Here is a 56504-nt window from a genome sequence, read left to right as displayed (position 1 = left end):
CCGGCCCCCGGGTCGATCGCCGCCATCGCCCAGAAGGCGCTGCCCAGCGTCGTCACCATCAAGGCGCAGAACAGCACCGAGTCGGGCACCGGCACCGGCTTCGTCTTCGACACCGAGGGCCACATCCTCACCAACAACCACGTGGTCGCGCCGACCCTCAACGGCGGCAAACTGACCGTCAAGTTCGCCGACGGCACCTCCTACAGCGCCTCGGTGCTGGGTCACGCCGAGGGTTACGACGTCGCCGTGGTCAAGATCGACAACCCGCCGAAGAGCAGGCTGTCGCCGCTGCCGCTGGCCGACTCCGACAAGGTCAACGTCGGTGACGCCACCGTCGCGATCGGTGCGCCGTACGGCCTGGAGTCCACCGTCACCAGCGGCATCGTCAGCGCCAAGGACCGCCCGGTCGCCTCCGGCGACGAGACCGGCTCGCAGGCCTCGTACATGAACGCGCTGCAGACCGACGCCTCGATCAACCCCGGCAACTCCGGCGGCCCGCTGCTGGACTCCAGCGGCGCGGTGATCGGCATCAACTCGGCGATCCAGTCCAACGCCTCCGCCAACGGCCGGGCCGGCAGCATCGGCCTGGGCTTCGCCATCCCGATCAACCAGGCCAAGTGGGTCGCGGACACCCTGATCAAGACCGGCAAGCCGGTCTACGCCAAGCTCGACGTGCTGCGCAACGACGACTACAAGGGCGACGGCGCGCAGATCCAGACCAAGGACATCCAGGGCCAGCCCGCCGTCACCCCCGGCGGCGCGGCCGACAAGGCCGGCCTCAAGCCGGGCGACGTGATCACCAAGCTCGGCGGCGTGCCGATCGAGAACGGCCCCGCCCTGGTCAGCCGGATCTGGACGCACAAGCCGGGCGAGACCGTCGACGTCGAGTACACCCGCAACGGCCAGACCATGACCACCAAGGTCACGCTCGGCCAGCGGGACGGCGATCAGTGACCCCGGGGCACGCGGAATCGTGTGCACCGAACGCCGCCGGAACCGTTAGGCTGACCTCCGCCTGGAGAGCTGCCCGAGCGGCCTAAGGGAACAGTCTTGAAAACTGTCGTGGCGTGACCCGTCACCGTGGGTTCGAATCCCACGCTCTCCGCCGGTAGGAGAACCACCTGCTCAGGGCGGGTGCCGAGATCGTTCGGCACCCGCCCTCGGTGTTTTCCGGGGCGTGACGGCGGAGGGCCGGTGGTGGGCCGCGGACGGCCCGGCGGCCGGGGGTTGACCCTGACACGGGGGGAGACGGTGGAGTGGGAGCACCATGTTGAACATCGGAGACTTCGCCGTCCACGGCCGGGTGTCGGTGCGAATGCTGCGCCACTACGACGCGATCGGCCTGCTCACGCCCGCCAGGGTCGACCCGGTCACCGGGTACCGCTCCTACGAGGCGGGCCAACTCGCCCGGCTGAACCGGGTGATCGCGCTCAAGGAGCTCGGCTTCACGCTGCAGCAGGTACGGGCCGTGCTGGACGAGCACCTGGACGCGGCCGAGCTGCGCGGGATGCTGCGGTTGCGGCGGGCCCAGCTCGCCGAGGCGATCGCGGCGGACGAGCGGCGGCTGGCCCGGGTGGAGGCGAGGCTCCGGACGATCGAGAGCGAGGGGAACATGTTCGAGCACGACGTCGTGGTGAAGCCCGTTCCGTCCGTGCGGGTGGCCCAACTGAGCGGTGTGGCGGCGAGTTACGCGCCGGAGGACATCACCCCGGTGATCGGCCCGCTCTTCGACGAGCTGTGCCGGCGGGTGGAGGAGTCCGGGATCGAGGTGGTCGGCCCGTCCGTCGCCCGGTACGAGGACGGGCCGGAGGGCGACGGCTCGGTGGTCATCCGGGTCGCCCTCCAGGTCGCGCCGTCCGTGCGGAACGACCGGGCGGACTTCGAGGTGGTCGACCTGGCGCCGATCGAGGAGGCGGTGACCATCGTCCACCGCGGCTCGATGGACGACGCGATGGGCAGCTTCCAGGCGCTGGCCCGCTACATCGACGAGAACGGCTACCGCTCGACCGGCTACGCCCGGGAGCGCTACCTGGAGACCCCGGAGGACCGGTCCGGCTGGGTCGTCGAGTTCCAGGAACCGGTGGTCCGCAGGTAGCGGCCGCGGTTCGCGGTTTGCCCTCGACCAGGTCGAGGGTCCTAGCGTCACCCGGCATGACCACCGCGACCTCCGCCGGGGCGGCCCGGCGCACCGCCCTGCCCCGGCCGTACCTGCCCCGGCCGTACCTGCTCTGGCCGTACCTGCTCTGGCTGGCCGGGGCCCAGGCCGGGCTGCTGGGTGACGCCGCGTTGTCCTTCGCCCTCGGCTGGGCCGCCTCCGGGTACGGCGGCGGGGCGGCCGGGCTGGTGCTGACGGCGGTCACCGTGCCCCGTACGGTGCTGGTCCTGCTGGGCGGGGCGGTGGCGGACCGGTTCGGCGCCCGCCGGGTGATGCTCGCCGGGGACGCGGTGATGCTGGTGGTGACCGCCGGACTGGCGCTCGCGGTGGCCGGCGACCGGGCCGCGCCGCTGTGGCTGCTGGTCGGGGCGGCCGGGGTGACCGGCGCGGTCGACGCGTTCTACCTCCCGGCGAGCGGCTCGATGCCGCGCCGGCTGGTGCCCGCGGACCGGCTGCCCCGGGCGCTCGCGCTGCGGCAGGCCGGCGGGCAGTGCGCGGTGCTGCTCGGGGCGCCGCTGGGCGGCCTGCTGGTCGCCGGGGGCGGGCTCGCGGGCGCGGCGGCGGCGGACGCGGTGAGCTTCGCGGTCGTCCTGCTGGTGCTGCTGCGGGTCCGGCCGGACCGGGACGGGCCCGGTCCGGCTCCCGCCGCCGCCCCGGTGGGCCTGCTGCGGGAGGCGGGGGCGGGCGTCCGGCTGGCCCTGGGGGATCCGCTGCTGCGGGCCGCGCTGCTGCTGACCGGGGCCGCCGCGGGGGCGCTGCTGCCCGTGGTCTCGCTGCTCGGCCCGCTGCTCGCCCGGGCACACGGCTGGGCGGCGGGCACCGCCGGACTGGTGACCGCTGGTCAGGCGGCGGGGGTGCTCGTGGTGGCGGCGTCGGTCGCCTGGCGCGGAGGGCTGCCCCGGCCGGGGGTCGGGGCGGCCGCCGGGCTCTGCACGGCCTCGGCGGGCACCCTGCTGCTGGCGCTGTCCGGCGGTCCGGCGGCGGCGGTGACCGGCAGCACGGTGCTGGGCCTCGGCTCCGGGCTGTTCGCCTGCCACCTCGGACCGCTGGTGCTCGGTGGCGCTCCGGCCTCCCATCTCTCCCGGGTTCAGGCGCTGTTGACGCTGGTGCAGAGCCTCGCCCTGGTGCTGTCCACCGGGCTGCTCGGGACGGCGGCGGACGCGACGGGGGCCGTCCCGCCCGCCCTGTGCTGCGCCCTCGCCACCGGGGCGGCCGGGCTGGCGGCCCTCGCCGCCCCGGCGCTGCGCCGGGCCTGACCGACCGGCACCGCCCGCCGGTGGGGCGGCCGCGGCGTGCGACCGGCTCCGAGGCCCACTTGCCCGGCCCCGGGCCTCGGGGCAGAGTGCGGAGGTGGCGGCGGTGCGCGGTGACTGGAGGCGGCGATGAGTGATCTGACGGACCGACTGGCACTGGGCCTCCCGGCGGAGGCGGTGGTGGTGGATCCGGACGTGACCGCCGCCTACAGCCACGACATGGCGGGCTTCTGCGCCGCCGGCACTCCCGCGGTGGTGGTCTTCCCGGAGACGGTCGAGCAGGTGCAGCACGTGCTGCGCACCGCGACCGAGCTGCGGGTGCCGGTGGTGCCGCAGGGGGCCCGGACCGGGCTGTCGGGGGCGGCGAACGCCGTCGACGGCTGCGTCGTGCTGTCGCTGGTGAAGCTGAACCGGATCCTGGAGATCGACCCGGTGAACCGGGTGGCGGTCGTCGAGCCGGGCGTGGTGAACGCGGAACTGTCGCGCGCGGTCGAGGAGTTGGGGCTCTGTTACCCGCCGGACCCGTCCAGCTGGGAGTCCTGCACGATCGGCGGCAACATCGGCACCGGCGCGGGCGGGCTCTGCTGCGTGAAGTACGGCGTCACCAGCGAGTACGTGCTCGGGCTGGACGTGGTGCTGGCGGACGGCCGGCTGCTGTCCACCGGGCGCCGCACGGCCAAGGGGGTGGCCGGGTACGACCTGACCCGGTTGTTCGTCGGCTCGGAGGGCACCCTCGGAGTGGTGGTCCGGGCGGTGCTGGCGCTGCGGCCCGCGCCGGAGCCGCAGCTGGCGCTGGCGGCGGAGTTCCCCAGCGCGGACACCGCGGGGGCGGCGGTCTGCGCGGTGATGGAGCGTGGGTTGACCCCGTCGCTGATGGAGCTGATGGACGCGGTCTCCGTCCGGGCCGTCAACGAGCTGGGGCAGATGGGGCTGCCGGAGTCGACCCGGGCGCTGCTGCTGGTGGCCTTCGACGGGCCGGAGCGGGAGGCCGGACTGGCCCGGGTCGCGGAGCTGTGCCGGGAGGCCGGGGCGACGGAGGTGGTCCCGGCCGAGGACCAGGCCGAGTCGGACCTGCTGCTGGCGGCCCGGCGGCTGGCGCTGCCCGCGCTGGACCGGCTGGGCACCACGATGATCGACGACGTCGCGGTGCCGCGCTCCCGGCTGGCCGAGATGCTCAACGGAGTCGCGGCGATCGCCGAGCGGCACGCGCTGACGATCGGGGTGGTCAGCCACGCCGGGGACGGCAACACCCACCCGATCGTGATCTTCGATGCCGCGGACCCGGAGCAGAGGGCGCGCGCCCAGCGCTCCTTCGACGAGATCATGGCGCTCGGGCTGGAGCTGGGCGGCACGATCACCGGGGAGCACGGGGTGGGGCTGCTCAAGCGGGACTGGCTGGCGCGTGAGCTGGGGCCGGTCGGGCTGGAGCTGCAGCGGCAGGTGAAGGCGGTCTTCGACCCGCTGGGCATCCTCAATCCGGGCAAGATGGTCTGACCGGGCAAGATGGTCTGATTTTCAGGACGGATGTCTTTTCCGCATTTCGCGCCCTTGGTCGGCCCGCATTTTCAGTACGACTTTCCGATGGTCTATGAATGGCCGAAAAGTCGACTTGGAAGGGTGATCGAACGTAGTGGGGGCGTGTTTCGATGCGCCTTGCGCCGGGGTGGTGCGCCCGGAGGTTCGTGCGGCACTGATGCGCCGCCGTCCGGCGCCCGCCGAAAGGCCGCCGATCGGGCGAAGTGCCAGCTCAGTGGCGGTGTGTCGGCGCACTGTCCGGTTCGGTGCCCGTTATGCGCGGCCTCGGTGGATATCACGCTTACGGGCGAAAACTGATCCGTCGGCTAGTGCTTTGTCGATTTGTTGCGGAAGTCTGTCTCCCGGCGTCGCAGCCCGCAGGTGTTCGTCTGGCCGGCGAACCCCCGCAACCTTGCTCGACCAATGCATGATTAACAGCTTTTTGGAGGCATATATGGCTCGCTTCAACACCCGCCGGGTGTCCGGGATCCTGCTCGCCGCCCCGCTGGCGGCGGGTCTGCTGCTGGCCGGTGCCGGGGTCGCCGCCGCCGACAACGGCGCGGGCGCCGCGGCCGGTTCCAACGCCGGCGTGGTGTCCAACACGGGTACCGGCAACGTCTTCGGCGGCGTCGACGGCAACTACGTCTCCACCCAGCAGACGGCCACCGGTGCCGGCGCCTCGAACCAGAACAACACCGTCGCGGTGAAGGACAACACGGGCAACGTCCTGGCCGGTCAGGGCAACAAGAACGTCAACGTCATCTTCGCCCCGATCTTCCCCTGACGGCCCCGGGTGCCACTGCCGGCGGGGGCGCCGGAGGTGGACGGCCGCGGGTGAGCTGAACATCCGCGGCGGGGTTCGGAACGGTCACCGGGCGGGCTTCCCGCCCCGGGTGGACCGGGGAGACCGGACGAACGCATGGACCGGCCAGCGGAAAGGGTCGCCGCGAAACCGGCCTCGTGGGCGGTGCCGCCATCGGCACCGCCCACGAGTGCGTCCGGGCCCGGGGTTGCCACCAGCCCCGCCCGCGCGCCCCACCCGTGCGCGCCCCGCGCGCGCCCCGTCTCCCGCGAGCCGCCCGGATCCCGCCAGCGAGGGCCCGCGCCCGGAGGCGTCGGTCCACGGCGGTACGGTTGCGCTCCGACAGCGCTCCACGTGCCCGGGCCCGGAACGGACGGCCCGGTCGGGGCGGCGACCGCGGCAATCGGAAGGAAGGCGCGCGATGGCGGCGGAGGACGAGGGCCTGACCGGCCCGGACGGGGCCAAGCCCGTACCGGAGCCGCAGCCGGAGCCGTGCCCGGCACCACTGGACGAGCGCCGGCCCGGGCCGCGGTCCGTCCCCGAACTGCTGCTCGGCCGCCCGCCGATGGCCCGCCCGCTGCCCTCCTTCGACCCCGCGACCGCCCCCGCCGAGCCCGGCCCGCTGTTCGTGGACTGGCTCGTCACCGCCCTGGACGCCGGGGTGCTGGACCCGCAGGCCTTCACCCTCTCCACGGTCGACGCCGACGGCATGCCGGACGCCCGGGTGCTGGTGCTGCGCGACGTGGACGCGGCCGGCACCGGCTGGAACTTCTCCGCGGCCGCCGACAGCCCCAAGGGCCGCCAGCTCGCCCACCACCCGGCCGCCGCGCTGAGCGTCTACTGGCCGCAGCTGGGCCGCCAGGTCCGGGTGCGCGGCAGCGTCGAGCGGGCCGCCGACCTGGTCGCCGCCGCGGAGTTCGCCACCCGCTCGCCCGCCGCCCGGGTCGGTGCGCTGGTCGGCCGGCAGAGCGAGCCGCTGGGCGAGCTGGCCGAGTACGACGAGGCGGTGGCGGTCGCCCGGCGCCGGCTGGAGGCCACCCCGGACGCCGTCGCGCCCGGCCACGCGGTCTACACCCTGTGGGCGCACGAGGTGGAGTTCTGGCAGGGCGACGCCCAGCGCCGGCACGTCCGGCTGCGCTACACCCGCACCGGTCCGGTCCGCACCCCGGAGTGGTCCCGCACCCTGCTCTGGCCGTAGGCCGGCGTCACGGGGCCGGTGTCACGGGGCCGGCGCCGCAAGGGTCGGCCCCGTCCGGCCGGTCCGGCCGGCCCCGCCCGGTCAGCGCCGTCCGGTCAGCGTGGCCCCCACGCTGGCCGCGACCACGCAGCCGATCCCGGCCAGCTGTGCCGCGCCCAGCAGCTGGCCGAGCACCACCAGCCCGACCAGCGCGCTGACCGCCGGCTCCAGGCTGACCAGCACGCTGAACACCCGCTGCGGCATCCGCCGCAGCGCCGTCATCTCCAGCGCGTACGGGAGCACCGGCAGCAGCAGCGCCACCCCGGCCGCCGAGGCGAGCAGCACCAGCGGCGAGGCGCCGGGGGCGGTCAGCCCGTCCCAGGCCTCGCCGAGTCCGAACGGCGCGAGGAACAGCGCGCCGACCGTCATCGACACCGCCAGCCCCTGGAAGCCCTTGAAGGTGGCGCCGACCTTGTCGGTGAACAGGATGTACAGCGCGTAGCAGCCGGCCGCGCCGAAGGCGTAGAGCAGGCCGACCGGGTCGAGCGAGCCGCCGCCGTCCCCCTCTCCGAGCAGGGTCAGCAGGACGACCCCGGCGGCCGCGAGCAGCGCCCAGAGCAGGTGGCTGGCCCGCCGGGCGAAGACCAGGGCGACCGCGAGCGGGCCGAGGAACTCGATGGTCGCGGCGGTGCCCATCGGCAGCCGGTCGATCGCCCCGGCGAACAGGAGGGTCATCCCGGCGGAGGCCATGCCGAGCAGCGCGGCCGCGGCGAGGTCGCGCGGGCGCTTGTCGCGCAGCCGGGGCCGGGTGACGGCGAGCAGGATCACCGCGGCGAAGCCCAGCCGCAGGAAGGTGGTGCCGCTGACCCCGAGCGGGCCGAACAGCGGCTTGGACAGGGCGATGCCGGTCTGCACCAGGAACATCGCGACCAGACACAGAAGCGGCGCCGGGATCCTGTCCGGGCGCCGCAGGGCCTTGCCGATCCGGCCGGTGGACCGGCCGGGTCGGAGCCCCGGGGGCGCCGTGGAGCCGGGCTCCCCACCTCGTCGCCAGCTGCCCCGCTCGCCGGCGGGCTCGCCCTTGGGGGCGGGCGGCATGGCAAGGGCCTCGGCGACGGCAGCGGCCGAGGCGGGGGCGACGGTTTCGCCGGTGTGGGAGGTGGGCATGCTGACGAGTTTGCCGTAAGGAGTGACCAACCAGCAAGCTCGTTACAACCCGTTCACGGAAACCGGGACGGATGCGGACGGGTGCGCCCGAAAGGGTGGGCTCGAACGGGCCATGCGGCGTGGTTGGCGCGTTCATCCGATGGTCCGTCAGTATCAAGGCCGGGTGCGCTATCTCCGTCCAGCGGCCCTCCTCGCCGCCTCCCTCGTGCTCCTGCTGGCCACCGACGGGACGGGTGTGAGCGCCGAGGCCTCCGTCCCGGCCGCCGCCCCGCGCATCCGGGCCGTCCGGCTCCCCGACCGGATCGGGCCGCCCCGGTTCCGCGACCACTGGAGCGGCACCGCCTTCGACGCCTGCACCGCCCCCTCGACCGACGCACTGCGGGCCTGGCGCGCCGCCTCCCCGTACGGGGCGGTCGGCATCTACGTCAGCGGCTCCCAGCGCGGCTGCACCCAGCCCCGGCTCACCGCGGACTGGATCCACCAGGCGCGGGCGATCGGCTGGCGGTTCCTGCCGGTGCACGTCGGCCTCCAGGCGCCGTGCGCCGACCCCAGCCGCAAGCCCAGGCGGATCGACCCGGCCAAGGCCGCCGAGCAGGGCGGGGACGAGGCCGGCGAGGCCGTGCGCGCGATGCGCTCGCTCGGCTTCGGCAAGGGCGCCCCGGTCTACCTGGACATCGAGGCCTACCCGATGCACGACGCCGGCTGCGGCCAGGCCGTGGTCGACTTCGCCCTCGGCTGGACCAGGGCCCTGCACGCGGCGGGCTACCGCTCCGGCTTCTACTCCAGCCTCGACTCCGGCGTCGCCGACCTGGCCGCCGCCGCCCGGGCCGGCAGCGCCCCGCTCCCCGACGCCGTCTGGTACGCCCGCTGGGACGACCACGCCGACACCGCCGGCTCCGGCCCGCTCGACCCGCAGCTCTGGGCCTTCCACCAGCGCGTCCACCAGTACCACGGCAACGTCCAGGAGACCTACGCCGGCGAGACCCTCACCGTCGACCGCGACCAGGTCGACGGCCCGACCGCCGGCTGACCGCGCCACCCCACCGCGGTCAACGGCGGCGAGGCGGCGAGGCGAGGCGGCGCCTCAGTGATCCGTGCAACGGGTTCAGGATGCTGACAGCGGCCGGACGGAACGGCACAATCGGGCACGTCCACGCGCATTACCACCCGGTAGGAAGTGCCGTGGAACCGCCAGTGCCGCCAGGTCGAGGAGGACCCGTGTTCAGCACGATGCAGGACGTACCGCTCACCGTCGCCAGGATCCTGGAGCACGGGTCCACGGTCCACGCCCGTTCCACCGTCACCACCTGGGACGCGACCGGTCCGGTCGTCCGGACCTACGCCGAGGTGGGCGCGCGCGCCGCGCAGCTGGCACACGCGCTGCGCGACGAGCTCGGGGTGACGGGCGACGACCGGGTCGCGACGCTGATGTGGAACAACGACGTCCACCTGGAGGCGTACCTCGCCGTCCCGTCGATGGGCGCCGTGCTGCACACCCTGAACCTGCGGCTGCCCGCCCAGCAGCTGTCCTTCATCGTCGACCACGCCGCCGACCGCGTGATCATCGTCAACGGCAGCGTCCTGCCGCTGCTCGCCGCCGTGCTGCCGCAGCTCGCGCCCACGCTCAAGCACATCGTGGTGGCCGGCCCCGGCGACCGCTCGGTGCTGGCCGGCTTCGCCGGCGGCGTGCACGACTACGAGGAGCTGATCGCCGACCGGCCCACCGACTACCCGTGGCAGCGGGACATCGACGAGCGCCAGGCCGCCGTGCTCTGCTACACCTCCGGCACCACCGGGGACCCGAAGGGCGTGCTCTACAGCCACCGGTCGATCTACCTGCACTGCATGCAGGTCAACACCGGCGACAACTTCGCCTTCACCCCGCGCGACACCGCCCTGCCGGTGGTCCCGATGTTCCACGTGAACGCCTGGGGCATCCCGCACGCCGCCTTCATGTCCGGCGCCAACCTGCTGATGCCGGACCGCTTCCTCCAGCCCAAGCCGATGGCCGAGATGATCGCCGCCGTCCGCCCCACCGTCAGCGCCGCCGTCCCGACCATCTGGAGCGGCCTGCTGGACGAGCTGGACGCGGGCGACTACGACACCTCCAGCCTGCGCATGGTCGTCATCGGCGGCAGCGCCTGCCCGCCCTCGCTGATGAAGGCCTACGACGAGCGCCACGGCATCCGGGTGCTGCACGCCTGGGGCATGACCGAGACCTCCCCGCTCGGCTGCTTCGCCCAGCCGCCGGGCGGCCTCACCCCCGAGGAGGAGTGGCCGTACCGGATCACCCAGGGCCTCTTCCCGGCCTCGGTCGAGGCCCGGCTGATCGGCCCGGGCGGCGAGCGGATGCCGCACGACGGCGTCTCGGCCGGCGAGCTGGAGGTCCGCGGCCCGTGGATCGCCGGCGCGTACTACGGCGGCGCCGGGCAGGACCCGGTCCGCCCGGAGGACAAGTTCTCCGAGGACGGCTGGCTGCGCACCGGCGACGTGGGCACCATCACCGCCGACGGCTACCTGACCCTTACCGACCGGGCCAAGGACGTCATCAAGTCGGGCGGCGAGTGGATCTCCTCCGTCGAGCTGGAGAACGCCCTGATGGGTCACCCCGAGGTGGCCGAGGCCGCCGTGGTCGCGGTGCCGGACGAGAAGTGGGGCGAGCGCCCGCTGGCCACCGTGGTGCTGCGCCCGGGCGCAGCCGTCGGGCTCAAGGAGCTGCGGGCCTTCCTGGCCGAGCGGATCGCCTCCTGGCAGCTGCCGGAGCGCTGGGCGATCGTCGAGTCCGTCCCGAAGACCTCGGTCGGCAAGTTCGACAAGAAGGTGATCCGGGCCAGCTACGCGGCCGACGAACTGGACGTCACCACGCTCGGCAAGGAGTAGCGGACGTACACCGGAGGGCCGGCCCCGCACGGGGTCGGCCCTCCGGCGCGTCCGGGCTCAGCCCGCGGCGGCGACGCCCGCCTCGCCCATCGCGCCGATCCGCCCGAGCAGGTCGACGATCCGGGACTGGACGTCCTCGCTGGTGGAGCGCTCGGCGAGGAAGAGCACCGTCTCGCCGGTGCGCAGCCGGGGCAGCTCGCGTGGGTCGAGGTCCACCGAGGTGTAGACCACGAGCGGGGTGCGGTGCAGCCGGTCGTTGGCGCGCAGCCAGTCCAGCAGTCCGATCCGGCGGCGGCGGATCTGGAACAGGTCCATCACCACCAGGTTGGGCTGCACGCTGCTGGCCCGGGCGACGGCGTCGTTCTCGTCCACCGCGTGCTCGACGTGCATGCCGCGCCGCTCCAGGCTGCTGATCATGGCGGCGGCGATGTCCGGATCGCCCTCGACCAGCAGCACCCGCGGGGCGTGGTGCTCGCCGTCGCGCGGGGCCAGGGCGCGCAGCAGCACGGCCGGGTCGGCGCCGTAGGCGGCGTCCCGGGTGGCCTGGCCGAGGCCAGCGGTCACCAGCACCGGGACCCGGCTGTTGAGCGCCGCGGTGCGCAGCGACTGCAGCGCGGTGCGGGTGATCGGGCCGGTCAGCGGGTCGACGAAGAGCGCCGCCGGGAAGGCGTTCGCCTGGGCGTCCACCTCCTCGCGGGAGCGGACGATCACCGGCAGGTAGCCGCGGGCCTGGAGCGCCTGGCCGGTGGCCGGGTCGGGCTCGGGCCAGACCAGCAGCCGACGGGTGTTGGCCAGTTCACCGGAGGCGGCCTGCGGCTGCTCGGCGTCCGGGCGGTCGCTCCGGGCGGCGGGCAGTTCGGCCAGCGCGCGCGGCGCGGCCGGCCCGGGCGGTTGCGGGGCGGCGGGCACCGGGGCGGCGGCCGGTCGCGGCGGCGCCAGTTCGGCCAGTCCGCTGCCGACCGGGCGCGGCCCGTCCGGCTCCTCGGCGGCGGACAGCGCGGGCCGGGCCGGCTCCAGTGCGCCGCCGGTCTGCGGGGCGGGTGCTCCGGCCGGGGCGTCCGCTCCGGGCCCGGGCGGTACGGAGAGCCGGCGGCGGCGGCCGGTCGGTGCGACGGCGGGCTCGGCCGGGGCGGGTGCCGGGCCGGTGGGCAGGGCGTGTTCCAGGCCGGGGTAGACCGGGGTGTCGCCCACGCCGGGGAGCGCGAAGCCGCCCGAGGAGTCCTCCGGGGAGGGCAGGGCGCGGCGTCTGCGCGGCTTGGCCTCGCCGCCGTCCTCGGCTGTGGCGCCGTTCGGCTGCGGTTCGACGGAGGCGGCGGCGGAGGTGGGAGCGGCGGCGGCGTCGGCGGGCGCCGGGCCGAGCGCCAGCGGCCCACGGCCGGCGGGCCGGCCCTGGGCGGGGCGCGCGCCCTCCACGGGTACGGCGTAGGCGGGGCCGGAGCGGCCGTCGTCCTTGCCCCAGGGGTCGCTCTGCGCCGCCTCCGGGGCGGCCGGGCCGGGGCGGCCGTAGGCGGGGTCGTTGCCGGTGCCGTTCCACTGCTCGGGGACGGCCCGCTCGACCCGGGCGGGGGCGTTCGGCCACTGGTCGGCGGGAGCGGCCGGGGCGGAGCCCTCGGGGGCCCCGGCTTCGGCGGCGGGCCGGCCGCGGCGGCCGCGGCGCTCGGCCGGGGCCTCCTCGGCGGGTGCCTGCTCCGGTTCGGCGGCCTCGTGGGTGCCCGGCGCGTCGCCGGGGCGGCCGGAGCCGGTCGGGGTGCCGGCGGCCGGGGTGGGCCCGGTGGACTCGGCGGCGTCGACGCCGCTGGTGGGCAGTTGCGGAATGCCCGGCAGCTCGGGCAGGACGGCGCTGTCGCCCTCCTTGGGCCGGTCCGAGCGGCCCTCGGCGGAGGCGCGTTCGGCGGCGGCCTTCGCGGCGGCCGGGTCCAGCGGCAGCTCGACCACGTAGGTGGTCCCGGCCTTGCCGGGCAGCTCGTGCGGCTGGAGCACGCCACCGTGGCGCTCGACCACCGCGCGGGCTATCGGCAGGTGGACGGGGCTGCCGCCGACACCGGGGCCGCGGATCTCGACCCGGGCGACCTCGCCGCGCTGGGCGGCGGCGAGGACGACGGTCGGCGGTTCGGCGGGCGCCGGCGGGGTGGGCGGGCCGCCCAGCCCGGGCGCGGTCAGTCCGGGGACGGCCAGACCGGGGGAGGGGGCGGTGGGCGGGTCCAGCGAGAGGCCGGTGCCGCTGACGTCGGCGACCAGGTGGGCCAGCGCCTGGGCGAGTCGCCGCTCGTCGGCGATCACCTCGACCGCGGCGGCGTGCACCGAGAAGCGCACCCGGCCGGGGCCGACCAGCTCGCCGGCCTCCTCGACGGCCCGGCGGACCACCTGGTCCAGGCCGACCGGGACCCGCTTCGCGGCCCCGCGCCCGCCCTTGCCGTCCCGGCCCTCGGGCGGTGCGCCCTCGCCGGCCTCGGAGCGCTGGTGCTCCAGCACGCCGTCGATCAGCCTGCCGAACCGGCGGCACTCGTCGGCGAGCCGTCGCAGGGTCCAGTTGGCCTCGGGCCAGAGCTGCCCGGCCGGGTCGGCGGCGAGGCGGTCCAGTCGCTGGTTCAGCGCGCTCAGCGCGCCGCCGAGCTCGCTCTCCAGGACGGCGGTGAGGTGCTCGTTGCGGGCGACCAGGGCGAGTTCGCGGCTGCGGTCGGTGAAGGTCATCACCGCGCCGACCAGCTCGTCGCCGTCCCGGACCGGGGCGGTGGTGAGGTCGACGGTGACGGGGCGGCCGTCCTTGCGCCACAGCACGGTGCCGCGCACCCGGTGCTTGCGCCCGGAGGTCAGGGTGTCCAGCAGCGCGGACTCCTCCAGCGCCAGCGGGGTGCCGTCGGCCCGGGAGTGCTGGATCAGCGGGTGCAGCTCGCGCCCGCCCAGCTCGCTCGCCCGGTACTCCAGGATGTGCGCGGCGGCCGGGTTGACCAGGACGCAGCGGCCTTCGAGGTCCACGCCGAGCACGCCCTCGGCGGCGGCCCGCAGGATCATCTCGGTCTGCTTGTGCTGGCGGCGCAGCTCGGTCTCGACGCCGAGCCGCCCGGAGAGGTCCCGGACCAGCAGCAGGAGCAGGTCGGAGGACGAGGAGGCGCGGGAGCCCTCGCGGTAGGGCTCGTAGGGGGAGCGCCCGTAGCCGTCGCCGCCGTCGGCGGCGAAGTCGTTGCCGGAGACCTCGACCGGGAAGGTCGTCCCGTCGGTGCGGTGGGCGGTCATCCGGACCGGACGGTCCAGGGCGTCGGCCTCGCGGGTGGCCGGGCGCATCGAGCCCGGGATCCGGCTGGGGTCGAACTCGGGTAGCAGGCCGAGCACGCCCATGCCGACCAGCGAGGTGCCGGGCGCCTGTAGCGCCTGGACCGCCGCGCTGTTGGCGTCCACCACGGTGCCGTTGCTGTTCACCAGCAACAGCGCTTCGGGCAGGGCGTCGAGTATGGCGTCGAGGCGAGCAGCGCCTCGGATCGGCCTGCTGCTCACGTCGACAGGTCTCCTCGGCTCAGGGCAGCTCCTCCGGAGTCGGCAGTATCTCATTCTTCTTTGCGGCGGGAGCGACCCGCCTAGTAACGTGGGCGGTGGTTGGTGCCGAGCCCCACGGTTGTGGCATCATCACTGACACACGGAACGGGCCCGCTCGCGCGGGTGTGATCCATGTGGGGAGGCTTCGCCTAGTCCGGTCTATGGCGCCGCACTGCTAATGCGGTTTCGGGGTTATTCCTGATCGAGGGTTCAAATCCCTCAGCCTCCGCCAGCCGGGGAGCCCCGTCGACGATCATGTCGGCGGGGCTCTTCGCATGTCCGGGGCCCGTCGGCCGCCCGGCCGGGACGGGGTCCGCGGGCGGCTGGGACGGGGTCCGCGGGCGGCCGGCCCGGGTCGGATCAATCGATTTCGTCCTGCGTCGCAGGTCATGTAATGTTGTCCACGCAACGCCCCGGGGGCATGGTTCACCAGGGCGGGCGCTCATAGCTCAACGGATAGAGCACTTGACTACGGATCAAGAGGTTGCAGGTTCGAATCCTGCTGAGCGCACCACACTCCGCAAGATCGGGTTCGCCCGTTCCTTGCGCTCATAGCTCAACGGATAGAGCACTTGACTACGGATCAAGAGGTTGCAGGTTCGAATCCTGCTGAGCGCACCAGCGAGAAGCCCCCGGCCACCGGCCGGGGGCTTCTCCGTTTTCCGGGCACCGCTCCCGGCGGTGCGTGACGCCGGTCACCCCAGGGCGGTCCGGGTGGCACCTGGCCCCACCTAATGGATCACATGCGGTCGTTTCGGGTACATCCCGTCCTGCCGCCCGAATGGCCGCCAATCGGGTGGGATGCGGCCAGAAGCACATGTGTCGGAGTATGGCCGGCCCAGGATCGTGGTTCCGTTTGTCAGATCTTGTGCCCAGACTGCCCGCCGCCCCGGCAGCCGACCGTGAAGGAGAGCCGGATGAGCCGACGGTTTCCCCGCACAGCTGCCGCCCTGGCCGTTCTCACGGTCGGGGCGCTGACCGGTTGGAACGCCCCGCTCTCGGTGGCCCGACAGACCCCGGATTCCTGGTCGGCCGAACACCGGGCGGTGCTGCCCTCCGGGCTCTCCGTTCAGTTCGACCTCACGGCCGAGACCGGAACGGCGGTCACCGCCGAAGCGGGCCGATTGGCCGATCGTCCCGGAGGGGGGAGTCCCGTCCGGTACGCGGACGGAATGCACGCCGGAGACCCCGCCCAGACCTTCCTCCTCACCCCCGACCGTCCGCAGCCGGACGGTTCCTGGCGCACCGTCGGAACCCTCCGGCTGGGTTTCTCCCGGCCGGTCCGCAATCCCAGGCTGCACCTCAGCGGACTCGCCGCCGTCGCCACCGGGAGTTCCGGCACCACCAGCACCGCGGCCCGGCTGACCCTCACCGGCGGATCCCCCGCCGCCCCCGGCCTGGTCGGGCGCACCGACTGGCCCGGCTGGACGGTCGGCGGCAACTCCCTGGCGCCCGCGGGCACCGACGGCTCCACCGACGCCGCCGCGGGCTCCGCCGCCGAGGGCACCCTGGAACTCACCGGGACGGTCCGCACCGCGGTCTTCCGGATCGAGCAGCGCTCCACCCCCCGGGCCGGCAGCACCACCGCGCCGCCCGTCCTGCGGCAGGCCTACACCGTCACCGTGGACGAGGAGTTCGGCACCGCGCCGCAGGCCTACGGCAACGCCTCGCACGTGGTCTCCGACCTCTTCCTGGGCGCCGACGCCACCACCCCCGGCCACCGCGACCGCAGCCGCCCCGCCATCGCCCCGGCCGACCGGCCGCTGGTCGAGCTCGACCACGACGCGGTCCGGCGCGGCAACCCCTTCGCGAGCCTGCCCACCGGCCCTTCCGGCAGCCCGCCGCCCCCCAAGCTCCAGCCCGGCCGCGGCGAGTACCAGGGCGCCGACCCCTCGCTCGGCTTCCCCGACCAGGCCGCCATCGGCCGGTACTACCGGGTCACCGTCCCGGTCGCGGTGGGCGACCAGCCTGCCACCCTGGCCGGCTGGATCGACTTCGACCACAGTGGCCGGTTCGACCCCGCCGACCGGGTGCAGACCGAGATCCCGGCCGGTGCCGACACCGCCACGCTGGAGTGGACCGTGCCGGCTGGCGCAGCCTCCGGCGACACCTGGGCCCGGCTGCGGATTGGCCGGGACACCAGCCAACTCGTGCCCTCCGGCGGCTTCGCCGACTCCGGACAGGTCACCGACCAGCGGATCAAGCTGACCGTCGGCGCCGCCCGGCCCGAGGTCGCCGAGCCGGTCGACGGCACCGTGCTGGCCGACGCCCGCCCCAGGATCAGCGGGGAGGGCGCCGTCGCCGGCGCCTCGATGGAGATCCGGGACGGCGACACCGTGCTCTGCCGGGCCAAGGTCGAACGCAACGGCGACTGGTCCTGCCGCCCCGGCAAGGCGCTCGCGGCCGGGCCGCACTCCCTGACCCCGGTGGAGACCACCAGCGGCGGCGTGGTGCTGCGCGGCGAGCCCGCCAAGGTCACCGTGAAGACCACCCCGCCGACCGCGCCGGTGCTCACCCTTCCCGCCTACACCAACGACCCGGGGCTGCAGCTCACCGGCACCGGCGAGGCCGGCAGCACCGTCTCGGTCACCGACCGGGCCGCCTCCGCACCCTCCTCCGCCTCAGCCTCCGCCGAACTGTGCAGCAGCGCGGTCCGCGCGGACGGCGGGTGGTCCTGCCTGCCGGTCGAGAACCTGGCCGACGGCGGCCACCAGCTCGCCCCCGTCGCCGTCGACGCGGCCGGGAACCGGACGGCCGGACAGTCGGTCGCGCTGGTCGTGGACACCGTGCCGCCGGACAAGCCGGTGCTCACCGCGCCCGCTCCCGGGGAGGTCCTGCGGGTCGGCCGGCCCAAGCTCGCCGGACGGGCCGAGGCGGGGGCGAACGTGCAGGTCGCGGCGGCCCCGACGGCGGGCGGCGACCGTACGGTGCTCTGCGGGGCCACGGCGGCGCTGGACGGGAGCTGGAGCTGCACCGCCAACCGGGACCTGGCGGACGGGGAGCAGTGGCTGACCGTCACGGTCACCGACCGGGCGGGGAACGGGACTTCGGCGGATCCGGTGCGGGTACGGGTGGCGGCTGCGGGGGTGGTGAGTCCTTCGGCGGCCAGCTCTCCGGCGGTCAGTCCCACGGTGGTGAGTCCTTCGGCGGCCAGTCCGTCAGTGGCGGCTCCGTCGGGGGCGAGTGCGAGTGCCAGTGCGAGCGTGAGTGCGAGCCCGTCGGCTTCGGCTTCGCCGTCGCCGTCGGCGGTGGTGCCGTCGGCCGTCGGGTCGCCGAGTCCGACCGGGGTGCCGGCGCTCCGGCCGATTCCGGTGGGGCTGCTGCCGATCGTCGTGCCACCGGTGGTGCCGTCGGCGACGTCCGTTCCCGCGGTTCCTGCGGCGGCCTCGGCCGGCTCCAGCGCCTCGGCCCGTCCGTCGGTTCCGTTCGTTCCCGCCGCCTCCGCTGTCTCCGCCGTCCCCGCCCCGCCGACCGGGAGTGCTCCGCCGGCCCCGGGCGTCGGCTCGACGAGAGCGGTGGCGGCCGCGTCGCCCGGCGGCGAGCCGGTCGCCGCCGAGCCGCTGTCGACCGCTGACCAGGGAGGAAGCAGGGCGAGCGGGGCCGCTGCCCGGCCGTTGCCGGCGCCCCCGGCCCAGGCGGCGGCTGCCCAGCCACGGGGGGCCCGCTGGCACGGTCTGCTCGCCGGGGTGCTGCTGGTGCTCGCCGGAATCGGGCTGATCACCCGTCGGGTGTTCGCCCGTGGATCCGGTGCCCGACGGCGCTGACCTGCGCCGAACCGTCCCGATCAACCGACCATGTGCCTGCGCGTCAGGTCAGCTTTGGACGATTAGTCAGTAAATGTCGACACACCTCGGCTCAAATGTCGCATTTGATGACGTATGAACTTAGCCTGACTCTGGCACTGCCCGTCAGATCCGGGCCGCCCGTTGCGCGACACACCAGACCCAGAGGATCCGTGCATGGACGTCACCCGCGATTCTTCGCAGCGACCCGACCACCTGTCCAAGTCGTTCCCCCCGGCCCTGCCGGAACGTTCCGCCTCCGGCGCCAGCCCGCTGCCCAGGGTTTCGACCGTCAAGGCCGCCAAGCCGGTCGGCCCGATCGGCCCGGTGGGCCCGGGCGACGGCGGTCCGGCCACGGCCCCGATGGCCGTCGTCCCCGCCCCGTCGCCGGCCGGTCCCGCCGACCAGCGGGACCCGCTGGAGACCGCCGCCCCGGAGACCGTCGAACTCCCCGAGCCCGGGCCGGCCGGTGCGCCCGCCGCCACCTCGCGCCGCCCCCCACGGGCGGACCAGGCGCTGCGCGAGTACACCGCCGCCGTCCTGCCCGGCTGGGTCGCCCTGCTGGTGGTGCTGCTCGGCCTGGCCGCGGTGGGCTACGCGCTGCTGCGCACCGGCGTCGTCCCGCACTGGGACGTGCTGCCCGAACTGCGCAGCCCCGCCGTGCGGGCGAGCGGCCGGGCCGAGATCGACGCCCAGGCCATCGCCGCGGTCAGCGCGGCCGGGCTGCTGGTGGTGTTCGCGCTGGCCGGCCTGCTGGCCAACGCGGGCGGCGAGACCCGGGTGCTGAGCCGCTGGGGCCGCTACCGGGGCACGGTGCGCAGGACCGGGCTGGTCTGGGTCAACCCGCTGCTGCGCCGCCGCCGGGTCGACGTGCGGCTGCGGCACTGGCGCAGCGAGCCGGTCAAGGCCGTCGACCGCACCGGCACCCCGATCGTGGTCCGGCTGCTGATCGTCTGGCGGGTCAAGGACACCGCGCGGGCGCTGCTGGCGATCGAGGACCACGAGAGCTACCTGCGCGAGCAGGTCCAGGCGGTGCTCACCCGCACCGCCTCCACCCTGCCGTGCGACAGCAACGCGGCGCCCGGCCCGGCGCTGCGCGACGGGCAGTGGTTCGCCGACGAGATGACCCGGGCGCTGGCCGCCGAGGCCGCTCCGGCGGGCCTGGAGGTCTACTCGGTGCAGCCGCTGGCGCTGGACTACGCGCCCGAGGTGGCCGAGTCGATGCGCCGCCGGCGGCTGGCCGACCTGGACGCGGGCCTGCGGACCGTCCTGGTCGACGACGCGGTGGAGGCGGCGGCGCTGGCCGTCCGGCGCCTGGAGCGCGCGACCGCGCACGAACTGGACGAGGCCGCCCGCAGCGCGCTGATGGAACAGCTGCTGGTCGCCTTCGTCGCCCCGGCCGGAGTGGCCGCCTCGGTACCGCCCCCGGCCGCCCGGGCCGGGCGGAAGGAAGGACGACCCGCATGAGGATAGCCACCGGCGCGTACGCCGACCCCGGCACCGATACCGGCATCGGCCCCGACGCCGATACCGGTTTGATCGGCTTCGAGGAGCGCCTGGGCAGCATCCCCGCGATCACGGGCTGCGGCTGCCCGAACTGCGCCGCCCGGCCGCGCACCGCCCGGGCCGCCGCGGTCGGCGGTGGCAGCCGAATAAACCGGGCCGTGCGAGGCACCTGCCTGGCCACCACCGTGCTGGCGGGTGCCGGCGTGGTCGGCCTGACCGCCGGTGCGGGCTCCGCGCACGCGGCGGCCGGCAAGCAGGGCTGGGACGGGTCGAAGTACTGGTTCAAGAACGGCAGCGGTGAGTGGCGTTGGACCAGCCACTACGACGTCTACGCCAGTCGCACCGGCAAGTCCGGCTCGTCCGGTTCCTCCGCCTCCTCCGGTTCCTCCGGTGCGAAGGCCGGCTCGAACGGCTCGGCCTCCTCCTGGGGCCTGCGTCAGGGCTGGGACGGGTCGAGGTACTGGTTCAAGAACGGCAGCGGTGAGTGGCGTTGGACCAGCCACTACGACGTCTACGTCAGTCGCACCGGTCAGTCCGGCGGCGGCTCGGAGCAGGGCTCCGGCGGGTCGGGCAGCCTCCCGTCCCCGGACACCACCCCGACCTCCGGGAACACCGAGGCGGCCGTCGACTACGCGCTCGCCCAGCTGGGCAAGCCGTACGTCTGGGGCGGCAACGGCCCGTCCGGCTACGACTGCTCCGGGCTGGTCCAGCAGGCCTACCGGCGCAGCGGGATAGGCCTTCCCCGGGTGGCCGACGACCAGTACGCGGCGACCACGCCGATCAGCGCGGGCCAACTGCGCCGCGGTGACCTGGTGTTCTGGTCGGACAGTGGGCGGGCCTCGGGGATCCACCACGTGGGGATCTACCTGGGCGGCGGCAAGTTCGTCGAGGCCCCCCGGCCCGGCAGGACCGTCCGGATATCCACGCTCGACTCGGGCTACTACCCGACCCACTTCGGGCGGCCGTAGCCAGGGAACCCACCGGCCCCCGACAGCACGCCGCTGTCGGGGGCCGGTGCGTGCTCAGGCCGAGGCGGTGGTGAGGAGGGCGGTCTGGGCGGGGGTGAGGGTGAGGGCGCCGGCGGCGAGGAGCGGGGGGAGCTGGTCGACGGTGCGGGCGCTGGCGATGGGGGCGGCGACGGTGGGGCGGGCGGCGAGCCAGGCGAGGGCGACGGTGGCGGGCTCGACGCCGTGCTCGGCGGCGACCGCGTCGAGGGCCGCCAGGACCTTGGGGCCGCGCGGCTCGGCGAGGTAGCGGGCGGCGCCCTCGGCGCGGGCGCTGTCGACGCCCGGGCCGCCCGGGCGGTACTTGCCGGTGAGGAAGCCGGAGGCGAGCGCGTAGTAGGGCACGGTGGCGAGGCCGTGCTCGGCGACCACCTCGGCCAGCGGGCCCTCGAAGGTGCCCCGGGACACCAGGTTGTACTGGGGCTGGACCGCGACGTACTTGGCCAGGCCCTCGCGCTCGGCGAAGGACAGCGCCTCGGCGAGCCGCTCGGCGGAGATGTTGGAGGCGGCGACCGCCCGGACCTTGCCCGCGCGGACCAGCTCGTCCAGTGCCGTCACGAACTCCTCGACCGGGGTGTCGTCGTCCCGGTGGGTGTAGTAGAGGTCGATGTGGTCGACGCCCAGGCGGCGCAGCGAGCCCTCGACGGAGGACTTGATGGTGGCCGCGGCCAGGCCGGTCGCCTTGGGGTGGCTGCCGACCTTGGTGGCGATCACGATGTCGTCGCGGTTGCCCCGGCTGCGGAGCCAGTCGCCGATCACCGTCTCGGACTCGCCGCCGGCGTTGCCGGGGGCCCAGGCGGAGTAGACGTCGGCGGTGTCGACGAAGTTGCCACCGGCGGCCGCGTAGGCGTCCAGTACGGCGAAGGACTGCCGCTCGTCGGCCGTCCAGCCGAAGACGTTGCCGCCGAGGCAGAGCGGGTGGACGGACAGGTCGGAGGTGCCGAGGCGGACCCGGCTCTGGTTTCCGGTCATGTCCGCAGTCAACCAGGCCCGTGCGGTGGGTTGTTCCGTCCGTCACACGGATTTCACGATCCGGTCGGACCGTCGTCGCACGCGCGGGTGGCGGGTCCGCCCGGGGAGGGGTCCGGGGTGTGCCTGAGGTGGGCGGATTCGTTAGAGTCCGTGCCATGGCTGACAACGACTACGACCCCGCCGGTAGCACCCAGATGTTCCGGGCGTTCGTCGACGAGAGCCCGGCGCGTCAGGCACCGGGCTCCGTCTCCACCTACGGCAGCAGCAAGACCGGCGGCAGTCGCACCGGCGTGATCGCGCTGATCGCCGTCGTCGCCCTGGTCGTCCTGGGCGCCGTCGTCTGGCTGGCGGTCAAGTGACCCTCGCGCGGGTGACCCCGGTGAGGGTCACCCGCGCGGCGGGGAGCACCGGCCTCAGCAGGGCTTGCGCCAGGCGTTGAGGTCGAGCTTCTTCTGCATCGAACTGAATCCCAGGGCCTTGGTCCTGGCGCAGAACTGGTCCGTGTCGAGCTTGTACTCGACGTGGAAGACCGCCTTGCCCGCTTTCACGAAGGGCGCGACCCGGTCGCACTCGTCGAACTGCGAGCACTCCTCGTTGACCGCGAAGTCGAAGTCCGGCAGCAGGGCGGGGATCTGGTCCAGGTCGTTCTTGAGGCCGATGGCGAGACCGCGTTCGTGGGCGAGCTGGGCCAGCATCCGGTTGTACTTGATCTGGTCGTCCGGGGTCAGCGGGAAGCCGCTGTTCTGGTTGTAGGCCTCGATGGTGTCCGGCTCGACGGCGTCGAAGCCCTTGCTCCTGCACATGTCGAAGCGGGCCGCCATCAGCGGCCGCAGCTGGTCGAGCTTGCGGATGTCGAACCACTTCTCGCCCTTCCAGCCGGTGTCCGAGCCCTGCAGGGCCTTGGCGAAGGCGGCGGAGTCGGGGCGGAAGTCCTCCCAGGAGCCGGCGTTGATGTAGCAGATCACCTTGCGGCCCTTGGCGTGCAGCGCGGCGACCACCGAGGCGTCGTTCTCGAAGCCGTCGATGTCGTAGACCGGCACGTCCACCGACTGGTCCACGGGGCCGCCGCCGAGCTGCCACTGCCAGGTCAGGCCCGGGGTGGGCTGCCAGCGGGCGCCGGCCGGCGGCGGGGTGGTGGTGCCGGGCGGGGTGGTGCCCGGGGCGGTGGTGCCGCCGGGGGTGCCCGGGGCCGAGGTGGTGCCGGGGGCGCTGGGCGTGCCGGCGGTGCTGGGCGCTGCGGTGCCGGGGGTGCTCGGTGCGGTGGCCGTGGGCGAGGCGCTCTGGGTGCCGTCGGCCGAGTCGTTGTCGTCCTCCGAGCCCGAGCTGCTGCACGAACTGACCAGCAGGGCGGTGACGGTGGCGAAGGCTATGGCGGCGGGCAGCAGCCGGTTACGGCGGTTCACGGTAGTCGAACTCCGGATCGGGTCAGGTCAGTTCAGCGGCGGTCAGGCCGTGCGGCAGGGTGCGCCAGGGGTTCTCCCCGGCGCCCGGTACGGCGCAGCCGACGCCGGCTCGCTGGGCGGCGATCAGTGCGGAGGCGTCGCGGGCGGACTCGGCGGGGACGTCGTAGACCAGGTGGCAGAAGCGGGAGGCCGCGTGGCGGCCGGTCCACAGCGGCAGGGTCATGGCGCGGTACGCGTCCCAGTTGCCCTCGAAGGTGACCAGCAGGTCGGCCAGGCCGACCTCGGCGTACGCCGGGTCCGGGTGCTCGCCGTGGCCGAACACCACGGTGCCGCAGCCGGCCGCCCGGGCCGCCGTGGCCAGGCGGCGGTAGTGCGCCAGCGCGCCCGGGTGGGTGGCGACCTGGTCGAGGTACACGCCGGTGATGCCGTGGCGCTGACGGTACGTCAGGATGTCGGCGACCACGGCGGCGTGGGGCCGGCGGCCGTAGTCGGTGTCGGCGTAGCCGACCAACGGCAGTCCGGCGGCGCGGAGTTCCTCGGCGGCATCGGCGAAGACGTGGTCCGGAACCTCGCCGGGACCGTCCGCGAGGTTGAGCACCACGGCGGCGATCCGGGCGGGGTCGGCGGCGGCGACCGCCTGCCAGGCCGCCGGGTCCACCGCGGGGTGGACGTACAGCGGCACCAGCAGGCGGCCGTCGGGGGTGGTCCCGGCGGTCATGCGACCACCGGGGTCGGCGTCGGCTCGGCGGTGCTGAGCCAGAGGTCGCGCAGGGTGTCGGCGAGCCCGGTCTCCGGGTGCCAGCCGAGCTCCCGGGCGGCGGCCGAGACGTCGGCCTGCTGCCAGGAGACCGCGGCCGAGCGCTCGGAGCCCGCCCCGCTCTCGTCGATCCGGCCGGTGAAGCCGGACGCCGCGACCAGGCCCTCGGCGATCGCCCGGACCCGCTGGGCCCGGCCGGAGGCGAGGTTGAGCACCCGGGGGAGCGGGCCCTCGGCGGTGACGGCCAGGCCGACCGCCCGGGCGATGTCCCGGGCGTCCACGAAGTCCCGGTAGGCGGAGAGGTCCCCGACCGTGACCACGGCGTCGGCGCCCTCGGGCGCCGCCCGGCGCAGTTCGGCCGCCAGCCGGCCGGGCAGCGAGCCCGCCGGGGCGCCCGGGCCGACCGGGTTGAACACCCGCAGCACCACCGCGTCCAGCGGTGAGCCGGCCACCGCGAGGGAGCCGGCCAGCTTGGTCGCGCCGTACACGCCGACCGGACGGGCGTCGGCCTGCTCGGAGAGCGACTCGCCCTCCGCGCAGACGCCGTACTCGCCGGCCGAACCGACGTGCACCAGACGGGCCTTCGGGGCGCCCAGGGCGAGCGCCTCGCAGAGCACCGCCGGTCCGCGGGCGTTCACCTCGGCGAGCTTGACCGCGCTGCCGGCCACCGCGCCGGCGAAGTTGACCACCACGTCGGGGGCCAGCGCGGCCAGTTCCTCGCCGAGCGGGCCGGCCTGGGCGGTGCCGAGGTCCAGCCGGAGGTCGTGGGTGGGCCGCCGGCCCGCGGTCAGCACGGTGGCCCCGGGCAGTGACCGCAGGACGGCGGTGGCGTGACGGCCCAGGAAGCCGTCGCCGCCGAGCAGCAGGATTCTCACGCGGCCCGTCCGTCGCTCTCGGCGCCCGCGGCGGCGGGCTGCTCGGCCGTGTCGTCCGGGGCGGTGCGGGCGGCCGGGAGCGGCAGTTCCGCGACGCCCGGCACGGTGCCGTCCGACTCGAAGGGCATCAGGACCGGGCGGATCGTGGAGAACTCGGCGTTCGCCCGGTCGTAGTCGTCCGGGCGGCCGATGTCCAGCCAGTAGCCGCCGAAGTCGTACGCGGCCGGCGGGGTGTCGGCGGCCAGCAGGTCGAGCACCAGCTCGTCGAAGCCCAGCGGCAGGCCTGGGGTGTACTTGGCGAGCGCCGAGCGGGAGACGCCGTACACGCCCATCGAGACCCGGTAGTCGATGCTGGGCTTCTCCTGGAAGCCGGTGATGGTGCCGGAGTCGGTGGTCAGCACACCGAAGTCGATCTTCACCTGGCGGGCGTAGGTGGCGATGGTCAGCGGGGCGCCGGACGTCTCGTGGTGCTTGAGCACCCCGGCGAAGTCCAGGTCGGTGAGGATGTCGCCGTTCATCACCAGGAAGTGCTCGGGCAGGCGGTCCTGCATGGTGAGCAGCGGGCCCATGGTGCCGAGCGGGCTGTCCTCGACGGCGTAGCCGACCCGCAGGCCCCACTGGGCGCCGTTGCCGACGTAGGCGCGGATGATGTGGCCGAGGTGGCCGATGGCCAGGGTGACGGTCTTGAAGCCCGCGGCGGCGAGCTGGCGCATCACGATCTCCAGGATCGCGTGCTGGTCGCCGATCGGGACGAGCGGCTTGGGAAGCGCGGTGGTGTACGGGCGGAGGCGAACGCCCTTACCGCCGGCCAGGATCACTGCGTGCATGGTGTTTCCCCCACGGAAAAGGTGTGTAGGACACGAACCTCGGTTACCAGGACGAGCAAGATCGTTTCGGCGGTCAGACGTTGTAGATGTCGGTCTTGTAGCGGGCCAGGTTGGCCGGGTCGCGGAAGAACTCGATGGTCTGCTCCAGGCCCTGCTCCAGCGTGAACCGCGGCGCCCAGCCGGTGGCCGTGCGCAGCCGGGTGGCGTCCGCGACCAGGCGCATGACCTCGGAGTTGGTCGGACGGATGCGCTGCTCGTCCTCCTTCACCACCAGGTCCACGCCCATCAGCTTGCCGACCAGGGTGACCAGGTCGCCGACCGAGATCTCGCCGCCGGTGCCGGCGTTGAAGGTCCGGCCGACCACGGTCTCGGCGGCCGCGGTGCCCACCGTGCGGAAGGCGTTGGCGGTGTCCTTGACGAACGTGAAGTCGCGGGTCGGGCGCAGGTCGCCCAGGGTGATCTCGGTCTGGCCGGCCGCGACCTGGGCGATCACGGTCGGGATGACGGCGCGCATCGACTGGCGCGGGCCGAAGGTGTTGAACGGGCGCAGGGTGACGACCGGGGTCTCGAAGCTGGCGTGGTAGCTGTCCGCCAGCCGGTCCCCGCCGGCCTTGGAGGCGGCGTACGGGGACTGGGTGTTGATCGGGTGGTCCTCGGTGATCGGCACGGTCTGCGCGGTGCCGTAGGTCTCGCTGGTGGAGGTGTGCACCAGGCGCGGGATCTCCTGGTGGCGCACGGCCTCCAGGACGTTCAGGGTGCCGGTGACGTTGGTGTCCACGTACGAGTGGGGGGCGCGGTAGGAGTACGGGATCGCGATCAGGGCGGCCAGGTGGTAGACCGCCTCGGTGCCCTTGACCAGGCCGTTGACCGAGCCCGGGTCCCGGACGTCGCCGAGGACGATCTCGACCGAGTCCAGCACCTCCGGCGTCAGGGTCTCCAGCCAGCCGAAGGAGGAGAAGGAGTTGTACTGGACCATCGCGCGGACGTGGTGCCCGTCGGCGACCAGGGTCTCGACGAGGTGGGAGCCGATGAAGCCTTCGGCTCCGGTAACCGCGACGCTGCTCATGCGTTTTCGCTTTCTCGTTTTCGGTGGCTGCCGGACGTCTGAGCACGGCCGGCCGGTGGTGCCTCGGAGGAGGCGGACTATCAGCGGTGTTGGGTGGTGCGGCCGAGCGCGGGCCCGGCGGTGGCGGTGAGGACGAGGGCGGCCGCCCCGCAGCCGATCAGCTGCAGGACGATCGGGTCCGCACCGGTCAGCAGCCCGACGCTCTCGGCGGTCGCGGCGGCCAGACAGATGAGGGCGGTGCTCCAGCTGAACCCGAAGGCGTTCAGCAGCAGCGCCAGCCAGAGCGAGCCGCCCAGGAGCAGCATCGCGCCGAGCTGCGGCACGCCGAGCGACGGGGCGCCCGGCCACAGCACGGTCGCGGCGGCGTCCAGCGCGGCCACGGTGGTGAGGTAGATGAACAGGCAGCCGAGCAGGATCCCGCCGGTGCGGCGGGTGAACTGCCCGGTGGTGTGGCTGGTGCGCAGCGCGGCCACGGCCATCGCCCGGTAGCGGAACAGCAGCCACTCGGCGAGGCCCAGGCTGAGCGTCAGGGCGATCATGGCCGGGCCGGTCGGGGTGGTCCGCACCTCGTGCACGGCGTGCGCGCCCTGGGCCGCGGCGTGCACCGCGGGGCCGGCGGCCCGTACGGCCTGGTGGATGGTCCCGCCCAGCCCGGCGATCAGCGTCAGCGCGCCGCAGGCCAGGCCGAACAGCAGGTGCGGGACCTCCTGGCGGATCGGCAGCCTCAGCTCCACGCCGTCCCGTTCGCCGCCGCGGGCCGCGACCAGCAGCTCCCGGACGGCCAGGCCGACCGCGAGCACCACCGAGGCGAGCAGCACCACCGTCCGGACCAGCTCCGGCACGTCGACGGCCAGCACCACGCCCGCGCCGACCGAGGCCGGGGCGAGCGCCAGCAGCAGGAACTTCTCCCGCCCGAGCACCAACAGCGCGGTGGCGGCCGCCAGGTAGCAGGACTGGCCTGCGGCGAACCACAGGGCGCCCAGCGGACCGCCGACCACGTACGCGGAGGCGGCGGCCAGCAGCGCGCCGACCGGTGCGCCGACGGCCAGGCAGACCGCGGCGTCCCGGCGGCGCAGCCGGCTCAGCCAGCGGTACGCGCGGTGCGCCAGGGCCTGGTTGAAGCCCCAGCTGACCAGCGTGGCGATGGACAGCGCGAGCATGCCCGAGGGCAGGCCGAAGCGCATCCGGGTGGTCGCGAACAGGTTGGCGCCGAGCAGGTAGCCGAGCCCGGGCAGGGCGAACACCAGGCCGCGCACCACGCAGCGCCAGGGATCGGCCCGCCAGGGGTTGGCGAACTCGGAGCTCGGGCCGGGGTAGCGGCGCTCGACCTTCTCGAACAGCTCCTCGGCGACGGTGAACGCGTCGGGGCGGCCGTACAGCAGCGCGGCCTGCTCGTCGGAGAGGCCGTCGGACTCCAGGAAGGCCGCGATCTCGTACGGGTGGACGGCGTCGGCGCAGACGTCGCGCAGGCGCTCGGCCAGTTCGTCCAGCGGGTCCTCGGAGAGGTCGAGCTGCTCGGCGGGGTCGGGCTCGGCCGACGGGGCGGGGCGGCGGCGCTTCAACGGCAGGGTGCGCAGCTGCATCGTCCGCTCGGCGCCGCCCTCGTCGGGGACCAGACGAATCGGACCACTCACGCCCCCACCTCGCTGGGCTCGGGACGGGCGGCGGCCAGCTGCTGGTCCCAGTCTGGGCTGGGGGCGGCGTCGGTGACGGCGACCATGCCGCCGGGCATCCAGCGGGAGGTGCCCAGGAGTTCGGTGTAGATGCCCCGGAACCCGTCGATGTTCTGGCGGAGCGTGAACTGCTCGATGACCCGCAGCCGGGCGCCCTCGCCGAGCCGGGCGCGCCGCGCAGGGTCGCGCAGCAGCTCGATCGCGGCGGCCGCCATCGGCTCGGGCTCGCGCGGCGGGACGACCAGTCCGGTGTCGCCCACCGCCTCGCGCACGCCGCCGACGTCGGTGGAGACGGTCGCGCGGCCGCAGGACATGGCCTCGATCAGGGTGAACGGGAAGCCCTCGCTGATGCTGGAGAGCATCACCACGTTGCCCGCCGCGTACGCGTCGGTGATGTCGGCGACGCGGCCCTCGAAGGCCACCGAGTCGGCGATGCCGAGCTCGGCGGCCAGGGCTATGCAGCCGTCCCGGTACGCCTCGCCGCCCTTGGGGGTGCCTCCGAAGAGCCGCAGCCGCGCCTCGGGGATCTCCTGGTGGACGATGGCGAAGGCCCGGATCAGCGTCTCCAGGTCCTTGATCGGGTCGACCCGGCCGGCCCAGCTGAGGGTCGGCGTCTCGGGTTCCGGCCCGGCGGGCGGGAAGGCGGCCGGGTCCACGCCGTTGTAGACGGTGCGGATGTGGTGGGACGGGGTGCCGCCGCGCTCCTCCCAGCGCCGGTTGTACCGGTTGCCGGGGGTGACCAGCGCGGCCTGCCGGTAGCTCTCCTCGGCGAGCATCCGGTAGAAGCCGAGCAACAGGGCCTTGACCGGCCAGCGGTACGGGCCGGTGCGGTAGCCGAGGTAGCGCTCGCGCAGGTAGATGCCGTGCTCGGTGAGCAGGAACGGTACGCCGTACTGCTGGGCGGCGATCAGCCCGGGCAGGGTGGCGAGTCCGCCGCTGGCCGCGTGGGCGACGCCGTCGGTGGGCGGGTCGACCGAGAGCGGCCGGAGCGCGTGCTCCAGGAGGTCGGTGGCGTTCAGCGCGTCGTGCAGGGTGGGCCGGGAGACCGCGGTGGGCAGGTAGTCGCGGGTCCACACGTGCTGGAGGGTGCGCAGGGCGCGCTCGCTGCGCAGCGCCGGGCTGAGCAGCCCGCGCCGGGCGAGGTCGGCGAAGCCGTACAGCTCGGTGCCGAAGTGGGTGGTGTAGACCGGGTCGAGGATGGAGTGCAGGAAGCGCTCGTACGCGTTGAGGAAGCGGCGCATCTCCTTGCCGCGCGGCGCCCGGGCCTCGGAGGCCGGACCCCACAGGGGTGCGGTGGTGACCGACCGTACGTTGGCGGGCAGCTCCCAGGCCAGCGGTTCCTGGCCGGTTCCGGTGACGGCGATGACGTCGAAGTCGACGTCCGGCATGCCCTGGACGAGCTGGTCGCACCAGACGCTCACGCCGCCGTGCTGGTGCGGGTACGTCCCCTCGGTGAGCAGGGTGACGCGCATCTCCTGTCCCCCCTCCTGTTCTTGCGTCGGTTGTCCGGCCTGGGTGGCCGGAGCGGGAGCCGTGGCGGGGCCGGGCCGGGCGACCGGCCCGACCCCGCGACGGGATGCTACGGATTACCGGTTGCCGGAGCGTCCGGTGGTGGTGCTGCCGTGCGAGGCCGTCCCCCCAGAGGCCTTGCCGGAGCCGTTCTGGCCGTTGCCGGCCGGGGCACCGTTGCCCTGGGTCTTCGCGCCCTGGACGACGTCCTTGCCGGGCACCGGGGTGCCGCTGCCGGGGACGAGGGACTGGGCGGGCTTGCGGGTGACATCACCCGGGCCGGCCGGGACGGGCGTGGCGACGCCCTGCGGCACGACCTTCTTGTCCGCCGGCGCCGGTGCCGGGACGGACTTGGCGGCCACGCTCGGGGCGACGGCGGCCGGGGCGGCCGGCGCGCTGCCGGACGGCAGCTGCAGGGTGATGCCGCTCTGCAGGGCGCCCGGGGACACCCAGCCAGAGAGCGTACCGGCGTAGGACGAACCGAAGGCGGCCGTACCGATGGCCATCTTCTGAGCAGTTCCGGTCGGCATGGTGGCCTGGACCTGAACACCGGCGGGCGCGTTCACCGTGACGGTGTTGCCGATCTTGTAGGCGGTGACCTGGCCGGCGGCGACCGCCGTGTTCCAGGCCGCGCGCTTCTGGAACTCCTGGCCGATCTCGCGCTCGCCGAGGTTCACGATCGGGGCGTTGTCGGCGAACAGCGAGCGGTAGCTGCCGAGGATCTTCTCCAGCACCGGGTACAGGATGCGGTCCTCGGAGAGGTTCGACTGGTGCACGAAGTGCGGGCGCGGGTCGTTGCTCAGCACGTGGCCGAGGTCGATCCGCGCCTCCAGCGGCACGATGTACGACTGGTAGCCGGTGGTGGTGTCCAGCGGCGCGGGCAGGCAGGTGGAGTTGGCGTTGTTCTCGCAGACGCCGCTGCCGCCGTTGGCCTTGCTGGTGTAGATCCAGTTGTACTCGTCGGCCTCCTCCTTCGCCGAACCGGCGTTGTAGAAGACGTTCATCGGGTACCGCGGCACGGTCAGCGTGGACGAGCCGACGGCCCGCTGGGCGGGCTCGCGGGAGGCGTCGCTGCCGGTGAACCTGATGCCGTTGGCGGCCAGCGCCGGCGCCAGGTTCGGGTTGTCGCTGGTCTCCTGCGGGGCGGTGAGCAGACCGGAGTGCTCACCGGTGACGAGCACCTGCGGGTCGACCTTGAGGCCGTTGGCGGTGGCCCAGTCGAAGTTCTGCTTGATCTGGGTGGAGATGGTGTTCTGGTCGGTCCAGACGGTGTTGCCGGACGCGTCCTTGGTGCACTTCCACGGGACCACCGAGACGTCCTGCACACAGCCCAGGTAGGGGTGGGTGTAGGTGTGGTTGACCCAGCGGTAGCTGTTCTGGTCGGTGATCATCTGGGTGGCGGTCGGGTCCACCGTGGTCTGGTGGTCGGACTTCCAGTCCTCGCTGCCGCCGCCGTTGAACACCATGTCCAGGGTGAAGTTGTTGGCGGTCTGCCACTGCTTGAGGTACTGCGCGTCGGCGGGGGTCATCCGGATCGGGTTGGCGGTGTCCGGGGTGCCGGGCGGGCAGGTGACGTCGCCGGGGGTGCACTTGAGCGCGGTGTCCCAGCGGTCGTCGGCCAGGAACACGTCGTCGACGTGGGTGGCGAAGTAGTTGCGGTCGTAGCCGAGGTGGACGCCCTGGGTGATCCAGTCGACCATGCCGCGGGCCAGCAGCCGGTACTGCTGCTGGTACTGGTTGTAGACGAAGGTGACGACCAGTTCCTTGCGGCCGTCGTGGGTGTACTCACCGACCAGCGAACCGCGGCTGGTCGAGTCGGGTATCGCCGCGTCGACCAGCGGGACGAAGGAGGCGCCGGACGGCAGGTTGGCGAGCGGGGTCGCCAGGTAGCCGTAGCTCTCGCCGACCTTCGGGTCGTTGTCCTCGAACGGCACGCTGCCCTTGAGGTACCCGAACGGGCCCGAAGTTCCGGCCGTGGTGGTGGCACCCTGGATTCCGTCGAGGGTCCCGACGAATCCCGGATTCTGGGCGTAGTTCAGGCCGACGGCCGGGCTGGCCCAGGTGTAGGCGTCGATCTGCCGGACGTTGAAAGCCGCTTCGTAGGTGGCGATCGCGGCCATCTCGGCGGCGCTGTTCGGGAAGGGGTTTTCGTTGGGCAGCACGATGCCCTGGTACTTGCCCCGGGGCAGCCCGTTCACCGTGTCGCTCAGGAAAGCGGCGTTGATGACGGGGCGGTTGGTGTCATTGAGGCTGACGACCTTGTACGGCGTCCCCTGGCTCTTGAGCTCGGCGGTGATCGCCGCGACCGACGGGCCGCCGTCGTCGATGACCAGGATGGTGAGGTCGATCCTGGGTGGCGTGGTGTCGCCGTGGGCCAGGGTCGTCTGCAGGCCGCTGGCCAGCAGAACTGCCGCTGCGCAAGCGGCGACTCTTCGGGTCGCTCGACCCATGTCTGATCCTCCCCTTGGGTCAGGCGCCGCGCTGCTTCGGCGCTCGCCTGCCCGTGTAGCTGTTCGCGGGCAGCAGGCTGCCCGGCGCCCATCCTGGTCGAGGGTCGGCAGTCCGGGGGACCAATTGGGCGACAGTGCAGCGAACCTGTTACCAACGTTCATGGTGAAGCCATGGAGGCGCTGATTGTGACCGTAACCGGACCGCTCGCGCAAATAATGAATTGAAAATGAAAAACCGGAAGCCGACTGCTACAGCTGGTTACCGACTGTGCGCCTCGCACGGCTCCGTGGGGCACCTACACTGTCGTCGTTGCGCATGACACTCTCGCACATCCTGCTGCTCCAATGGGCAGGTTCATGCAATATCGGGCACCGCTGTGCCATGTGACAGTCCGAATATGCAATGGAGGCCGCGGGTGGCCGATCGTCAGATCGCGTCCGAGCGAATCGGACACGCACGGAATGCGCTCCCGGAGTCCGCCGGGACCATCCCGGTCGGCCGCAGTCTCGGGCTGCGGGGCGCGGTCAACGCCCGCGATCTGGGTGGGTACCGGACGGCCGACGGCGGGGTGCTGCGGGCCGGCGTGGTCCTGCGCAGCGATGGCCTGAACCGCGTCACGGCCGAGGACCTCGACCCGCTGGGCGCGCTCGGCCTGCGCGCGGTGGTCGACCTGCGCAGCGCCGACGAGGTCCGCGAGGCCGGCCGGGACGTCCTGCCGGGCGGCGTGACGGCACACCATCTCCCCTTGCTGGCAACGGACTTCGACATCCATGCGACGCTGCGCGGCGCCCTGGCGGAGCGCAGCCCGGACGGGCAGCGCGCCCTGCTCGGCGAAGGCCGGGCGGCCGCGATGATGACCGGTCTCTACCGCTGGTTCGTCACCGACCGGGAGGCCCGCGAGACCTTCGCCGCCCTGCTGCGGCTGCTGGCCGCCCCGGACGGCGTGCCGCTGCTGTTCCACTGCTCGGCGGGCAAGGACCGCACCGGCTGGGCGGCGGCGCTGCTGCTGACCGCGCTGGGCGTGGACCGCGAGACCGTGCTCGCCGACTACCTGCTCACCAACGAGCGGGTCGCGGCCGTGGTCGAGCTGGTGCTGGCGGACTTCGCCGGTCGCGGCCTGATGCACGAGCCGGAGCTCCTGCTGCCGGTCTTCCGGGCCGAGCGCGACTACCTGGACGCGGCCTTCGCGGAGGTCGAGTCCGGCTGGGGCGGCTTCGCCGCGTTCTGGCGCGAGGGGCTCGGACTGGACGGCCGGGTGCGGGCCGGACTACGCGCCAACCTGCTGGACGGCGACGGGAGTTGATCCCGCCGCCGGCCGTGGCGGCGGTCAGCCCTCGTTGATCAGCCCGGCGCGGAGCTGGGTCAGGGTGCGGGTGAGCAGTCGGGAGACGTGCATCTGGGAGATCCCGATCTCCTCGCCGATCTGCGACTGGGTGAGGTTGCCGAAGAAGCGCAGCATGATGATCCGGCGCTCGCGCGGCGGCAGCTTGGCCAGCAGCGGCTTGAGCGACTCCCGGTACTCCACGCCCTCCAGCGCGAGGTCCTCGTAGCCGAGCCGCTCGGCCAGCGGCCCCTCGCTGTCCTCCTCGCCGGGGCTGGAGTCCAAGGAGGAGGCGGTGTAGGCGTTGCCCACCGCGAGGCCCTCGACCACGTCCTCCTCGCTGACCCCGAGGCAGGCGGCCAGTTCGGCGACGGTGGGGGAGCGGTCCAGCCGCTGGGACAGTTCGTCCCCGGCCTTGGTGAGCGCCAGCCGCAGCTCCTGGAGCCGTCGCGGCACCCGGACCGACCAACTGGTGTCCCGGAAGAAGCGCTTGATCTCGCCGACCACGGTGGGCATCGCGAAGGTGGGGAACTCCACCCCGCGTTCCGGGTCGAAGCGGTCGATCGCCTTGATCAGGCCGATGGTGCCGACCTGGACGATGTCCTCCATCGGCTCGTTGCGGCTGCGGAAGCGCGCCGAGGCGTACCGGACCAGCGGCAGGTTGAGCTCGATCAGGGTGTCGCGGACGTAGGTGTGCTCCGCGCTGCCGGGCTCCAGCGCGGCCAGCCGCAGGAAGAGCGAGCGGGAGAGCGTCCGGGTGTCCAGCCCGGAGCCGGGCGGTGCCGCGGTGTCGGCTCCGGCGCCGGGCGCTCCGGGGCCGGGCGCTCCGGCTCCGGGCCTCGTGAGGGACGTGGCCCGCTGGAGCGGGATCCGGTCCCCGGTGACGGCCGTACCCTCGGCCTGACCAGCGTGGATCTCCGCAGTGCCCAGCTCTCCGGACATGCACCCACCCCCTCGTGACTGACAGTTGAACGGGGGCCGTCGCACGGAGGTTCCCGGCGGGGGCCCAACCCCCTGCATACCGGAACACGGTGCACGGCAAACCCGAACGTCGCAAGATGTCACACCGGGGTAACGCGCTGCAATCTCACTCTTCCCAGGAGTTGCCGGTCCGAAGCCTGGTCAGGATCCGGGAGAGCAGCCGGGAGACGTGCATCTGCGACATCCCCAGCTCGGTGCTGATCTGCGACTGGGTGAGGTTGGCGAAGAACCGCAGCATCACGATCCGCCGCTCCCGCTCGGGGAGCTGGACCAGCAGGTGGCGGACCATGTCGCGGTGCTCGACCTCGGCCAGTGCGGTGTCCTCGTAGCCGAGCCGGTCCAGCAGGGCGAGGCCGCCCTCGTGCTCCTGGGCGGCCTCCAGCGAGGCGGCGTTGTAGGCGCGCCCGGCGTCCAGGCAGGCCCGGACGTCCTCCTCGGGGATCCGCAGGCAGGCGGCGATCTCGGGCACCTTGGGGGCCCGCCCGTGCAGCACCGTCAGCTCCTCCATGGCGCCGCTGACCTGGACCCAGAGCTCCTGGAGCCGGCGCGGGACGTGCATGGTGCGGACGTTGTCCCGGAAGTAGCGCTTGATCTCGCCCAGGATGGTCGGCAGCGCGTAGGTGGGGAACTGGACGCCCCGGGTCGGGTCGAAGCGGTCGATCGCGTTGATCAGGCCGATGGTGCCGACCTGGACGACGTCCTCCATCGGCTCGCTGCGGCTGCGGAAGCGGGTGGCGGCGTAGCGGACCAGGGGGATGTTCACCTCGATCAGGGCGGCCCGGACCCGTTCCCGTTCGGGGGCGTCGGGGGGCAGCTCGCTGAGCCGCTCGAACAGCACCCGGGTGAGCGTCCGGACGTCCACGGCGGGTCGACCGCCGGGGCCGCGCAGCCCGTCCGGGCGGAGCTCGCCGGCCGGACTGATGATCGCGGCCAACACCTCGTCCACGGACACGTCCCCCCTCCCAAAGTCGACAACGGTGGGCCCTGCGGATCGGGTGTCGCGGCTGGTTCGGTACCTCGCCATGTCCGGCAAAACCGGTCATAGCATCACAAGGTGGGCGCAGGTCGGGCAAGCACCCGGTGGAGGTGTGTTGGTGGAGTGCGCAGCCGGTGGCCACCCTGTCGGCGAGGCGCCGCAAGGATTGTCCCGGGGCAGACGAAGACGCCCCGCCCGTGAGCCGGGCGGGGCGGGCGCGGGCCGTCCGGGGGACGGCGGCGGGGGTCAGACCTCGATGTCGGCGATCACCCAGGTCGCGAACTCGCGCCACTGGCCGGCCGCGGCCTGGTGCGCGGGGTGGGTCAGGTACGCCTGGAGGGCCGTGCGGTCCTCGACCAGGCTGTTGATCGCATAGTCGTACGCGATGTCGCGCTCGGTGGTGTTCCAGCCGCACTCCCACTCGCGCAGCTCGGGGATCAGCGCGCCGAGCTCCTCGAAGGCCTTGGCGGCGGCGAGCACGCGCGGCTCGTCCTTGGCGACGCCTTCGTCGAGCTTGAACAGGACCAGGTGGCGGATCACGATTGCCGCTCCTTACTTGATCAGACCGGTCATGAAGGTGCCGACCGCCTTGGCCGCGTTCGAGATGCCCTCGAAGCCCAGCTGGACGAGTTCGGCGGACCGGGCCGGTGAGGTGATGATCGAGTAGAGCACGAAGATGAGCAGGAGGGCCATGCCGATCTTCTTCGCCTGCGCCATCGTGACCTTCCTCCCTGCGGTGGGCCGCCGTCATCCGGTCCCCGAGCGGTCCTGCAGGGCAGCTTATCCACCGGACGGGCTATCAAGTGTGCGACGCGTTCGCCCGGCGGGACGAAGGTCCCCGCGAGTGGGGCCTTTCTCCGGGTGCCCGGGCCGGGGCCGGGCGGCAGGATGGATGACGTGCCGAGGATCTGGCAGGAATCCCCGGCACGTGGATCCGGAGCCCCCGCTGTGGGACCGGTGGTCGCGGCTTCCCCCCCTCGCGGCGCCGGTTGTGGGACTCCGCCGGGGGAGCGGTCAGTCCCCCCGAGCCGCTCCCCCTCCAAGGCTCCGTACGAGCCGGGCAATGGTGGTCATCGGCCCGGAGTGCGGAGCCTTTTCCACGTCCGGGGCGTCCGGGGGGCTTTCCCGCGTCAGGGGGCGCCCCGCCGCCGACCGGAGTGCGCGAACGGTCCGGAGCGCGCAAACGCCGAGGGCCCGTCCGTGATCGGACGGGCCCTCGGGCTTTCGAGCGGTAGCGGTGGGATTCGAACCCACGGTGGAGTTGCCCCCACACACGCTTTCGAGGCGTGCTCCTTTGGCCGCTCGGACACGCTACCGAGGGGAACTCTACCGGACGGGTGGCGCGGTCACGAAATCCGTATCGGACGGGCCGTCGCCGGGCGGCTCAGCGGTGGATGTCGAAGAAGGCGCGCAGCTGCTCGCCGCACTCCTCGGCGAGCACGCCCAGGATCACCTCGGGCCGGTGGTTGAGCCGGCGGTCGCGCATCACGTCGAAGAGCGAGCCGGCCGCGCCGGCCTTCTCGTCGAGGGCGCCGTAGACCACCCGGTCGATCCGGGACAGCACGATGGCGCCGGCGCACATCGTGCAGGGCTCCAGGGTGACCACCAGGGTGCAGCCGCTCAGCCGCCACTCCCCGATCCGCTCGGCGGCCTGCCGGATCGCGACCACCTCGGCGTGCGCGGTCGGGTCGCCGACCGCCTCGCGCTCGTTGTGGCCGCGTCCGATCACCTCGCCGTCCGGGCCCAGGACGAGCGCCCCGACCGGCACGTCCCCGGTGGCCGGCGCCAGGGCGGCCTCGGCGATGGCGAGGCGCATCGGCGCCGCCCAGCGGTCGCGGACCGGGTCGGGGCGGACGGGGGCGGGCAGCGGGGGGACGTACGGGACGGTCAGCGGGGTGGATGCGGGCTGCATGGCATCCAGTGTCGGGCATCCGGTGGCGGACACCGGTGCGACCGGTGCCGCTACCGGACCGCTTCCAGGACCTCGCCGCAGCCCAGGGCCTCGGCGATGTCCTCCAGGGCGTCGCCCGGCACCGCGCCCTCGCCGCTGAGGGCGAGCAGTTCGTCGGCGGCCAGGCCGAACTCGGTCAGCAGGTGGGCGTCGCCGAGCGGGCCGACCGGGACGCCGCCGTGGGCGTCCGCGTCCTCGTCGTCCTGCTCCTCGGTCTCCGCGTCCTCGTCCAGCAGGTGGTCCAGGTCGCCGAACTCGCTCTCGCCGGCCTGGTCGACCAGCTCGTCGGTCAGGACGGAGCCGTAGGAGCTGCGGGCGGCGGCGGCGCCGTCCGACACGAAGATCCTCGGGTCGTCCTCGCCGTCCACCCGGACGATGGCGAACCAGGAGTCCTCCTGTTCGATGAAGATCAGGACGCTGTCGTCGTCCTGCGCGGATTCGCGGGCCAGATCGGCCAGATCGGCCAGGGTTTCGACGTCGTCGAGCTCCGTCTCGCTCACATCCCACCCGTCCTCGGAGCGAGCAAGCACTGCAGCGAAGTACGCCACCAGGGACACTCCCAAGATCATCGGTCTCGGCTGTCGGCGCGCTCGGGCGGCGCGAAAATCTGGCCGCCCCCGCGCCAGAGTCGGTCCGCTTGTTCGGACCGTCCCTTCGGAATCGTGACAGAAAGCCCGCCCTCGCGGGGAGTGTTCGGCAGCGCGTCTTCGCAGGTCGTGTCGGAAGGGCCGAGCGGCGTGGGGCGGAGCCGGGGCGGGGCCGGTCGAATTCGATCCGGCCGCCCGGCGGCGCCGCACCGGGGTCGGTGGTGGGGCCGGTCAGATCCGGAAGGTTCGCATCCGCATCGCTTCGCGCATCCGCCGTTCCTTGGTCCGCCGGGGCTGGACCCGCTCCCTCAACTCGCGGGCCTCGGCGAGCTCGCGCAGGAAGACGGCCCGCCGCTTGCGGCGCTCCGACTCGGTCTCCGGGGGCTCCTGCGGCGGGCCGGCGCGAAGGGCCGGCCCGTCGACGGGCTCGTCGGCCGAGCCGTCCCCGGCCCTCGGGTTGCTCGTCATAAGACGTGACATTCCCAGAACGGCCGGGTTGATACCACAGGAGACGGTTCCGTCCGGACATTCCTGGCACGTCACGGCGTGTCACCGGACCGTGACAGCCGCCGGTCGGCGGCCTGGCACGGCGTGTCGTACAGGCGTCCAGGACCGGGCTAACCTCGGTACATGCGTCTCCACGTCGTCGACCACCCCCTGGTCGCCCACAAGCTCTCCACCCTGCGCGACGAGCGCACCGACTCGCCGACCTTCCGTCGCCTGACCGACGAGCTGGTGACCCTCCTCGCCTACGAGGCCACCCGGGACGTCCGCACCGACGAGGTGGAGATCACCACGCCCGTGGCGGTCACCCTCGGCACCCGGCTCAGCTACCCGCGTCCGCTGGTCGTGCCGATCCTGCGGGCCGGCCTCGGCATGCTGGACGGGATGACCCGCCTGCTGCCGACCGCCGAGGTGGGCTTCCTCGGTATGGTGCGCAACGAGGAGACCCTGGAGGCCTCCACGTACGCCACCCGGATGCCCGACGACCTCTCCGGCCGCCAGGTCTACGTGCTCGACCCGATGCTGGCCACCGGCGGCACCCTGGTCGCCGCGATCAGGATGCTGATCGAGCGCGGCGCCACCGACGTCACCGCCGTGGTGCTGCTGGCCGCGCCGGAGGGCGTCGAGGTGATGGAGCGCGAGCTGGCCGGCCTGCCGGTCACCGTGGTCACCGCCGCCGTGGACGAGCGGCTGAACGAGAACGGCTACATCGTCCCCGGCCTGGGCGACGCGGGCGACCGGCTGTACGGCACGGCCGGCTGAGCAACCCCTCCGAACGTCCGAGAGCCCCCCGGCACTGCGTCTGCCGGGGGGCTCTCCTGGTTCTGCGCCGGTCCTGCGCCGGTTCTCCGCCGCGCCTCAGCAGCTGCCGGTGGCGCTCGGGGTGGGGGAGGGCTTGATCGCCAGGGCGAGGGCCGCGGCCGCCTGGGTCTCGTCCAGCAGGGCGTTGTAGCTGTCGCCGATCACGAAGTCCACGCTGGTGTCGGTGCGGGCGTCGGCGGTCACGGTCGCCCCGGCGATCTGGGCGCCCACCAGGGTGCCGGCCGCGACGCCGGTCGGGCCGGCGATCACCTGGGCGGTGCCGGGCACCTTCTTGTCCAGCTCGGCGGGGGCGTTGCCGACCTTGCCGATGGTGAAGCCGCGCTTCTTGAGCTCGTCGGCGGTCCGCCCGGCCAGGCCGGCCTTGGTGGTGGCGTTGTAGACGTTCACCGTGACGGCCGAGGGCTGCGGGACGGCGTGCGGATCGACCGGTGCGCCGGAGGCCGCGGGGGCGCCCGGGGTGGCGCCCGCCGTCGGGGCGGCCAGCGGCTTCCCGGACGGCGCGGCGCAGGCCTGGGCCGAGGCGTTCTTGTCCTTGCCGCGGAAGATGTCGTACAGCTGGACGCCGCCGAGGCCGATCAGGGCCAGGGCGAGCAGGGCCGCGAGTGCGGCGATCACCTTGCGACTCTTCTTCGGGGGCCGGCCCAGCCGCGGGTAGGCGTTGCCGGTGACGCGGTACTGCTTCCCCTTGAGGCCTTGGGGAGTCAACATGCTCACGGGTCTGTCTCCCCCTCGTGCCAGGGCGGGGTCGGGATGACGGGTGGGCCAGGGCGGGGGATCCTCCGGGAGCGGGCGGATCCCCTGGTCGCGGCCGTAGTCAGCAGCGTAGTGCCGGACAGCTGCGAAGGTACTAAACGATCATCATCTGGAGTACCCCGGTACCCGAAAGGGGGTACCCGGGGACGCGCGGACCGCCCTCCGCCGGGTGGCGAGGGGGCGGTCCGGAGTCGTCGGAGTGCGGCCGTCAGTCCATTTCCAGGACACGGGCGTGCAGGACCTGGCGCTGCTGCAGCGCGGCCCGTACGGCCCGGTGCAGCCCGTCCTCCAGGTAGAGGTCGCCGTGCCACTTGACCACGTGGGCGAAGAGGTCGCCGTAGAAGGTCGAGTCCTCGGCCAGCAGGGTTTCCAGGTCGAGCTGGCCCTTGGTGGTCACCAGCTGGTCGAGCCGCACCGGGCGTGGGGCGACGTCAGCCCACTGTCGGGTGCTCGTCCGGCCGTGATCCGGGTACGGCCGCCCATTGCCGATGCGCTTGAAGATCACACGGAAAGCCTACCGTTCGGACGGCGCGCGGCGCAGCAGCCGTGCCTCCGCCACGCGCTCCGGTGCGAGCTGCGCGGGGGCCATTGCGGTTGTTTGATGGGAAATGTCGCGAACATCGCCCGGTCCCGGCCGGGTTCAGGCCCGGCCTCCGACCGCCGATCCCGTCCAGGAGCGTGCACCGATGGACTCCGCCCCCACCCCGACGACCGTCCGGGAGATCGCCGACGGGTACGCCTTCACCGGGCCGGCCCTCGACCTCGGCGCGGTGCTGCTGGACGGCACCGCGTACCCCGACGCGCAGGTGCGCGTCCCGCTCGCGGTGCTCAACCGGCACGGACTGGTCGCCGGGGCCACCGGCACCGGGAAGACCAAGACCCTCCAGCTGATCGCCGAACAGCTCTCCGCCCAGGGCGTGCCGGTGTTCCTCGCCGACATCAAGGGGGACGTCTCCGGCATCGCCGCACCCGGCACGCCCGGCGAGCGCACCGCCGCCCGTGCCGCCGAGGTCGGACAGGACTGGACGCCGCTGGGCTGCCCGGTCGACTTCTACTCGCTCGGCGGGCAGGGCGCCGGCATCCCGATCCGGGCCACCGTCACCAGCTTCGGCCCGCTGCTGCTGTCCAAGGTGCTGGACCTGAACGAGACCCAGGAGTCCTCGCTCAGCCTGGTGTTCCACTACGCCGACCGGCAGGGCCTGGAGCTCTACGACCTCAAGGACCTCACCGCCGTCATCGGCCACCTCACCTCGCCCGAGGGCAAGGAGGAGCTGCGCACCATCGGCGGCCTCTCCGCCGCCACCGCCGGGGTGATCCTGCGGGCGCTGACCGTGCTGGAGAACGAGGGCGCCGGGGCGTTCTTCGGCGAGCCCGAGTTCGACACCGCCGAGCTGCTGCGCACCGCCCCGGACGGCCGGGGCGTCGTCTCGGTGCTGGAACTGCCCGCCGTGCAGGACCGGCCGCGGCTGTTCTCCACCTTCCTGATGTGGCTGCTCGCCGACCTCTACCAGGAGCTGCCCGAGGTCGGCGACCTCGACCGGCCCAAGCTGGTGTTCTTCTTCGACGAGGCGCACCTGCTGTTCAAGGGCGCCTCCAGGGCCTTCCTGGAGGCGATCACCCAGACCGTGCGGCTGATCCGCTCCAAGGGCGTGGGCATCTTCTTCGTGACCCAGACGCCGCGGGACGTCCCCGCCGAGGTGCTCGCCCAGCTCGGCAACCGGGTGCAGCACGCGCTGCGCGCCTTCACCCCGGACGACGCCAAGGCGCTCAAGGCCACCGTCTCCACCTTCCCCCGGTCCACCTACGACCTTGCGACGGTGCTCACCTCGCTGGGCACCGGCGAGGCCGTGGTGACGGTGCTCTCCGAGAAGGGCGCGCCGACGCCGGTCGCGGCGACCAGGCTGCGGGCGCCCCGCTCGCTGATGGGGCCGATCGAGCCGGGGGCGCTCCAGGCGGCCGTGGACGCCTCGCCGTTGACGGCACGCTACCGGGACGCGATCGACCGGGAGTCCGCGTACGAGAAGCTGGCGGCCCGGGCGCCGCGGCCGGACGCGGCACCGGTCGGGCCGACCGAGTCCGAGCCCGCGCCTGCGCCCGCACCGCGGCGGGAGGAGTCGCAGGGGGCGGGCGGGCTGCTGGGCTCGCTGCTCAACAACCCGACCGTGAAGTCCTTCGCCCGCTCGGCCGGGAGGCAGCTCGGGCAGGAGATCTCGCGCAGCCTGTTCGGGACGTCCAAGCGGCGGCGCTGACGGGCGGCGGCGCTGGGTTCGATCCCCGAGCGCCGCGCTGGGTTCAGGCCCCGGGCGGCGGCGCTGGGTTCAGGCTCCGAGCGCCGCGCCGATCCGGTCCAGCGAGGACAGCCGCATCAGGCCGTAGTGGTAGAACTCGACCTCGGGGACGCCGAGTCGGCGCAGTTCGGCGAGCTTGGCGGCGAGGTTCTCCGGGCCGTCGCAGTCCGAGGCCATCGGGCGCAGGATCACCGCCATCCGCTCCGGGCGGACGCCGTGCAGGGCGAACGCGGCGACCTTCTCCCGGACTTCGCGCGCCGTCGCGGCGTAGCCGAGGGTCTCGATCTGGTCGGTGGCCCGGGCGAGGGCGGGCAGGTCGATGCCGGACAGCCAGCCCTTGCCCGGGCCGCCGCCGTCCATGAAGCTCAGCCGCATGCCGTGGCGGCGGGCCTGCTCGGTGAGGTCCGCGGCGAGCGCGGTGACGGTGGCGGCGGAGGCGTCCACGTAGGCGGCGAAGGCGCCGTCGGCCAGGGCGCTGAGGTCGGCGGGCCCGGCGGCGGCGTGCTGGTCGGCCAGCCGGTGCCGCAGTTCGGTCCGGACGGCCTCGGCGACCCGGTCGGCCAGGACGCCCGCGCGGGTGGCGGCGGCGCGGCAGTGCGGGCAGAAGCAGACGCCCAGCAGGGCCTCGGCGGTCGGGCCCAGCTCCTCGAAGTAGCGCTCGTGGTGGTAGCCGTGGCGCAGGCCGTGGAAGTGCAGCGACTCGGCGCGGATCGCGTCCACGCCGTAGCGGGCGAGCTCCGCCACCAGGGTCAGCGCGTACTCGCGGACCTCGGGGTGGGCCGGGCAGAGCTCGGTGAGGTGGCGGTCGCCGAAGGCGTTGGCCGGGGCGCAGTCGGGGTGGGCGAAGCCGAGCCGGTCGTTGTGGCAGAAGACCGTCCAGGCGTGCAGTTTCAGGCCGCGGCGGCCCGCCTCGGCGGCGGCCTCGGCGAAGGGGTCGCGCTCGCCGATCGCGCTGGACGGCACGGGCGCCAGCCGGCGGCTCCGCCAGCGGGCCGGGTCGGGGCGGAAGTAGGCGGCGCCCGGCTCCAGGTAGCGGATCACCCGGCGCGGGTTGTGCGGGAAGACGTCCCGGGCCTCGTGGTAGACCGAGGCCAGGGTGACGCCGCCGACGCCGGCCCGGTCGGTGAGGTTGCCGAAGAAGGTGTCGGCGCCCTCGTCGAGCAGGTCGGTGGCGAAGGCGAGGACGGACGACTCCACGGTGCGGCTCCGGAGCTGGGGGCAGGTGCGCCGTTCACGCTAGCCGCAGGGGTGGCAATGGTCTATACCTGGCGGGGCCGATCGGCCGAGGGTGGCGGGGGGCTGAGCGGCCGAAGGGGGCGAGGGGGCCTCAGAGGCCCAGGTCGTCGAGCTCCTTGAGCAGGGCGGCGTTCGGGCTGTCCGGGCCGGGCGCGGAGGCGGAGGCCGGGGCGGGGGCCGCGGGCACCGGCGTCCGGCGGGCCTGGTCGCGGAGCAGGACGGCGGCGGCCAGTCCGCCGATCAGCCCGCCGAGGTGGCCCAGCCAGCTGACGCCGGGGAAGACCGGCAGCACGCCGATCAGGATCGTCCAGTAGACCGCGGCGACGCCGAGGCCGACGACCGCGTCCAGCACGTTGCGGTCCAGGACCCCGCGCAGCACCACGTACCCGAGGTAGCCGTAGACCATGCCGCTCGCCCCGGCCGTCACGTGGTTCGGGCTCTCCAGCAGCCAGACCAGGAGCCCGCCGGAGACCGTGATCACCAGGCTCGCCAGCAGGAACTTCCGCATGCCCCGGTAGGCGGCCAGGAAGCCGAGCACGAACAGCGGCCAGGAGTTGGAGATGATGTGGTCCCAACTGAAGTGCAGGAAGGGCATGGTGAACATCTCGGGCAGGTCGTCCACCCGCTCCGAGCGCAGCCCGTACTCCCTGGACAGGTCGTAGTCGTCCAGCCAGTTCACCACCTGGACCGACCAGATGACGGCCTGGATCCCGAGCATGGTCAACAGCGCGCGGCGGGAATCCGAGAGCAACTGGGCGAGTTTCGAGGCCATGGAATCGACTGTAGGGGCCGCCGGATCGGTCGTGCACCCCATTACAGTGACCGATGTCATCCCGACCGTGAGAGGTGCACCCATGAGCGTTCGCCCGCCGCTGCCGTACGAGTTCCTGCCGCAGGTGCCGTCCTTCCCGCTGAGCAGCGAGGACTTCACCGAAGGCGCCACGCTGGACCAGGAGTTCATCCACGCGGGCGGCAACCTCTCGCCGCAGCTGGCCTGGTCCGGCCTTCCGGAGGGCACCCGGAGCATCGCCGTCACCTGCTACGACCCGGACGCGCCGACCGGCTCCGGCTGGTGGCACTGGCTCGCCCTGAACCTGCCCGCCGACACCGTCGGGCTGCCGCGCGGCGCCGGTTCCTCGGACGACACCCTGCCCGGCGCGGACTCCTTCCACGGCCGCAACGACTTCCCCGCCAACAAGTACGACGGCGCCGCCCCGCCGCCCGGCGCCCCGCACCGGTACGTGTTCGCGGTGCACGCGCTGGACGTCGAGAAGCTGGACGTCAGCGCCGACACCCCGCCGGCCCAGGTGGGCTTCCACCTCACCTTCCACACCCTCGGCCGCGCGCTGCTGACCGGCGAGTACGGGGTCTGAGCAGCGCGGTGCCCGAACCTCCGGCTGCCCTACGGCGGTGAGGTGCCGGTGGCACCCGCCGTCGTGGTGCCGCCGGACCACCGGGCGCTGCCGCCGTCCGCGGCGCGCCCGGCCCGGAGGGCGACCGCGCGCAGGTGCTCGCGCAGCTCCGGGGGTTCGTGCACCTCGAAGTCGCAGTCCAGCATCAGCAGTCCGGCCGCCATCCACTTCAACGAGTCGGCGCGGGCGCGCAGGCGGCAGCTCTGGTCGTCGATCGGCTCGATCTCGTAGTCGCCCGCCCAGGGCATCCAGCCGTCGACCTCGGCGGCGGGGCGGTGGACGGTGGCCACCATGGAGCGGGTCGGCGAGCGGCGCAGCCGGTTGGCCACGAACACGGCGGCGTCCTCGGCGGGGAGCGGGCGCGGGGTGAAGCGGGCGCCGGTGGCGAAGGGGTCGGCGATCCGGTCGACCCGGAAGAGCCGCCAGTCGTCCCGGTCCAGGTCGTAGCCGATCAGGTACCAGCGGCGGCCGGTGGAGACCAGGCGCTCGGGTTCGACGTTGCGCCGGGTCTCGGCGCCGTCGCGGGCCCGGTAGCCGAAGCGCAGCCGCTCGTGGTTGGTGACGGCGCCGGCCAGCAGGGTCAGCGCCTCCGGGTCGACGGTCGGGCCGTCCCCGGTGAGCAGCGGCACGGTGGCGGTGTTGAGGGTGCCCACCCGGTGCCGCAGCCGGGCCGGCAGCACCTGGAGCAGCTTGCCGAGGGCCCGTACCGAGGCCTCCTCGATGCCGACCACGGCGTGTCCGGCGGCCGCCCGCAGGCCGACCGCGATGGCCACCGCCTCCTCGTCGTCCAGCAGCAGCGGCGGCATCGCGGTGCCCGCGACCAGCCGGTAGCCGCCGTCCGCGCCCATGCTGGCCTGCACCGGGTAGCCGAGCTCGCGCAGCCGGTCGATGTCGCGGCGGATGGTGCGGGGGCTGACGCCGAGCCGCTCGGCGAGTTCGCTGCCGGGCCACTCGCGCGGGGTCTGCAGCAGGGAGAGCAGGTTGAGCAGCCGGGCCGGGGTGTCGGTCATGCCGTCCAGCATGCCGGAGGAACTGGGACAGCTCCTGACCTACATGGCCGCTACCGTCCTCGGCGTGGAGAAGAGGACGAGCGAGGAGAACGGCATGAGTACGGCGGGAGCCGACCGGCGGAGGTGGATCGCGCTGGCGATCGTGATGGTCGCCTCCTTCATGGACCTGGTGGACGTGACCATCGTCAACATCGCCATCCCCAGCATCCAGGAGGACACCGGAGCCTCGTTCAGCGCCATCCAGTGGGTCACCGGCGGCTACGCGCTGGCCTTCGCCATCGGGCTGATCACCGGCGGACGGCTCGGTGACATCCACGGCCGCAAGCGGCTGTTCCTGATCGGGATCACCGGCTTCACGCTGGCCTCCGCGCTCTGCGGCCTGGCCACCGGCCCGGAGATGCTGGTCGCGATGCGGATCCTCCAGGGCGGGACGGCCGCCCTCATGGTGCCGCAGGTGCTGTCGATCATCCACGCGACCTTCCCGGCGGAGGAGCGCGGCAAGGTGTTCGGGATGTTCGGCGCGGTGGTCGGCCTGGGCGCGGTGTCCGGTCCGATGATCGGTGCGCTGCTCACCGAGTGGAACCTGCTCGGCCTCGAATGGCGGCCGATCTTCCTGATCAACCTGCCGGTCGGCATCGCCGGGCTGCTCCTCGGCCGCCGCTTCATCGACGAGTCCAAGGCCGAGCACGCGCTCAAGCTCGACCTGGTCGGCGTCGCGCTGGCCAGCCTCGGCCTGCTGATGCTGATCTACCCGCTGACCCACGGCCGGGAGGCCGGCTGGCCGCTCTGGGGCTACCTGTCGATGGCCGGCAGCCTGCCGGTGTTCCTGCTGTTCGTGGCGTACGAGCGGGTCAAGACCCGGCGGGACGGCTCGCCGCTGGTCGAGCTGTCGCTGTTCCGGGTGAAGAGCTTCGCGGCCGGGATCGGCGTGCAGCTGGCCTTCGGCGTCGCGACGGGCATCTTCTTCCTGGTCTGGACCCTCTACATGCAGGTCGGCCTCGGCTGGAGCCCGCTCAAGGCCGGTGCCACCGGCATCCCCTTCTCGATCGCCGTCTCCACGGCGGCCGGGCTGTCGGTGCAGAAGCTGGTGCCGCGCTTCGGGCGCAAGGTGCTCCAGGCGGGCGCGCTGGTGATGGTGGTGGGCGTGCTCACCTACATCTGGGAGGCCGACCGGTACGGGACGGCCATCTCGGCCTGGCAGATGGCACTGCCGCTGGTCGTGATGGGCCTCGGGATGGGGCTGATCGTCGCGCCGATCACCGACGCGGTGCTGTCCGAGGTGCCGCGCCGGCACGCCGGCTCGGCCTCCGGCCTGATCAACACCGTGCAGCAGGTCGGCAACGCCCTCGGGCTCGGCCTGGTGTCGGTCGCCTTCTTCGGGGCGATGGACGACGTGGTCGCGCCCGACGCGCTGGGGACGGCCTTCGGCGGGGCGTTCGTGCACGCGATGTGGTGGGTCGCGGGGGTGCTGGCGGCGGTGTTCCTGCTGATGTTCGCGCTGCCGCGCAAGCGGGCGGTGGCGCCGGTCGAGGCCGGTGGCCCGGAGGGGACCGGCCCGGAGGGGACCGGCCCGGAGGGGATCGGCTTGGCGGGGACCGGCGGCCCGGCTGAGGCCGGCGGCTCGGACGAGGACGCGGTGGAGCAGCCGGTCCTGGTCTGAGCTCCGCTCCTCCCGGTCGAGGGCCCCGGTCGCACTGCGCGGCCGGGGCCCTCGCCGCACACTGGGAGGGTCATGGACCGTACGGCGGTGGACTCCTCGGTGCTGCGCTCGGTCGGGTACGACCCGCGGGCGCGGGTGCTGGAGCTGGAGTTCACCGGCGGGCGGGTCTACCGGTACGCGGACGTGCCGCCCCGGGTGCACCGGGAGCTGCTCGCGGCGGAGAGCCACGGGCGGTACTTCGTACGGTCGGTGCGCGGGCGGTACGCCTATGTGGCGGTGCCGGCCGGGCGGTAGCCGCCGCCGACCCGGCGGGTAGGCTCAACGGGCCCCGGTGGTGGCCCCGGTGGTGGCCCCGGTGGTGGCCCCGGTGGTGGCCCCGGTGACAGCCGCGGTGACCGACCGGGTGGTGGTGCGGGGCTTCGCGGCGGCCTTGGCCTCCTTCGCGGCGCGCTTCATCTCCTGCTTGAACTCCCGCACCAGGGTGAGGGATTCGGGCCCGGTGATGTCGGCGACCGAGCGGTGCGCGCCCTCCTCGCCGTACGCGCCGGCCGCCTCGCGCCAGCCCTCCGGCCGTACCCCGTACTGCTTGCCGAGCAGGGCCAGGAAGATCTGCGACTTCTGCTTGCCGAAACCGGGCAGCGCGTTGAGCCGGCTGAGCAGCTCCTTTCCGGTGCGGGCGCCCTTCCACAGCGCGGCGGCGTCGCCGTCGTACTGCGCGACCAGGAACTGGCACAGCTGCTGGATCCGTTTGGCCATCGCGGCCGGGTAGCGGTGGACGGCCGGTTTGGCCGACAGCAGGGCGACGAACTCCTCGGGGCCGTAGGTGGCGATCTCGTGGGCGTCGAGATCGTCCCGGCCGAGCCGATGGGCGATGGTCAGCGGGCCGGTGAACGCCCATTCCATCGGGACCTGTTGGTCCAGCAGCATGCCGACGAGCGCGGCGAGCGCGCTCCGTCCGAGCAGTTCGTCGGCCTCGGGCTGCTGGGCGAGCCGGACGGTGACGTTCATGAGGTGGGGCCTCCTCGGAGTTGACGTCGGTCGGCGCCCAGTCTGGATGACGTGGCGTGGGTGGACACCGTCAACACGCCCGTAGCTGGGGAAGTCTTGGTGTTCAACCCCTTGGCAGGCCTGCTTTGTTCGTCGGCGGAGCGGTTGTCGGGGGCTGCTCGCGGGTGCGGCGGAGAAATATTTGTCCGCGGCTGTCACATCCTTCGCGCGGGCCGGGTCAGTGCTGTGTCCGACCGGATCCGAGCACATCGGATCGACCACCGACCGAACCGGGAGCCCTCCAATGTCCGTCGCCCACACCCTCGTCACCATCCTCGGCGCCCTCCTGGTCGGCTTCTCGGCCTACTCCGTCTTCACCAAGGCCGAGTACGTCGTGGGGCCCCTCGCCGAGTACGGCGTCCCGCGCGCCTGGTGGACCTGGCTCGGCCTGGCCAAGGCCGCCGGCGCCCTCGGCCTGCTGGTCGGCCTCGTCGTCCCGGCCATCGGCTACGCGGCCGCCGTCGGCATCGTCCTCTACTTCCTCGGCGCCGTGATCACCGTCGTCCGCGCCCGCGCCTACGCCCACATCCCCTTCCCGCTGATCTACCTGGCCCCGGTCGCCGCCTCCCTCGTCCTCGGCCTGGCGGCCTGACCACCCCGCACCCCCGGGGGCGGACCACCGACCGGTGGCCCGCCCCCAGGGGTGCGGGGCGGCATTGTTCCAGGGGTGGGGCATCTCGTATGACTGTTTCGGTTGTGGCGGCGCCGGGGTGTGACGAGGGGTCATCCTTGATCCCCAACGACGTGTCGAGAAAGGCCCGCCGCCGTGAGCCAGCCGTTCGAACTGCCGTCCTTCTACGTGCCGCACCCGGCGCGCCTCAATCCCCATCTGGAGGAGGCACGGGCCCATTCCTCGCTCTGGGCCCGGGAGATGGGGATGCTGGAGGGATCGGGGATCTGGGACCAGGCCGACCTGGACGCCCACGACTACGGGCTGCTCTGCGCCTACACCCACCCCGACGCCTCCGCCGAGGCGCTGTCGCTGGTGACCGACTGGTACGTCTGGGTGTTCTTCTTCGACGACCACTTCCTCGACATGTACAAGCGCACCAACGACCGCCGGGCCGGCAAGGCGCACCTCGACCGGCTGCCGCTGTTCATGCCCGCCGACCCGGCCGCGCCGGTGCCCGAGCCGGAGAACCCGGTCGAGGCCGGGCTGGCCGACCTGTGGCGGCGCACCGTGCCGGCGATGGGGGCGGACTGGCGGGTCCGGTTCGCGGAGAGCACCCGCAACCTGCTGAACGAGTCGCTGTGGGAGCTCGCCAACATCGACGCGGGCCGGATCGCCAATCCGGTCGAGTACATCGAGATGCGCCGCAAGGTCGGCGGCGCGCCGTGGTCCGCGCAGCTGGTGGAGTACGCGGCCGGGGCCGAGGTGCCGGCGGAGGTGTCGGGCTCGCGGGCGCTGCGGGTGCTGATGGACGCCTTCTCCGACGGCGTGCACCTGCGCAACGACATCTTCTCGTACCAGCGCGAGGTCGAGGACGAGGGTGAACTGAGCAACGGCATCCTGGTGTTGGAGCACTTCCTGGAGTGCTCGACCCAGGAGGCCGCCGAGACGGTGAACAACCTGCTCACCTCACGGCTGCAGCAGTTCGAGAACACCGTGTTCGCCGAACTGCCGGTGCTGTTCGAGGAGTCCGGGCTGGACCCGGTGGGCCGGGCCCGGGTGCTGGCGTACGTCAAGGGGCTGCAGGACTGGCAGTCCGGCGGGCACGAGTGGCACATGCGGTCGAGCCGGTACATGAACGGCGGTGGTGCTGCGGCGAGTTCGGCCGGTGGGGCGGGTTCGGTCGGTGCGGTGCCACCGGGCAGCGGGGGCGGGCTGCCGGGGATGCCCGGGGCCGGCAACTGGTGGGACCAGTACGCGATCGGCGGGATCGGCACCTCGGCCCTGGACATCCTGCGGAAGGGGGCGGCCGGTGGCGGCGTGCCGGCCGGCACCGGGCCGACGGCGGCGCCGGCCGTGCGGCGGGCGCGGTCGTACGGGAACCGGCCGTACCGGCCCGTCGGGCCCTCCCAACTGCCGGAGTTCGAGCTGCCGTTCGCCCTCACGCTGAGCCCGCACCTGGACGGTGCGCGGGAGCGGGTGGTCGAGTGGGCCGAGCGGGTCGGGCTGCTGGCCCCCGCCGAGCCCGGCGTCCCCGGCTCCGGCATCTGGGACGCCGAGTCGATGCGCGACTACGACCTCGCGCTCTGCGCGGCCGGCCTCCAGCCGGACGCCACCGTCGACGAACTCGACGTCGCCTCGGCCTGGTTGGCCTGGGGCACCTGGGCCGACGACTACTACCCGGTGGTCTTCGGCCGCACCCGCGACCTGGCTGGGGCGAAGGCCGCCACCGCCCGGCTGCCGCTGTTCATGCCGGTGGACGGCACCCCCGCGCCCGAGCCCGCCAACGCGCTGGAGCGCTCCCTCTCCGACATCTGGGAGCGCACCGCCGCCCCGATGACCGTCGAGGCCCGGGGCCGGCTGCGGGAGTCGGTCGAGGTGATGACGGCGAGCTGGATCTGGGAGCTCGCCAACCAGATCCAGAACCGGATCCCGGACCCGGTGGACTACCTGGAGATGCGCCGCACCACCTTCGGCTCCGAACTCACCACCCTGCTCGCCCGGCTCGGCCACGGACGGACCGTGCCGGAGGAGGTCTACGGGCACGGCTCGATGCGGGCGCTGGAGAACTCCGCGATGGACTACGGCGCCATGGTCAACGACCTGTTCTCGTACCAGAAGGAGATCGAGTACGAGGGCGAGCTGCACAACATCGTGCTGGTGGTGCAGAACTTCTTCGACTGCGACTATCCGTCGGCGGTCCGGATCGTCGACGACCTGATGCACTCGCGGCTGGAGCAGTTCCAGCACGTCGCACAGAAGGAACTCCCGGTGATGTACGAGGACTTCGGGCTGTCGGCACCGGCCCGGGGGCTGCTCGACGGGTACGTGCGGGAGCTGGAGAACTGGCTGGCCGGCGTGCTGAACTGGCACCGGGAGTGCCGCCGGTACCGGACCGAGGACCTGGAGCGGCACTTCGGCGCCGAGCGGGACCTCGTGGGCGCGGGGGTCCGGGCCCGGGCGGGGGCTGCCCCGGCTGCCCCGGTTGTGCGGACCGGCCCCGGCGCCGGTGCGGCGCCGTTCGGTCCGACCGGTCTGGGCACCGCCTCGCTGCGCCCCCCGTTCGGCGTGACGGCCCCGGCGAGCTGACCGGACCCTGCCGGACCCGGCCCCTCCCGGACGGAGACGCACCCGCGCGGCCAGCCCGCGCGGGTGCGCCGCCTCGTGGCTAGGCTGGCGAGTCGGGGGCCGTGCGCGCCTTCCGGCGCGCGCCCGCACCGTCGTACACGAGGGCTGAGAGATGGCAGCGCTACCTGAGGGCACACCCTGCTGGGCCGACGCGATGTTCACCGACCTGGAGGGCGCCAAAGCCTTCTACGGGGACGTCCTCGGCTGGACCTTCGGCGAGAGTTCGTCGGAGTACGGCAACTACACCCAGGCCTACTCGGACGGCAAGGCGGTGGCCGCGATCGTGCCCCCGATGCCCGGCGCGCAGGCGCAGTCCGCCTGGTGCCTGTACCTCGCCTCGCCGGACGCCGCCGCCACCGCCGAGCGGATCCGGACCAACGGCGGCGAGGTGGTGATGGGGCCGATGCAGGTCGGCGACTTCGGCACCATGGTGATCGCCAAGGACCCGGGCGGGGTGGTGTTCGGGGTCTGGCAGGGCGGCACCCACGAGGGCTTCGAGAAGCAGGGCGCGCCCGGCGCGTACGCCTGGGCCGAGCTCGTCACCCGCGAGCCCGGGAAGGCCGACGCCTTCTTCCCGGCCGTCTTCCCGTACGGCGTGCGGAAGATGGACTCCGAGCAGTTCGACTACCGGATGTTCCTGGTCGGCGGCCGGCCGGTGCTGGGCCGGATGGGCGCGGAGGGCGACTTCCTGCCGCCCGAGGCGCCCTCGTACGTGAGCGTCTACTTCGCCGTGGACGACACCGACGCCGCGATCGGGCGGCTGACGGCGCGCGGCGGCAAGGTGTACTTCGGGCCGATGGACAGCCCGTTCGGACGGTTCGCGGCGGTCGGCGACCAGCAGGGCGCGGCCTTCGGGCTGATCGACCTGGGCCGCACGGTGGGCGACCAGCCGCCGACGGTGGACGTCTGATGGGTGAGCGCGAGGACCTCGTCGAGACCCTGGACAAGCACCGCGGCCTGCTGCGACGCACCGTCCGGGACCTCACGGACGAGCAGGCGGCGCGGCGCACCACGGCCAGCGAGCTGTGCCTGGGCGGCCTGATCAAGCACGTGGCGGCGGTGGAGGCGCGCTGGGCGCGGTTCATCACCGGCGGAGCGGAGGCGATGCGCGGCGGGGACGGCGGCTCTGGCGGGGACTCGGGTGGCGAAGGGTGGGCGGCGCAGTTCCGGATGGCGGACGGCGAGACCCTGGCCGGGCTGCTCGCCGGGTACGAGGCGGTGGCGCGCGGTACGGACGAGCTGGTCCGGAGCCTGCCCGACCTCGACCACGGCCACCCGCTGCCCCCGGCGCCCTGGTTCGAGCCGGGGGCGAGCTGGTCGGCCCGGCGGGTGCTGCTGCACCTGATCGCGGAGACCGCGCAGCACGCCGGGCACGCGGACATCATCCGGGAGGCGCTGGACGGGGCGAAGTCGATGGGCTGAGCGGGCGGCTCCTCGCCCGGACGGGCGTGGTGAGGGCAGTAGGTGAGGGCTGTAGGGGTGGCGCTGCTCAGGACACCTCGACGCCGAGCAGCTCGCGCAGCGCCCGGCCGCCGTCCGAGGTGACCCGCAGGGCCCGGCCGGAGCCGATCCGCTCGACCCAGGCGCGGTCCAGCGCGGTGCGGCACAGCGCCGCGCCCAGCGCGCCGCCCAGGTGGGTGCGGCGCTCCGTCCAGTCCAGGCAGCTGCGCACCACCGGGCGCCCGCCCGGGCGGCCGGTCCGTGGCGGCAGTTCGATCCGCTGGTCGGCCAGCCAGGCGTGGCCGCGCTCGGTGACGGCGAGCCCGGCGAGGTCGCTGATCAGGCCGCGGTCGATCAGGGCCTCGGCGACGGCCACACCGAGGCGGCCGGCCAGGTGGTCGTAGCAGGTGCGGGCACGGGCCTCGGCGCTCTGCCGGGTGGCCTCGCGGAGGGTGCGGGGCGCCGGTCCGGTCCGGCGGGCGGGCTCGCCGGGACTCCCTCCGGCCGTGCTTCCGGCGGCCGTGCTTCCGGCGGTGGTGCTCCCAGGGGCCTCCATGCCGGTCTCGGCGAAGACGGTGAGGTCCTCGATCAGGGTCGCGACGGCGGGCGAGGCCAGCCGGACGTACCGGTGCCGCCCCTGGCGTTCCTCGCTCAGCAGGCCGCCCGCGATCAGCCGGGACAGGTGCTCGCTGGCCGTGGACGGCGCGACCCCGGCCGCCCGGGCCAGCTCGCCCGCCGTCCAGGCGCGGCCGTCCAGCAGGGCGGAGCAGAAGGCGGCGCGGGTGGGGTCGGCGAGCAGCGCGGCGAGGGCGGCGAGCGGGGAGCCCCGGTGGTCCACCGGTGTGCGTTCGTGGTCGGGCATGCCTCCATGGTCGTCCCGGCACGGTTCGGCCGGGGCCGAAACGACTCGGGGCCACGATGACGGCATGAACGAAGTGATCTTCGCCCGCTACGAGGACGTGACCGCGGCCCTGGCCGACCCGGCGCTGGTCCCGCCGCCCGCGACGCCCGGCCGGTACGGCACGGTGGCCTGGCTGCGGTCCGCCGTCGCCCGGTTCAGCGCGGGCGAGCCGCACGCCCGCCGCCGGGCACTCGTCCTCGCCGACCTGGCACGGCTGGACCAGGGCCTGCTGCGGACCCTGGCCGCGGGCGGCTACGAACCGGACGTACGGCTGCGGGTGGTGCGGGTGCTGGCGACGGCGCTGGGCCTGGCCGGGCCGGAGGCCGTCGCGCGGGACGTGAAGGCGGTCGCCCGGGCGTACTTCGACCCGGCGCCGGACGACCCGGAGGCGGACGTGGCGGTGGCCCGGCTGCTGCCCGCGATGGGCGACGCGGACGCGGAGACGGCGGCGAACCGGATCGGCCTGCTGGTGCAGGCCTGTGAGGCCACCGCGGCTCTGGTCGAGCACGCCCGGCGCGGCGGCGTCGAGCACGCCGGGCCTGGCGGGGTGCGGGACCTGGCCGCGGTGCTGCGCGAGGACCCGCCGGTCCGGGCGATGCGCCGGTTCGCGGCCCGGGCGACCGTGATCGGCGGGGTCGCCGTGCCGGCCGGGGCGCAGGTGCTGCTCGACCTGGACGCCGCCCGGGAGCCCGGCCGGGAGCCGCTGGCCTTCGGCGCCGAGCCCCGGCTCTGCCCGGGCCGCGCACACGCCCTGGTGATCGCCGAGGGCATCCTGTTCGGCGCCTCCGACCCGGCGGACGGCTCGCTGCCGCCCGCCGGGGAGCAGCTCGACCGGGCCGAACAGGACCAGCTCGACCGGGCCGAACCGGCCGCCCTGATCCCGGCGGCGGTCCGGCACATGCTCGCCCTGGCGGAGACCTGGACCGCCTGGGACGGCCGACCGGTGGTCAACGCCGACGGCCGGACGTACACCCCGCACAAGGTGGTGCGCCGGGTCGCCGACCATCTGGTCGACCACCTGGCGGAGGTGGAGGCCCGGCTGGTCGGCGCACCGACCGCCCCCGACCACTGGCACGCCTCGCTGGTCACCACCCCGGCCGACCTGGCGCCGTTCACCGTCGCCGACCTGGACGAGGCCCGCAGCCGGCTCACCCGGCTCGGCGCGATCTGGGCCCACCGGATCGCCGCGCTGCCGGAGCGGCAGCTCGACGACTCGCCGGGGACGGGCTGGAGCATCCGGCAGATCGTCCGTCACCTCGCCGAGGGCACCGCCTATTACGCCGACTCGCTGGGACCCATCGGCCCGGTCGGAGCCGCTCCGGCCGGACCCGTCACCACGACCGAGGAGCAGAGCCCGATGACCGAGGAGCAGACCCGATGACCGCCCCCGCCCCGCTGACCGCCTTCGCCGCCCTGCACCACCGCCCCGGCCGCCCGCTGCTGCTCCCGAACGCCTGGGACCACGCCTCGGCCGCTGCCCTGGCCGCCGCCGGCCACTCCGCGATCGGCACCACCAGCCTGGGCGTGGCGGCCGCCGCCGGACTACCCGACGGCGCCGCCGCCACCCGCGCGGAGACCGTCCGGCTGGCCCGCCGGCTGGGCCGCGACGACTACCTGCTGAGCGTCGACGTGGAGTCCGGGTTCAGTGACGATCCGGCCGAAGTCGCCGCGCTGGCCGTTGAGTTGGCCGGGTTCGGGGCGGTCGGCATCAACCTGGAGGACGGCCGGCCGGACGGCACCCTGGCACCGGCCGAACTCCACGCGGCCAAGGTCGCCGCGGTGAAGGCCGCCGTGCCGGAGCTGTTCGTGAACGCCCGCACCGACACCTACTGGTGCGGGCACGACGCCCCGGAGCCGGAGACCGTACGACGGCTGGACGCGTACCGACGGGCGGGCGCGGACGGCGTGTTCGTGCCCGGGCTGAGCGATCCGGCGGCGATCGCCGAGCTGGTCGGGCGGCTGTCCGTCCCGCTCAACGTCCTCTGGACGCCGACCGGTCCGAGCCTCGCCGAGCTGGCCGGGCTCGGGGTGGCCCGGGTCAGCACGGGCGGGCTGCTGTACCGCGCGGCGCT

General features: G+C 73.8%; 48 protein-coding genes, 5 tRNA genes and 1 pseudogene (2 of these 54 running past the window's edge). 28 read left to right on the top strand and 26 right to left on the bottom strand.

Annotation, left to right across the window (positions count from 1 at the left end; genetic code table 11):
- From AB0F71_RS03305 to AB0F71_RS03275, 7 genes are all read left to right on the top strand, one after another.
- A protein-coding gene (locus AB0F71_RS03305; RefSeq protein WP_360227295.1) for a trypsin-like peptidase domain-containing protein crosses the window boundary here: on the top strand, nt 1-954 show its final stretch. The gene continues 984 nt to the left of window position 1, outside the view; only the last 954 of its 1938 coding nucleotides appear in the window; its start codon lies off the left edge, out of view; the stop codon is at nt 952-954.
- A gap of 63 nt (nt 955-1017) precedes the next feature.
- A tRNA-Ser gene (locus AB0F71_RS03300) sits at nt 1018-1105 on the top strand.
- Between the two features lie 162 nt (nt 1106-1267).
- The gene (locus AB0F71_RS03295) at nt 1268-2095 is read left to right on the top strand and encodes a MerR family transcriptional regulator (protein ID WP_360227292.1); all 828 of its coding nucleotides are present in this window, start codon (nt 1268-1270) and stop codon (nt 2093-2095) included.
- 56 nt (nt 2096-2151) lie between these two features.
- Nucleotides 2152-3411 (top strand): MFS transporter, encoded by a 1260-nt coding sequence (locus AB0F71_RS03290; RefSeq protein ID WP_360227289.1) that lies wholly within the window; start codon nt 2152-2154, stop codon nt 3409-3411.
- Nucleotides 3412-3537: 126 nt separating this feature from the next.
- Nucleotides 3538-4902, top strand: coding sequence for an FAD-linked oxidase C-terminal domain-containing protein (locus AB0F71_RS03285; protein WP_360227286.1), 1365 nt, complete (start codon nt 3538-3540; stop codon nt 4900-4902).
- 475 nt (nt 4903-5377) lie between these two features.
- On the top strand, nt 5378-5707 hold the full coding sequence (locus AB0F71_RS03280) for a hypothetical protein (RefSeq protein ID WP_360227283.1): 330 nt from the start codon (nt 5378-5380) through the stop codon (nt 5705-5707).
- Nucleotides 5708-6146: 439 nt separating this feature from the next.
- Nucleotides 6147-6923 (top strand): pyridoxal 5'-phosphate synthase, encoded by a 777-nt coding sequence (locus tag AB0F71_RS03275; protein WP_360227280.1) that lies wholly within the window; start codon nt 6147-6149, stop codon nt 6921-6923.
- Between the two features lie 81 nt (nt 6924-7004).
- Here AB0F71_RS03275 and AB0F71_RS03270 read toward each other — a convergent pair whose 3' ends face one another.
- Nucleotides 7005-8069 carry an EamA family transporter gene (locus tag AB0F71_RS03270; protein WP_360227277.1) on the bottom strand — a complete coding sequence of 355 codons (1065 nt, stop codon included), beginning with the start codon at nt 8067-8069 and terminating at the stop codon, nt 7005-7007.
- 163 nt (nt 8070-8232) lie between these two features.
- Here AB0F71_RS03270 and AB0F71_RS03265 point away from each other — a divergent pair, with 163 nt between their 5' ends.
- On the top strand, nt 8233-9099 hold the full coding sequence (locus tag AB0F71_RS03265) for a glycoside hydrolase domain-containing protein (RefSeq protein WP_360227274.1): 867 nt from the start codon (nt 8233-8235) through the stop codon (nt 9097-9099).
- Between the two features lie 188 nt (nt 9100-9287).
- On the top strand, nt 9288-10949 hold the full coding sequence (locus AB0F71_RS03260) for a long-chain fatty acid--CoA ligase (RefSeq protein ID WP_360227271.1): 1662 nt from the start codon (nt 9288-9290) through the stop codon (nt 10947-10949).
- Nucleotides 10950-11006: 57 nt separating this feature from the next.
- On the opposite strand, the gene AB0F71_RS03255 is transcribed toward AB0F71_RS03260, so the two are convergent.
- A complete protein-coding gene (locus tag AB0F71_RS03255) occupies nt 11007-14441 on the bottom strand; it encodes a PAS domain-containing protein (protein WP_360227268.1) in 3435 nt (1144 codons plus the stop codon).
- 177 nt (nt 14442-14618) lie between these two features.
- Here AB0F71_RS03255 and AB0F71_RS03250 point away from each other — a divergent pair.
- The 6 genes from AB0F71_RS03250 to AB0F71_RS03225 all read left to right on the top strand — a co-directional run bounded on the left by AB0F71_RS03250 (nt 14619) and on the right by AB0F71_RS03225 (nt 20736).
- Nucleotides 14619-14712 (top strand) — tRNA-Ser (locus AB0F71_RS03250).
- A 206-nt stretch (nt 14713-14918) separates the two neighbouring features.
- A tRNA-Arg gene (locus AB0F71_RS03245) sits at nt 14919-14994 on the top strand.
- A 31-nt stretch (nt 14995-15025) separates the two neighbouring features.
- Nucleotides 15026-15101 (top strand) — tRNA-Arg (locus AB0F71_RS03240).
- Between the two features lie 551 nt (nt 15102-15652).
- The gene (locus AB0F71_RS03235; protein ID WP_360227265.1) at nt 15653-18244 is read left to right on the top strand and encodes an Ig-like domain-containing protein; all 2592 of its coding nucleotides are present in this window, start codon (nt 15653-15655) and stop codon (nt 18242-18244) included.
- A 195-nt stretch (nt 18245-18439) separates the two neighbouring features.
- On the top strand, nt 18440-19729 hold the full coding sequence (locus AB0F71_RS03230) for an SPFH domain-containing protein (RefSeq protein WP_360227262.1): 1290 nt from the start codon (nt 18440-18442) through the stop codon (nt 19727-19729).
- Nucleotides 19726-20736: a C40 family peptidase gene (locus AB0F71_RS03225; protein WP_360227259.1), complete on the top strand. Its 1011-nt coding sequence runs from the start codon at nt 19726-19728 to the stop codon at nt 20734-20736. The genes AB0F71_RS03230 and AB0F71_RS03225 overlap by 4 nt, the downstream gene beginning before the upstream one ends.
- A 54-nt stretch (nt 20737-20790) precedes the next feature.
- Here the strand turns inward: AB0F71_RS03225 and AB0F71_RS03220 are convergent, their stop codons facing one another.
- Nucleotides 20791-21744: an aldo/keto reductase gene (locus AB0F71_RS03220; protein WP_360227256.1), complete on the bottom strand. Its 954-nt coding sequence runs from the start codon at nt 21742-21744 to the stop codon at nt 20791-20793.
- Between the two features lie 155 nt (nt 21745-21899).
- On the opposite strand from AB0F71_RS03220, the gene AB0F71_RS03215 reads away from it, so the two are divergent.
- Nucleotides 21900-22103: a hypothetical protein gene (locus tag AB0F71_RS03215; protein WP_360227253.1), complete on the top strand. Its 204-nt coding sequence runs from the start codon at nt 21900-21902 to the stop codon at nt 22101-22103.
- A gap of 54 nt (nt 22104-22157) precedes the next feature.
- Here the strand turns inward: AB0F71_RS03215 and AB0F71_RS03210 are convergent, their stop codons facing one another.
- The 8 genes and pseudogenes from AB0F71_RS03210 to AB0F71_RS03175 form a co-directional block, all read right to left on the bottom strand.
- On the bottom strand, nt 22158-23147 hold the full coding sequence (locus AB0F71_RS03210) for an endo alpha-1,4 polygalactosaminidase (RefSeq protein WP_360227250.1): 990 nt from the start codon (nt 23145-23147) through the stop codon (nt 22158-22160).
- Nucleotides 23148-23169: 22 nt separating this feature from the next.
- Nucleotides 23170-23865, bottom strand: a complete 696-nt coding sequence (locus tag AB0F71_RS03205) for a spherulation-specific family 4 protein (protein WP_360227247.1) — start codon at nt 23863-23865, stop codon at nt 23170-23172.
- Complete coding sequence (locus AB0F71_RS03200) at nt 23862-24779, bottom strand: NAD(P)-dependent oxidoreductase (protein WP_360227244.1); 918 nt, start codon at nt 24777-24779, stop codon at nt 23862-23864. Before AB0F71_RS03200 ends, AB0F71_RS03205 begins: the two co-directional genes overlap by 4 nt.
- Before the next feature lie 125 nt (nt 24780-24904).
- A pseudogene (locus tag AB0F71_RS03195) lies at nt 24905-25606 on the bottom strand (sugar phosphate nucleotidyltransferase); the annotation flags it as partial.
- 73 nt (nt 25607-25679) lie between these two features.
- Entirely contained in the window at nt 25680-26672 is a 993-nt protein-coding gene (locus AB0F71_RS03190; protein ID WP_360227241.1) for an SDR family NAD(P)-dependent oxidoreductase, read from the bottom strand.
- A gap of 80 nt (nt 26673-26752) precedes the next feature.
- Nucleotides 26753-28306 (bottom strand): hypothetical protein, encoded by a 1554-nt coding sequence (locus AB0F71_RS03185; protein ID WP_360227238.1) that lies wholly within the window; start codon nt 28304-28306, stop codon nt 26753-26755.
- Nucleotides 28303-29817 (bottom strand): GT4 family glycosyltransferase PelF, encoded by a 1515-nt coding sequence (pelF, locus tag AB0F71_RS03180; protein ID WP_360227235.1) that lies wholly within the window; start codon nt 29815-29817, stop codon nt 28303-28305. The genes AB0F71_RS03185 and pelF overlap by 4 nt, the downstream gene beginning before the upstream one ends.
- Before the next feature lie 114 nt (nt 29818-29931).
- Nucleotides 29932-32304 carry a hypothetical protein gene (locus tag AB0F71_RS03175; protein WP_360227232.1) on the bottom strand — a complete coding sequence of 791 codons (2373 nt, stop codon included), beginning with the start codon at nt 32302-32304 and terminating at the stop codon, nt 29932-29934.
- 416 nt (nt 32305-32720) lie between these two features.
- On the opposite strand from AB0F71_RS03175, the gene AB0F71_RS03170 reads away from it, so the two are divergent.
- Nucleotides 32721-33608: a tyrosine-protein phosphatase gene (locus AB0F71_RS03170; protein ID WP_360227229.1), complete on the top strand. Its 888-nt coding sequence runs from the start codon at nt 32721-32723 to the stop codon at nt 33606-33608.
- Between the two features lie 24 nt (nt 33609-33632).
- Here the strand turns inward: AB0F71_RS03170 and AB0F71_RS03165 are convergent, their stop codons facing one another.
- The 8 genes from AB0F71_RS03165 to AB0F71_RS03130 form a co-directional block, all read right to left on the bottom strand.
- A complete protein-coding gene (locus tag AB0F71_RS03165; protein WP_360227226.1) occupies nt 33633-34568 on the bottom strand; it encodes an RNA polymerase sigma factor SigF in 936 nt (311 codons plus the stop codon).
- Between the two features lie 145 nt (nt 34569-34713).
- Nucleotides 34714-35496, bottom strand: a complete 783-nt coding sequence (locus AB0F71_RS03160; protein ID WP_360227713.1) for an RNA polymerase sigma factor SigF — start codon at nt 35494-35496, stop codon at nt 34714-34716.
- Between the two features lie 333 nt (nt 35497-35829).
- Entirely contained in the window at nt 35830-36123 is a 294-nt protein-coding gene (locus AB0F71_RS03155) for a Dabb family protein (protein WP_360227223.1), read from the bottom strand.
- A gap of 12 nt (nt 36124-36135) precedes the next feature.
- Nucleotides 36136-36300, bottom strand: coding sequence for a hypothetical protein (locus AB0F71_RS03150; RefSeq protein WP_188304848.1), 165 nt, complete (start codon nt 36298-36300; stop codon nt 36136-36138).
- Between the two features lie 512 nt (nt 36301-36812).
- A tRNA-Ser gene (locus AB0F71_RS03145) sits at nt 36813-36899 on the bottom strand.
- A gap of 68 nt (nt 36900-36967) precedes the next feature.
- Complete coding sequence (gene tadA / locus AB0F71_RS03140) at nt 36968-37495, bottom strand: tRNA adenosine(34) deaminase TadA (protein ID WP_360227220.1); 528 nt, start codon at nt 37493-37495, stop codon at nt 36968-36970.
- A gap of 50 nt (nt 37496-37545) precedes the next feature.
- Complete coding sequence (locus tag AB0F71_RS03135; RefSeq protein WP_360227217.1) at nt 37546-38103, bottom strand: tRNA adenosine deaminase-associated protein; 558 nt, start codon at nt 38101-38103, stop codon at nt 37546-37548.
- A 249-nt stretch (nt 38104-38352) separates the two neighbouring features.
- Nucleotides 38353-38589, bottom strand: coding sequence for a hypothetical protein (locus AB0F71_RS03130; protein WP_360227214.1), 237 nt, complete (start codon nt 38587-38589; stop codon nt 38353-38355).
- Between the two features lie 162 nt (nt 38590-38751).
- On the opposite strand from AB0F71_RS03130, the gene upp reads away from it, so the two are divergent.
- Nucleotides 38752-39387, top strand: coding sequence for a uracil phosphoribosyltransferase (upp, locus tag AB0F71_RS03125; protein ID WP_049650159.1), 636 nt, complete (start codon nt 38752-38754; stop codon nt 39385-39387).
- A gap of 96 nt (nt 39388-39483) precedes the next feature.
- Here the strand turns inward: upp and AB0F71_RS03120 are convergent, their stop codons facing one another.
- Both AB0F71_RS03120 and AB0F71_RS03115 read right to left on the bottom strand, forming a co-directional pair.
- Complete coding sequence (locus AB0F71_RS03120) at nt 39484-40155, bottom strand: LytR C-terminal domain-containing protein (protein ID WP_360227710.1); 672 nt, start codon at nt 40153-40155, stop codon at nt 39484-39486.
- A 253-nt stretch (nt 40156-40408) separates the two neighbouring features.
- Nucleotides 40409-40705: a type II toxin-antitoxin system VapB family antitoxin gene (locus tag AB0F71_RS03115; protein WP_030273186.1), complete on the bottom strand. Its 297-nt coding sequence runs from the start codon at nt 40703-40705 to the stop codon at nt 40409-40411.
- A 181-nt stretch (nt 40706-40886) separates the two neighbouring features.
- Between AB0F71_RS03115 and AB0F71_RS03110 the strand changes: the two genes are divergently transcribed.
- A complete protein-coding gene (locus AB0F71_RS03110; RefSeq protein WP_360227211.1) occupies nt 40887-42449 on the top strand; it encodes a helicase HerA-like domain-containing protein in 1563 nt (520 codons plus the stop codon).
- Nucleotides 42450-42518: 69 nt separating this feature from the next.
- On the opposite strand, the gene AB0F71_RS03105 is transcribed toward AB0F71_RS03110, so the two are convergent.
- Both AB0F71_RS03105 and AB0F71_RS03100 read right to left on the bottom strand, forming a co-directional pair.
- Nucleotides 42519-43685, bottom strand: coding sequence for a hypothetical protein (locus AB0F71_RS03105; protein ID WP_360227208.1), 1167 nt, complete (start codon nt 43683-43685; stop codon nt 42519-42521).
- Nucleotides 43686-43815: 130 nt separating this feature from the next.
- Nucleotides 43816-44496 carry a rhomboid family intramembrane serine protease gene (locus tag AB0F71_RS03100; RefSeq protein ID WP_360227205.1) on the bottom strand — a complete coding sequence of 227 codons (681 nt, stop codon included), beginning with the start codon at nt 44494-44496 and terminating at the stop codon, nt 43816-43818.
- An 82-nt stretch (nt 44497-44578) separates the two neighbouring features.
- Between AB0F71_RS03100 and AB0F71_RS03095 the strand changes: the two genes are divergently transcribed.
- Complete coding sequence (locus AB0F71_RS03095) at nt 44579-45097, top strand: YbhB/YbcL family Raf kinase inhibitor-like protein (protein WP_360227202.1); 519 nt, start codon at nt 44579-44581, stop codon at nt 45095-45097.
- 29 nt (nt 45098-45126) lie between these two features.
- On the opposite strand, the gene AB0F71_RS03090 is transcribed toward AB0F71_RS03095, so the two are convergent.
- Entirely contained in the window at nt 45127-46146 is a 1020-nt protein-coding gene (locus tag AB0F71_RS03090; RefSeq protein WP_360227199.1) for a YafY family protein, read from the bottom strand.
- Between the two features lie 94 nt (nt 46147-46240).
- Here AB0F71_RS03090 and AB0F71_RS03085 point away from each other — a divergent pair, with 94 nt between their 5' ends.
- The gene (locus AB0F71_RS03085) at nt 46241-47806 is read left to right on the top strand and encodes an MFS transporter (protein ID WP_360227707.1); all 1566 of its coding nucleotides are present in this window, start codon (nt 46241-46243) and stop codon (nt 47804-47806) included.
- Between the two features lie 72 nt (nt 47807-47878).
- Entirely contained in the window at nt 47879-48100 is a 222-nt protein-coding gene (locus AB0F71_RS03080) for a KTSC domain-containing protein (RefSeq protein ID WP_360227196.1), read from the top strand.
- Nucleotides 48101-48124: 24 nt separating this feature from the next.
- Here the strand turns inward: AB0F71_RS03080 and AB0F71_RS03075 are convergent, their stop codons facing one another.
- A complete protein-coding gene (locus AB0F71_RS03075) occupies nt 48125-48814 on the bottom strand; it encodes an HhH-GPD-type base excision DNA repair protein (RefSeq protein ID WP_360227193.1) in 690 nt (229 codons plus the stop codon).
- Between the two features lie 283 nt (nt 48815-49097).
- Here AB0F71_RS03075 and AB0F71_RS03070 point away from each other — a divergent pair, with 283 nt between their 5' ends.
- The 4 genes from AB0F71_RS03070 (at nt 49098) to AB0F71_RS03055 (ending at nt 53513) form a co-directional block, all read left to right on the top strand.
- Nucleotides 49098-49445: a DoxX family protein gene (locus tag AB0F71_RS03070; protein ID WP_360227190.1), complete on the top strand. Its 348-nt coding sequence runs from the start codon at nt 49098-49100 to the stop codon at nt 49443-49445.
- 174 nt (nt 49446-49619) lie between these two features.
- On the top strand, nt 49620-52052 hold the full coding sequence (locus AB0F71_RS03065) for a terpene synthase family protein (protein ID WP_360227187.1): 2433 nt from the start codon (nt 49620-49622) through the stop codon (nt 52050-52052).
- 151 nt (nt 52053-52203) lie between these two features.
- A complete protein-coding gene (locus tag AB0F71_RS03060; protein ID WP_360227184.1) occupies nt 52204-53001 on the top strand; it encodes a VOC family protein in 798 nt (265 codons plus the stop codon).
- Nucleotides 53001-53513 (top strand): DinB family protein, encoded by a 513-nt coding sequence (locus AB0F71_RS03055; protein ID WP_360227181.1) that lies wholly within the window; start codon nt 53001-53003, stop codon nt 53511-53513. The genes AB0F71_RS03060 and AB0F71_RS03055 overlap by 1 nt, the downstream gene beginning before the upstream one ends.
- 67 nt (nt 53514-53580) lie before the next feature.
- Here the strand turns inward: AB0F71_RS03055 and AB0F71_RS03050 are convergent, their stop codons facing one another.
- On the bottom strand, nt 53581-54393 hold the full coding sequence (locus AB0F71_RS03050; protein ID WP_360227178.1) for a winged helix-turn-helix domain-containing protein: 813 nt from the start codon (nt 54391-54393) through the stop codon (nt 53581-53583).
- Nucleotides 54394-54457: 64 nt separating this feature from the next.
- Between AB0F71_RS03050 and AB0F71_RS03045 the strand changes: the two genes are divergently transcribed.
- Both AB0F71_RS03045 and AB0F71_RS03040 read left to right on the top strand, forming a co-directional pair.
- Nucleotides 54458-55813, top strand: coding sequence for a hypothetical protein (locus AB0F71_RS03045; RefSeq protein ID WP_360227175.1), 1356 nt, complete (start codon nt 54458-54460; stop codon nt 55811-55813).
- On the top strand, nt 55810-56504 hold the 5' portion of the coding sequence (locus AB0F71_RS03040; protein WP_360227172.1) for an isocitrate lyase/phosphoenolpyruvate mutase family protein. 97 nt of this gene lie beyond the right edge of the window; 695 of the gene's 792 nt are visible here — the first part of the coding sequence; it begins with the start codon at nt 55810-55812; its stop codon lies beyond the right edge, outside the window. The genes AB0F71_RS03045 and AB0F71_RS03040 overlap by 4 nt, the downstream gene beginning before the upstream one ends.

The organism is Kitasatospora sp. NPDC028055 (assembly GCF_040637885.1).
In the GTDB taxonomy this organism is placed as follows: Bacteria; Actinomycetota; Actinomycetes; order Streptomycetales; family Streptomycetaceae; genus Kitasatospora.
Note: the sequence above shows the minus strand (reverse complement) of the source record. Positions and strands in the feature narration are given on the sequence as shown.

Coding starts and splice junctions, on each gene's coding strand:
- AB0F71_RS03225 (WP_360227259.1), top strand. CDS start 19,726: ATGAGGATAGCCACCGGCGCGTACGCCGACCCCGGCACCGATACCGGC.
- pelF (WP_360227235.1), bottom strand. CDS start 29,817: ATGCGCGTCACCCTGCTCACCGAGGGGACGTACCCGCACCAGCACGGC.
- AB0F71_RS03150 (WP_188304848.1), bottom strand. CDS start 36,300: ATGGCGCAGGCGAAGAAGATCGGCATGGCCCTCCTGCTCATCTTCGTG.
- AB0F71_RS03130 (WP_360227214.1), bottom strand. CDS start 38,589: ATGACGAGCAACCCGAGGGCCGGGGACGGCTCGGCCGACGAGCCCGTC.
- AB0F71_RS03110 (WP_360227211.1), top strand. CDS start 40,887: ATGGACTCCGCCCCCACCCCGACGACCGTCCGGGAGATCGCCGACGGG.
- AB0F71_RS03100 (WP_360227205.1), bottom strand. CDS start 44,496: ATGGCCTCGAAACTCGCCCAGTTGCTCTCGGATTCCCGCCGCGCGCTG.
- AB0F71_RS03135 (WP_360227217.1), bottom strand. CDS start 38,103: ATGATCTTGGGAGTGTCCCTGGTGGCGTACTTCGCTGCAGTGCTTGCT.
- AB0F71_RS03095 (WP_360227202.1), top strand. CDS start 44,579: ATGAGCGTTCGCCCGCCGCTGCCGTACGAGTTCCTGCCGCAGGTGCCG.
- AB0F71_RS03290 (WP_360227289.1), top strand. CDS start 2,152: ATGACCACCGCGACCTCCGCCGGGGCGGCCCGGCGCACCGCCCTGCCC.
- AB0F71_RS03055 (WP_360227181.1), top strand. CDS start 53,001: ATGGGTGAGCGCGAGGACCTCGTCGAGACCCTGGACAAGCACCGCGGC.
- AB0F71_RS03085 (WP_360227707.1), top strand. CDS start 46,241: ATGAGTACGGCGGGAGCCGACCGGCGGAGGTGGATCGCGCTGGCGATC.
- AB0F71_RS03070 (WP_360227190.1), top strand. CDS start 49,098: ATGTCCGTCGCCCACACCCTCGTCACCATCCTCGGCGCCCTCCTGGTC.
- AB0F71_RS03205 (WP_360227247.1), bottom strand. CDS start 23,865: ATGACCGCCGGGACCACCCCCGACGGCCGCCTGCTGGTGCCGCTGTAC.
- AB0F71_RS03220 (WP_360227256.1), bottom strand. CDS start 21,744: ATGACCGGAAACCAGAGCCGGGTCCGCCTCGGCACCTCCGACCTGTCC.
- AB0F71_RS03285 (WP_360227286.1), top strand. CDS start 3,538: ATGAGTGATCTGACGGACCGACTGGCACTGGGCCTCCCGGCGGAGGCG.
- AB0F71_RS03280 (WP_360227283.1), top strand. CDS start 5,378: ATGGCTCGCTTCAACACCCGCCGGGTGTCCGGGATCCTGCTCGCCGCC.
- upp (WP_049650159.1), top strand. CDS start 38,752: ATGCGTCTCCACGTCGTCGACCACCCCCTGGTCGCCCACAAGCTCTCC.
- AB0F71_RS03230 (WP_360227262.1), top strand. CDS start 18,440: ATGGACGTCACCCGCGATTCTTCGCAGCGACCCGACCACCTGTCCAAG.
- tadA (WP_360227220.1), bottom strand. CDS start 37,495: ATGCAGCCCGCATCCACCCCGCTGACCGTCCCGTACGTCCCCCCGCTG.
- AB0F71_RS03295 (WP_360227292.1), top strand. CDS start 1,268: ATGTTGAACATCGGAGACTTCGCCGTCCACGGCCGGGTGTCGGTGCGA.
- AB0F71_RS03090 (WP_360227199.1), bottom strand. CDS start 46,146: ATGACCGACACCCCGGCCCGGCTGCTCAACCTGCTCTCCCTGCTGCAG.
- AB0F71_RS03080 (WP_360227196.1), top strand. CDS start 47,879: ATGGACCGTACGGCGGTGGACTCCTCGGTGCTGCGCTCGGTCGGGTAC.
- AB0F71_RS03270 (WP_360227277.1), bottom strand. CDS start 8,069: ATGCCCACCTCCCACACCGGCGAAACCGTCGCCCCCGCCTCGGCCGCT.
- AB0F71_RS03190 (WP_360227241.1), bottom strand. CDS start 26,672: ATGAGCAGCGTCGCGGTTACCGGAGCCGAAGGCTTCATCGGCTCCCAC.
- AB0F71_RS03215 (WP_360227253.1), top strand. CDS start 21,900: ATGGCTGACAACGACTACGACCCCGCCGGTAGCACCCAGATGTTCCGG.
- AB0F71_RS03045 (WP_360227175.1), top strand. CDS start 54,458: ATGAACGAAGTGATCTTCGCCCGCTACGAGGACGTGACCGCGGCCCTG.
- AB0F71_RS03275 (WP_360227280.1), top strand. CDS start 6,147: ATGGCGGCGGAGGACGAGGGCCTGACCGGCCCGGACGGGGCCAAGCCC.
- AB0F71_RS03050 (WP_360227178.1), bottom strand. CDS start 54,393: ATGCCCGACCACGAACGCACACCGGTGGACCACCGGGGCTCCCCGCTC.
- AB0F71_RS03075 (WP_360227193.1), bottom strand. CDS start 48,814: ATGAACGTCACCGTCCGGCTCGCCCAGCAGCCCGAGGCCGACGAACTG.
- AB0F71_RS03235 (WP_360227265.1), top strand. CDS start 15,653: ATGCACGCCGGAGACCCCGCCCAGACCTTCCTCCTCACCCCCGACCGT.
- AB0F71_RS03060 (WP_360227184.1), top strand. CDS start 52,204: ATGGCAGCGCTACCTGAGGGCACACCCTGCTGGGCCGACGCGATGTTC.
- AB0F71_RS03165 (WP_360227226.1), bottom strand. CDS start 34,568: ATGTCCGGAGAGCTGGGCACTGCGGAGATCCACGCTGGTCAGGCCGAG.
- AB0F71_RS03120 (WP_360227710.1), bottom strand. CDS start 40,155: ATGTTGACTCCCCAAGGCCTCAAGGGGAAGCAGTACCGCGTCACCGGC.
- AB0F71_RS03175 (WP_360227232.1), bottom strand. CDS start 32,304: ATGGGTCGAGCGACCCGAAGAGTCGCCGCTTGCGCAGCGGCAGTTCTG.